Annotated in this window: 42 protein-coding genes; 26 read left to right on the top strand and 16 right to left on the bottom strand. The window is 38.8% G+C overall.

Annotated features, from left to right (window positions below; translation table 11 throughout):
- The first annotated feature begins 99 nt into the window (after positions 1–99).
- Complete coding sequence (locus tag AAW12_RS00845) at positions 100–789, top strand: energy transducer TonB (protein WP_046671733.1); 690 nt, start codon at positions 100–102, stop codon at positions 787–789.
- A gap of 52 nt (positions 790–841) precedes the next feature.
- On the opposite strand, the gene AAW12_RS00840 is transcribed toward AAW12_RS00845, so the two are convergent.
- On the bottom strand, positions 842–1,201 hold the full coding sequence (locus AAW12_RS00840; RefSeq protein WP_046671732.1) for a VOC family protein: 360 nt from the start codon (positions 1,199–1,201) through the stop codon (positions 842–844).
- 462 nt (positions 1,202–1,663) lie between these two features.
- Between AAW12_RS00840 and AAW12_RS00835 the strand changes: the two genes are divergently transcribed.
- From AAW12_RS00835 to AAW12_RS00825, 3 genes are all read left to right on the top strand, one after another.
- On the top strand, positions 1,664–4,837 hold the full coding sequence (locus AAW12_RS00835; RefSeq protein WP_046671731.1) for a SusC/RagA family TonB-linked outer membrane protein: 3,174 nt from the start codon (positions 1,664–1,666) through the stop codon (positions 4,835–4,837).
- A 16-nt stretch (positions 4,838–4,853) separates the two neighbouring features.
- Positions 4,854–6,356, top strand: a complete 1,503-nt coding sequence (locus tag AAW12_RS00830; protein ID WP_046671730.1) for a RagB/SusD family nutrient uptake outer membrane protein — start codon at positions 4,854–4,856, stop codon at positions 6,354–6,356.
- Between the two features lie 302 nt (positions 6,357–6,658).
- Positions 6,659–7,894 carry a porin gene (locus AAW12_RS00825; RefSeq protein ID WP_046671729.1) on the top strand — a complete coding sequence of 412 codons (1,236 nt, stop codon included), beginning with the start codon at positions 6,659–6,661 and terminating at the stop codon, positions 7,892–7,894.
- 113 nt (positions 7,895–8,007) lie between these two features.
- Here AAW12_RS00825 and AAW12_RS00820 read toward each other — a convergent pair whose 3' ends face one another.
- The 6 genes from AAW12_RS00820 to AAW12_RS00795 all read right to left on the bottom strand — a co-directional run bounded on the left by AAW12_RS00820 (position 8,008) and on the right by AAW12_RS00795 (position 12,749).
- Complete coding sequence (locus AAW12_RS00820; protein ID WP_046671728.1) at positions 8,008–8,574, bottom strand: Crp/Fnr family transcriptional regulator; 567 nt, start codon at positions 8,572–8,574, stop codon at positions 8,008–8,010.
- Between the two features lie 12 nt (positions 8,575–8,586).
- Entirely contained in the window at positions 8,587–9,861 is a 1,275-nt protein-coding gene (locus AAW12_RS00815; protein ID WP_046671727.1) for an adenylosuccinate synthase, read from the bottom strand.
- A 122-nt stretch (positions 9,862–9,983) separates the two neighbouring features.
- The gene (locus tag AAW12_RS00810) at positions 9,984–10,565 is read right to left on the bottom strand and encodes an NAD(P)H-dependent oxidoreductase (protein ID WP_046671726.1); all 582 of its coding nucleotides are present in this window, start codon (positions 10,563–10,565) and stop codon (positions 9,984–9,986) included.
- A 58-nt stretch (positions 10,566–10,623) separates the two neighbouring features.
- Positions 10,624–11,190, bottom strand: a complete 567-nt coding sequence (locus AAW12_RS00805) for a Crp/Fnr family transcriptional regulator (RefSeq protein WP_046671725.1) — start codon at positions 11,188–11,190, stop codon at positions 10,624–10,626.
- Between the two features lie 102 nt (positions 11,191–11,292).
- Positions 11,293–11,760, bottom strand: coding sequence for a cupin domain-containing protein (locus tag AAW12_RS00800; RefSeq protein WP_046671724.1), 468 nt, complete (start codon positions 11,758–11,760; stop codon positions 11,293–11,295).
- Complete coding sequence (locus AAW12_RS00795; protein WP_046671723.1) at positions 11,757–12,749, bottom strand: NADP-dependent oxidoreductase; 993 nt, start codon at positions 12,747–12,749, stop codon at positions 11,757–11,759. Before AAW12_RS00795 ends, AAW12_RS00800 begins: the two co-directional genes overlap by 4 nt.
- A 167-nt stretch (positions 12,750–12,916) precedes the next feature.
- Here AAW12_RS00795 and AAW12_RS00790 point away from each other — a divergent pair, with 167 nt between their 5' ends.
- On the top strand, positions 12,917–13,303 hold the full coding sequence (locus AAW12_RS00790; RefSeq protein ID WP_046671739.1) for a winged helix-turn-helix transcriptional regulator: 387 nt from the start codon (positions 12,917–12,919) through the stop codon (positions 13,301–13,303).
- A gap of 4 nt (positions 13,304–13,307) precedes the next feature.
- Here the strand turns inward: AAW12_RS00790 and AAW12_RS00785 are convergent, their stop codons facing one another.
- Positions 13,308–13,781: a DinB family protein gene (locus tag AAW12_RS00785; RefSeq protein ID WP_046671722.1), complete on the bottom strand. Its 474-nt coding sequence runs from the start codon at positions 13,779–13,781 to the stop codon at positions 13,308–13,310.
- A gap of 198 nt (positions 13,782–13,979) precedes the next feature.
- On the opposite strand from AAW12_RS00785, the gene AAW12_RS00780 reads away from it, so the two are divergent.
- The 10 genes from AAW12_RS00780 (at position 13,980) to AAW12_RS00735 (ending at position 31,431) form a co-directional block, all read left to right on the top strand.
- Positions 13,980–14,600, top strand: a complete 621-nt coding sequence (locus tag AAW12_RS00780; RefSeq protein ID WP_046671721.1) for an RNA polymerase sigma factor — start codon at positions 13,980–13,982, stop codon at positions 14,598–14,600.
- Between the two features lie 60 nt (positions 14,601–14,660).
- Positions 14,661–15,854 carry a FecR family protein gene (locus tag AAW12_RS00775; protein WP_053003478.1) on the top strand — a complete coding sequence of 398 codons (1,194 nt, stop codon included), beginning with the start codon at positions 14,661–14,663 and terminating at the stop codon, positions 15,852–15,854.
- Positions 15,855–15,985: 131 nt separating this feature from the next.
- Entirely contained in the window at positions 15,986–19,450 is a 3,465-nt protein-coding gene (locus tag AAW12_RS00770) for a TonB-dependent receptor (protein ID WP_046671720.1), read from the top strand.
- Positions 19,451–19,553: 103 nt separating this feature from the next.
- Entirely contained in the window at positions 19,554–21,188 is a 1,635-nt protein-coding gene (locus AAW12_RS00765) for a DUF4397 domain-containing protein (protein WP_156167492.1), read from the top strand.
- Positions 21,188–22,393, top strand: a complete 1,206-nt coding sequence (locus AAW12_RS00760) for a hypothetical protein (RefSeq protein WP_046671718.1) — start codon at positions 21,188–21,190, stop codon at positions 22,391–22,393. Before AAW12_RS00765 ends, AAW12_RS00760 begins: the two co-directional genes overlap by 1 nt.
- An 11-nt stretch (positions 22,394–22,404) precedes the next feature.
- Positions 22,405–23,526 (top strand): fasciclin domain-containing protein, encoded by a 1,122-nt coding sequence (locus AAW12_RS00755; RefSeq protein ID WP_046671717.1) that lies wholly within the window; start codon positions 22,405–22,407, stop codon positions 23,524–23,526.
- Positions 23,516–24,859 (top strand): fasciclin domain-containing protein, encoded by a 1,344-nt coding sequence (locus AAW12_RS00750; RefSeq protein WP_084823033.1) that lies wholly within the window; start codon positions 23,516–23,518, stop codon positions 24,857–24,859. Before AAW12_RS00755 ends, AAW12_RS00750 begins: the two co-directional genes overlap by 11 nt.
- Positions 24,860–24,862: 3 nt before the next feature.
- Complete coding sequence (locus AAW12_RS00745; RefSeq protein WP_046671715.1) at positions 24,863–25,861, top strand: fasciclin domain-containing protein; 999 nt, start codon at positions 24,863–24,865, stop codon at positions 25,859–25,861.
- 100 nt (positions 25,862–25,961) lie between these two features.
- Positions 25,962–29,213: a carboxypeptidase regulatory-like domain-containing protein gene (locus tag AAW12_RS00740; protein WP_156167494.1), complete on the top strand. Its 3,252-nt coding sequence runs from the start codon at positions 25,962–25,964 to the stop codon at positions 29,211–29,213.
- 61 nt (positions 29,214–29,274) lie between these two features.
- Complete coding sequence (locus AAW12_RS00735; RefSeq protein WP_046671714.1) at positions 29,275–31,431, top strand: IPT/TIG domain-containing protein; 2,157 nt, start codon at positions 29,275–29,277, stop codon at positions 31,429–31,431.
- 110 nt (positions 31,432–31,541) lie between these two features.
- Here AAW12_RS00735 and AAW12_RS00730 read toward each other — a convergent pair whose 3' ends face one another.
- The 3 genes from AAW12_RS00730 to AAW12_RS00720 all read right to left on the bottom strand — a co-directional run bounded on the left by AAW12_RS00730 (position 31,542) and on the right by AAW12_RS00720 (position 34,241).
- Positions 31,542–32,279 (bottom strand): metallophosphoesterase family protein, encoded by a 738-nt coding sequence (locus AAW12_RS00730; protein WP_046671713.1) that lies wholly within the window; start codon positions 32,277–32,279, stop codon positions 31,542–31,544.
- A gap of 192 nt (positions 32,280–32,471) precedes the next feature.
- Positions 32,472–33,233 carry an SDR family NAD(P)-dependent oxidoreductase gene (locus AAW12_RS00725; protein WP_046671712.1) on the bottom strand — a complete coding sequence of 254 codons (762 nt, stop codon included), beginning with the start codon at positions 33,231–33,233 and terminating at the stop codon, positions 32,472–32,474.
- A gap of 93 nt (positions 33,234–33,326) precedes the next feature.
- Positions 33,327–34,241: a helix-turn-helix domain-containing protein gene (locus tag AAW12_RS00720; protein WP_046671711.1), complete on the bottom strand. Its 915-nt coding sequence runs from the start codon at positions 34,239–34,241 to the stop codon at positions 33,327–33,329.
- 165 nt (positions 34,242–34,406) lie between these two features.
- Between AAW12_RS00720 and AAW12_RS00715 the strand changes: the two genes are divergently transcribed.
- The 7 genes from AAW12_RS00715 to AAW12_RS00685 all read left to right on the top strand — a co-directional run bounded on the left by AAW12_RS00715 (position 34,407) and on the right by AAW12_RS00685 (position 38,052).
- Positions 34,407–34,832 carry an organic hydroperoxide resistance protein gene (locus AAW12_RS00715; RefSeq protein ID WP_046671710.1) on the top strand — a complete coding sequence of 142 codons (426 nt, stop codon included), beginning with the start codon at positions 34,407–34,409 and terminating at the stop codon, positions 34,830–34,832.
- A gap of 3 nt (positions 34,833–34,835) precedes the next feature.
- Positions 34,836–35,204, top strand: a complete 369-nt coding sequence (locus AAW12_RS00710) for a DUF1304 domain-containing protein (RefSeq protein WP_046671709.1) — start codon at positions 34,836–34,838, stop codon at positions 35,202–35,204.
- Positions 35,205–35,216: 12 nt separating this feature from the next.
- Positions 35,217–35,852 carry a nitroreductase family protein gene (locus AAW12_RS00705; protein ID WP_046671708.1) on the top strand — a complete coding sequence of 212 codons (636 nt, stop codon included), beginning with the start codon at positions 35,217–35,219 and terminating at the stop codon, positions 35,850–35,852.
- Between the two features lie 48 nt (positions 35,853–35,900).
- Positions 35,901–36,332 carry a MarR family winged helix-turn-helix transcriptional regulator gene (locus AAW12_RS00700; RefSeq protein WP_046671707.1) on the top strand — a complete coding sequence of 144 codons (432 nt, stop codon included), beginning with the start codon at positions 35,901–35,903 and terminating at the stop codon, positions 36,330–36,332.
- 170 nt (positions 36,333–36,502) lie between these two features.
- Positions 36,503–37,216 carry a 2OG-Fe(II) oxygenase gene (locus tag AAW12_RS00695; protein ID WP_197083952.1) on the top strand — a complete coding sequence of 238 codons (714 nt, stop codon included), beginning with the start codon at positions 36,503–36,505 and terminating at the stop codon, positions 37,214–37,216.
- A 10-nt stretch (positions 37,217–37,226) separates the two neighbouring features.
- Positions 37,227–37,487, top strand: coding sequence for an Ada metal-binding domain-containing protein (locus tag AAW12_RS00690; protein ID WP_046671706.1), 261 nt, complete (start codon positions 37,227–37,229; stop codon positions 37,485–37,487).
- A gap of 232 nt (positions 37,488–37,719) precedes the next feature.
- On the top strand, positions 37,720–38,052 hold the full coding sequence (locus AAW12_RS00685; protein WP_156167490.1) for a hypothetical protein: 333 nt from the start codon (positions 37,720–37,722) through the stop codon (positions 38,050–38,052).
- A 24-nt stretch (positions 38,053–38,076) separates the two neighbouring features.
- On the opposite strand, the gene nudK is transcribed toward AAW12_RS00685, so the two are convergent.
- From nudK to AAW12_RS00660, 4 genes are all read right to left on the bottom strand, one after another.
- A complete protein-coding gene (gene nudK, locus AAW12_RS00680) occupies positions 38,077–38,658 on the bottom strand; it encodes a GDP-mannose pyrophosphatase NudK (RefSeq protein ID WP_046671704.1) in 582 nt (193 codons plus the stop codon).
- Between the two features lie 466 nt (positions 38,659–39,124).
- Positions 39,125–39,964 carry a helix-turn-helix domain-containing protein gene (locus AAW12_RS00670; RefSeq protein WP_053003477.1) on the bottom strand — a complete coding sequence of 280 codons (840 nt, stop codon included), beginning with the start codon at positions 39,962–39,964 and terminating at the stop codon, positions 39,125–39,127.
- Positions 39,965–39,995: 31 nt separating this feature from the next.
- Positions 39,996–41,225, bottom strand: a complete 1,230-nt coding sequence (locus AAW12_RS00665) for a hypothetical protein (protein ID WP_046671701.1) — start codon at positions 41,223–41,225, stop codon at positions 39,996–39,998.
- Between the two features lie 352 nt (positions 41,226–41,577).
- On the bottom strand, positions 41,578–42,474 hold the full coding sequence (locus AAW12_RS00660; protein ID WP_046671700.1) for an SIR2 family protein: 897 nt from the start codon (positions 42,472–42,474) through the stop codon (positions 41,578–41,580).
- A gap of 730 nt (positions 42,475–43,204) precedes the next feature.
- Here AAW12_RS00660 and AAW12_RS00655 point away from each other — a divergent pair.
- The 3 genes from AAW12_RS00655 to AAW12_RS00645 are packed head-to-tail and all read left to right on the top strand — an operon-like array spanning position 43,205 to position 44,535.
- On the top strand, positions 43,205–43,699 hold the full coding sequence (locus AAW12_RS00655; protein WP_053003476.1) for an N-acetylmuramoyl-L-alanine amidase: 495 nt from the start codon (positions 43,205–43,207) through the stop codon (positions 43,697–43,699).
- Positions 43,686–44,063 carry a hypothetical protein gene (locus tag AAW12_RS00650; RefSeq protein WP_046671699.1) on the top strand — a complete coding sequence of 126 codons (378 nt, stop codon included), beginning with the start codon at positions 43,686–43,688 and terminating at the stop codon, positions 44,061–44,063. Before AAW12_RS00655 ends, AAW12_RS00650 begins: the two co-directional genes overlap by 14 nt.
- The gene (locus tag AAW12_RS00645; protein ID WP_046671698.1) at positions 44,020–44,535 is read left to right on the top strand and encodes a hypothetical protein; all 516 of its coding nucleotides are present in this window, start codon (positions 44,020–44,022) and stop codon (positions 44,533–44,535) included. Before AAW12_RS00650 ends, AAW12_RS00645 begins: the two co-directional genes overlap by 44 nt.
- Positions 44,536–44,685: 150 nt before the next feature.
- Here the strand turns inward: AAW12_RS00645 and AAW12_RS00640 are convergent, their stop codons facing one another.
- Entirely contained in the window at positions 44,686–45,246 is a 561-nt protein-coding gene (locus AAW12_RS00640; RefSeq protein ID WP_197083951.1) for a hypothetical protein, read from the bottom strand.
- Between the two features lie 350 nt (positions 45,247–45,596).
- On the opposite strand from AAW12_RS00640, the gene AAW12_RS25270 reads away from it, so the two are divergent.
- Positions 45,597–46,403 carry a hypothetical protein gene (locus AAW12_RS25270; protein WP_053003475.1) on the top strand — a complete coding sequence of 269 codons (807 nt, stop codon included), beginning with the start codon at positions 45,597–45,599 and terminating at the stop codon, positions 46,401–46,403.
- The last annotated feature ends 181 nt before the right edge of the window (positions 46,404–46,584 follow it).

Raw genomic sequence — 46,584 nt, 5'->3', positions numbered from 1 at the left:
CCTTTTCTATATGAAGTTTTTTTCTTTGATGGTGCTTTAGTTCACGTTTTTATGTAATAATTACCTATATTGTAGTTAACAATCTCTAGAACTTATATTATGAAATTATTAGGTACTTTATGCTTTCTGGCTTTGTCCATAAGTCTATATGGCCAGAATAGTCCAGCCCGTCCTAAAGAAGGTGATGAGCAGTTCGCAGCGAAATTGAATAAGCAATTAAAATTATCGAATTCCGAGATACAACGTGATATCTCTGGCGAAGTAGTTCTTGATTTTCGTGTCAACGAGCATGGGAAAATTGATTCAATTGATATCGTTAAAGATTTGGGCGATAAAATTTCACTGCGTTTGATCGATATTCTTAAGAGATCGGGGGATTGGGAACCAGCTAAGAAAAGTGGATCTCCAGTTGCTTCGTGGGTTCGATTTCCTTACAAAGTCTTAAGCTTGAAAGAATCTGCTAACTCGACCATGCTAGTGAAGGCTGAACCAATGGAAGGAATGTCTACTTTCATTGAAAAATTCTATAAAAATTTCCAATATCCACCGGAAGCACTTAAAGCTGGTTTGTCTGGTGATTATGAATTAAATTTTATTGTGAAAGAAGATGGGAAAATTACTGGTGTTAAATTAAAAGATGATCCTGGTTATGGCGTGTTAACGAGTGCACAACGTGCCCTTAACAGAGCCGGTAAATGGAAGCCTGCAACCCAAAACGGACAGGCTGTACAGTCTTCTGTTGTTGTTCCATTCAAATTGAATTTGAAAGAATTCAGAACGCATATCTAGTTAGATCAAAAAGGATTTATGTAATATAGAGGTGGCAACTATTTTGCTGCCTCTATATTTTTTCACCAAACTGAAGTACATATCCATTGTTGTCATATATAGCAAACTCTCGCATCCCCCATTCGAAAGTTTCTATTTCGTAACATATTCTAACTTTCTCCTTCAATTCCTCCCATAATTTGTCAACCTCATCTATGTTAAAATAAAGGGAGCCGGTAAATTGTGCTGTTTCGAAAGCAATGCCTTTAACAGGATGAGAAAACATGATTTCGATGATTCCGTTTTGTAGTAATGCCCAGTGCAATGCTTCATTTTTTTCAATACATGTAAACCTCAGTTTTTCAGTATAGAACTGAATAGTTTGATTTAAGTTTTTTGTATATAATATTGGATTTAAGCTTTTGTAGTTCATTTTTTTGTCTTTGATTGCTGTGAATTGTTGTTTTTGTTTTTTTTGCGGTCTTTTTTGTGTTTTCCCTTATTGATATCGATCGTAATGTCGGTTTTAGGATGAAAATTACAGAAAAATATAATTGATGTTGTTATTTTGTTAAAAATGTTTTTTTTAAAACTCTGTGTGTTTGTGTTTGTATAATAGGTTGGTATTTAGTGTTTTGTTGTGTTGTTTTTTGCGTAGAATGCGATACTTTAAGTCGTTTATTTTTCGGTTTTTTAATGCGATTTCCAACTTCTTGTTGCATCTTTAAAAGATTGTTTTATCTTTGCTTTTAACAAAACCTTAACATTTTATGGATGGTTTTGCACACTAACTGTATTAGTCTAATTGAACTAAATATGTATGTAATAGTTCCATTTGGGAATATTGCTATGCATTTCAATCAATGAATTAACTACATAAAACAAACATAAACATATGAAGCACAAACTACTCAGTTTTTTCGTGGGAAGTATGATCCTGTCTTCTGTTGCCTTTGCGCAAGAGAAGAAAGTTAGCGGTCGTGTAACTGGTACTGATGGAAAACCATTGGTTGGAGTTACTATTGCTGTACAAGGAGGAAATACCGCCACTCAAACCGATGCAAATGGAAATTACTCGATAACAGTGCCAGCCGGTAAAGTTATCATTTTCCGTTCTGTTGGACATGATGAAAAGTCTATTATTGTAAAAGAAGGTCAAAGTACGTTCAACGTGTCACTTGAGGATCATAATAACAATCTAGAAGAGGTCGTTGTTGTGGCTTATGGAACCGCTAAGAAGAAAGAAGTAACTGGTTCCATGGCCACCATGAGTTCGCAGGATCTAGAAAAGCGTGTGGTAACTAATGTAACCAATGCGTTGGCAGGTATTGCCCCAGGGGTTGCTGTTAATGCCGGTAATGGCCAGCCGGGGTCTGGTTCTTCAGTTCGTCTACGCGGATTTGGATCGATGTCGGCATCTCAGTCTCCCTTGTATGTCGTGGATGGTTCAGTATTTGATGGCGATATAGGCGATATTAATGGTACAGATATTGAAAGTGTATCCGTACTAAAAGACGCTACTTCTGCTGCGCTATATGGGTCAAGAGCGGGAAATGGTGTTATTATCATTACCACCAAAAAGGGAAAACGTGGAGGTGCTTTAAATGTAAATTTCTCACAGGGACTTTCTTCGCGAGGTATTCCAGAATATGACCTAGTGGATACCTATAACTATTACCCTACTGTATTTCAGGCAATAAAAAATTCTTTGATGTTCCCGACAAGTGGAACGCCACTTTCTGAAGCTGATGCATCACAGAGAGCAAAAAATACTATTAAAAATAATCTTGTTTACAATCCATTTAACGTTGCAGATACTGAAATCGTAGGCTTAGATGGCAAAATGAATCCCGATGCAAAATTGCTATATAATGATTTTGATTGGTACAAATATATGGTACGCACCGGTAAAAGAACAGAAGCGAATATTAGTGCATCGGGTGCTTCTGAAAAATCAGATCACTATGCGTCATTCGGTTATTTGAAGGATCAGGGATATGTTCAGCAATCTGATTTTGAGCGCTTTAATGGTCGATTGAATTTGAATACACAAGTCAAAAGCTGGCTGAAAGCTGGCTTTAATCTTGCTGGAAGTATGTCGCAAGGAAATTTAGCAGCTGATGCATCGACAGGAAATGGCGCTTCCTACTCAAATCCATTTAACTTTATCAGAGGAATGGGGTCAATTTACCCTGTTAAGGCCTGGGATAAAGATGGCAATCCTGTTGTAAATACCGTTACTGGCGAGCAATGGTACGATTATGGAATGCATCCCGGAGCAGTCAATCGTCCTCAGGGTGCGAATCCGGGACGTCATGTTTATTATGAAACACTCGTAAATGATCGCGACAATAAAAGAACTTTATTAAGTTCAAGAACATTCTTGGAAATTAAGTTCTTAAAGGATTTTACATTCACACCGAGTTTCAATGCCGATCTAAGAAATCGTACGTATAAGGTCTTCTACGATAATACCATTGGTGACGGCGCAACTTTGAATGGGTATGGGTATGAACTTAACTCACAAACTAGATCCTTTACCTTTAATCAGATCTTGAATTATTCGAAGAAATTCGACAAGCATAGTGTTGCCGCTGTTTTGGGACATGAAAATTATGATTATTACTATCATAATGCAGCTGCAGAAAAAAAAGGCCTCATTTCAGCGGGAAATATTGAGTTTGATAATTTTGTGTCACTCATGTCAATTAATGGATCTAGCGACAAGAATAAACTTGAATCGTATTTTGCAAAGGCATCGTACAATTTTGACGAAAAATATTTCTTTGACGGAAGTGTACGTCGAGATGGTTCGTCTATTTTTCACCCGGACAAACGTTGGGGAACATTCTTCTCTCTGGGTGGTGCCTGGGCAATGAAAAAGGAACAGTTTTTACAGGATGTTAATTGGTTGAGCGATTTGCGATTGAAGGCTTCTTATGGGCAAGTTGGAAATAACAATCTTTTGGACGCCGATGGAAATACGATTTTTTATGCATACCAATCCTTGTATACACTGGGTTTGAACAATGGCGGATCACCAGGAACAATTCTTTATAGTGCACCAAACCCTAATTTAACATGGGAGACTTCCAATACCTTTAATGCAGGCGTTAATTTTGGCCTTTGGAATAATCGAGTAACAGGAGAAATTGAGGTTTACAAAAGAGGTTCTGATAAGCTTCTTTTATCTGTTCCTCTTCCTGTATCTGATGCAATTAGCTCGCAGATCAGAAATGTCGGAGCTATGTATAATACAGGTTTAGAAATCTCATTGGCTGGAGACGTCATTAGGAAAGAGGATTTTAGATGGAATTTAGCTACCAACTTCACCACATTTAAAAATAAAATCACAAAAATGCCCGTGGAGAATCCTGTCATTACCTCTGGGACTAAACGTAGAGAGGTGGGGAAAGACTATTATTCGTTTTGGTTGCGACAATATGCTGGCGTGGATCATACAGACGGATCAGCATTATATTTGCCAGCGGAAGGCACAGATGCAAAATATATCAGGGTAGTGGATGGAAAGGAATATGTTGTCAATCAGAATTATGCTAAGTTTGATTATTCAGGGTCGGCTATTCCTGATTTCTCCGGAGCATTGACAAACACATTCAATTATAAGGAGTTTTCATTGTCCTTTTTAATTACTTATCAAGTGGGAGGGAAGTTCTATGATTCAAATTACGCTGGATTGATGAGCACATCTTCTTATGGAAAAGCCTACCATACGGACGCAATGAAAGCTTGGACAACTGCGAATACTGCAAGTGATATTCCTCGTCTAGATGTGGCTAACTCCACAAATATTAACGCTGCTTCTACCAGATGGTTAATAGACGCTTCTTACATTAGTTTTAGAAATGTGAATCTTGCATATTCTTTACCAAAATCGTTTTTAAGCAAGCTTGATGTATCCAATGCGCGCATATTTTTTACAGGTGAGAATTTAGGCTTGATCTCAAAAAGGAAAGGTATGAACCCAACGGAAAGTTTTGATGGAACAAACTCATCTACTTATTTGCCTAGTAGAGCGTTTACCATCGGAGTTAATGTATCACTATAATTATTTGAAATAACTGATGAATAAAATATATTTGAGTGCAGGACTGATTGCTTTACTTGCTTTTAGTTCATGTAAAAAAGACTATTTGGATACTGCTCCAACCAATAAGGTTGATATGTCTAAAGTTTTTACAACAACAGAGAACGCCAACACTGCATTAAGTGGAATTTACAGATATATGTTCGAGCGTACTACCGAGGTTGCTAGTAACCAGCAAAACAAACCGGGTGTAGGTGGTATATTATTGGATATGGATTTTATGGGAGAGGATCTAGGTATTGCAGCTGCAACTTGGTTTACCTCTACCGGTGAAGGAAACTGGGTTGGACATAGAACTGATAATAACAGTGTAACTTTTTATGTCTATCGTACATTCTATAAGATCATTGGAAATGCAAACTTTATCATTGACAATATAGATAAAGCCGAAGGCACTGATGCAGAAAAAATACGTATTAAATCTGAAGCATTAACTTTACGTGCCTATGCTTATTCTTATTTAGTTCAGCTTTATGGGAAACGTTATGATGCTACTGTAAAACCCAATAGCCAACCCGGCGTTCCATTATTGTTGAAATCTTCCGATACAGCAATGCCTCGCGAGACAGTAGAGAATGTTTATGCTGCTATTGTTAAAGATTTAGAAGATGTAATCCAGCTAAATGTAAGTACACGTAGCAACAAATCGCAAGCAAATGTTGATGTGGCTATTGGTTTACGTGCTCGTGTGGCTCTGACGATGCAAGATTATCCTAATGCGATTAAATACGCAAACATGTTTATCTCTAGCGGAAAGTACCCCCTAATGGATCAGGCTACTTATCAAAAAGGATTTAATGATGCCACGTTAATGAGTGAAGAAGTTTGGGCTTCGATGCCAACGGCAGATCAGGGCGATACATTTGGCTCTTATTTTGCGCAAATAGCATACGACGCAAATACTTCCTTTATGCGCGCTAATCCTAAAAGAATTAACTCGGCTTTGTATGATAAGATCGCTGTTACAGATGTTCGTAAGAAAATGTGGGAACCAGCTCCAACTGCAAGTAATTTTCCATTACCGGCTTCCACATTTGCAAGACAGCCGTATATGTCACGTAAATTCGCGGTTAAAACACAGGGCGGTACTCTTGGAGATGTTCCTTTATTGCGTACTTCAGAAATATATTTAATTCTAGCGGAAGCTTATGCGAAATCTGGACAAGATGGATTAGCTCAAAATGTACTTTTTGATTTTGTTAAAGTTCGTGATTTGTCGGCTTTAAAATCGACAAAAATCGGCCAACAGCTGATTGAAGAAATATTAGTACATCGTCGCGTGGAGCTTTGGGGTGAAGGATTCAGATTTTTGGATTTGAAGAGATTAAATTTACCGTTAGATCGCACTGCGGCTCCGAATTATGTAGCTGCATCTGTAAATAACTGGATGAAAGTGGACGCGGGAGATGACAGTTGGCAATATTTAATTCCAAGAACTGAAATGGAGTCGAACCCTAATATTGGCGAGCAAAATAAATAATCCACGTTCTATTTTAGAAAATAATAGAAATAAATATGGCCGATACAATTTGTATCGGCCATTTTATTTTAACCATACATGAATCGTGAGCATACAATTGTCCTAAGCTATCCCCTATTTAATATATTACCAAATCATTAATTTTATGTATATAAATTAATAGACTAACAATTTATTAATATTAACTTAATATTGAGAATCTATTTTTACGCCGTTGAAAGATGATGGAATAGAAGAAGGAAAAATGATTCTGCTCGTATCATATCATCACAAGCGAAAAAGATAATTTATTTAAAATTCTCATGAAAAAAGCACTTTTACTCTTAGCTCTGATAGGACCCGTTGTAGCACTTGCGCAAAATAATAATGCGCCCTCCAGCTATGATCCACATGATATCAAGATTACGGGGTACCTTCAAACACAGTTTCAAAAGGCGCAATCTCCTGGAATTACGTCCTTTTCAGGTGGGGATTTTTCAAAGAATTCGGATAACAGATTTATGATCCGCAGGGGACGCCTTAAAATTGACCGGGTGGATACTTACTCGAGTATTGTCTTTCAATTGGATGCTACTCAAGACGGTGTACAACTAATGGATGCCTTTATTCAATTGCGTCACCCAAGTCAAAAAGGCCTTAGTTTAACTGCGGGACTTTTCAATAGACCTTTTGGATATTCCATTGTATACTCATCGGGCTATCGTGACTTTCCGGAGCGGGCACGTGTATTCCAGACGTTGATGCCGCGCGAACGTGATCTTGGAGGGATGGTAAGTTATCATCCTGGGCGTAAAGTTAAATTCTTAAATTTAGATTTAGCCTTGGTGAACGGTAGTGGTCACTCTGCTAAGGACTATGATTCTAAAAAGGATCTGATCGGTAATCTTGCTTTTAAATTTGATAGTTTAGCCGATAAAAAACTTCATTTGGGCTTTGGCGGCTCGTTCTATAAAGGTTCAGTGCGTAATGATACGAAAACGTACTATACGCCCAATAGCAATGGTTATACAGCGCATACCAGTGATGAGAATGAAGGTAAAGCCATCGGCAGGAACTATTATGGAGCAAACTTACAGGTAGAGTTTGATAATAGCTTCGGGAAATCCAGTTTCAAAACCGAATATGTGGCAGGAGACCAGCCTGGAGTTGCCGGTGGTGTCGATATTAAAGGACCTTACGCCAGCAGAAGTTTTACAACCCAGCCGACAACAGACCTTTATCAACGTAAATTTAATGGATATTATCTTTGGTTTACGCAGGAGATTGCGAAGACCGGTATTACTGCATTGATAGCGTATGACGTATATGATCCAAATACGAAAGCAAGTGGCATGACAATCGGCATGCCTGATAATTTTACGGCCGATGGCGATGTTAAGTTTAGTACGCTGGGCTATGGTCTTGCATATCAAATTAACAATAGGATAAAACTGACCGTATATAATGAGCATGTAACGAACGAAACCACAAGTTTACCAAACTTTTCGGCTGATCTGAAAGATAATGTTTTCACTACAAGGCTGCTTTATCGTTGGTAAATTGGCTCAGTGCTGTTTTTTCGCGAGTATCGGTGTTGAGGGGGAGGATCAATACTTAGTTTGACCAATATAGTAGGTTGTTTAGGCCGTTTGATTTAGAGATCTCCCGACACTTAGATGTTTTTCCGAATCCGGCTCAGTGATGATGCGGTAATCCCTAAATAGGACGCTAACATGGCTAATGGAACACGATTGGCTAAACCCGGGTAAAGCTTTAAGAACAGGAGATAGCGTTCTTTGGCATCGAGATTCATCATGGTATTTGCCGTTTTTAGCTTACTTTCCACCACAAAAGCATAAAGTTTGGCCATCAACAACGGCCAAACTTTAATTTCCTTTTCAAGAAGCGTAAAATTCTCAAAATCAAGGCTCCAGATCTCACTATCTGTGAGGGATTCTATATAGTCGTTGGAAGGTGTTAGATCCAAGAAGCTCTGAAGATCCCCAATAAAACGACCTTCATAAATAAAATAACGCGTAAAATCGTCGCCTTTACTGTTGTAATAGAGCGAACGGAATACCCCCGATTCCACAAAAGCAATGCTATTGTTTACTTTACCGCAAGCGACAAAATAGCTTGACTTTGGAATACTCTTTTTTTCGAATGCTTGTCGAATTAAGTTCTCTTCTCGCAAATCGAGCTGTCCAAATTTTCGGATGTATTCCAGTAATTGCTCCATGTTCCCTTTATATTACTTAGCTAATTTAATCAATTCTTCACGTTGAGGTCCTGTTGAAAGATACTTTATGGGAACTTCTAATTCTTCTTCGAGAAAAGATATAAATGTCCTCAAGGTTTGTGGAAGCAAGTTTGCTTGCTTGATATTACAGAAATCGGTATTCCAACCTTTTAAATATTTCCAGATCGGTTTAATTTTTTGTTCAGAAGATTGGGAAAATGCTAAAGAAATTTTTTGTTCATCTATTTCATAATGGGTACAGACGGGGATGTCAGCCATTTCGTTCAAAATGTCGGCCTTCGTAAGAACGAGTTCCGTAACTCCGTTTAACATAATGGCATATTTTAATGCTGGGATATCCAGCCAGCCGACACGACGGGGCCGTTTGGTATTGGAACCGAATTCAGCTCCCTTTTCCCGTAAATCATTGGCAGCTTGTCCTGTGATCTCCGTTGGGAAAATACCATTCCCCACACGGGTGCAATAGGCCTTTGTAACGCCATAAATTTTATCCACCAGTTTAGGCGACACACCTAAGCTTACACAGGCTGCGGAGGCAATCGTATTTGATGAGGTCACATAGGGATAACTTCCATGGTCGATATCAAGCAGAGTTGCCTGCGCGCCTTCCGCCAATACCTTCTTGCCATCTCGGATCGCCTTATTCAGAAAGATTTCAGTATCTATAATTGGCACTTGTTTTAAGGAAGTGCATCCTTGAATAAAATTGTGGTAGAGCTCTTCGAATGCAGGCATTTCTTGTCCCAAAAACTGTAGTTCTTTGTATTGGCGGTTTAAAATTTGATATATGTCAGTGTCAAAACTATCCGAGTGAATATCACCAACGCGAAGATTCTGTCTTAGTATTTTATTGGAATAGCTTGGCGCAATTCCATTTTTGGTTGTTCCTATCGTACGATATAATGGGGACTGTTCCATGTAGATATCCCAATAACGATGGGTCGGTAAAACGAGATGCGCTTTTTGGGATATCAAAATTCTATCAACGAGATCTTGATCTGGCATAATGTGCGCTAGTTCTTCGATTTCTGCTTTAAATGCTAATGGGTCAACCACCACACCGGTGCCGATAATGTTTTTGACATGCGGTGAAAAGATGCCTGATGGGAGTAGTTTAAGCGTAACTTTGTTACCTTGATAGTAAATACTATGTCCGGCATTTGCGCCGCCATTAAAACGGGCGATAATGTCATAGTCGCTTCCGATCAGATCAATGAATTTTCCTTTACCTTCGTCTCCCCATTGGAGCCCAATTAGAATGTCCATGTTGCGTTTGTCTTGAATTTATGGTCAAAGCTAGGGCTTGCAAAGCGGAGGACAATTGCCATTTGGCAAAAAGTGCTCCTCATTATCATTTGGCCAGCAGTCTAAATGCGTATGGATTGCACTTAAGCTTGTTTGTGTCCCAACCGTTGTACTTTTTGTAGCCATTTATTCCGTTTAATAGGATCGGAAGTTTTGATAATTCCGATATAGGTGACTTTAACCGGCGATATTCCACAAAATTGAAGGGTGGATCTTTTTAATTGATTAACACTTGGCCTGCCGTAAACTAAAGCATAATACCAACTTGGTTGATCGAGTGTTGTAATGATCCGGGCAGATTTTCCTTTGAGTAATTTGTCCCAAAAAAGAGAGTTTTCGCGATATTGAAAAGCCCGTCCAGGTAAAAAAAGTCTGTCGATAAAGCCTTTCATCAAGGCTGGAAGACCGCCCCACCAAACGGGATGTATCCAGACCAAATGATTGGCCCATAAGATGTCTTCCCAGGCAAGAAGTAGGTCCTGCTCAAGTTCTGTCCGTTTACGATAACCAAATTCAAGGTTTGGATTGAAGTCTAGGTCAATAATATGGATTGTTCGTACTGTAGCGCCGGACGCTGCCGCAGCTTCTTGATAGGCATTTGCGATGCCAAAATTGAAAGATTCCCGATTCGGGTGGCCATTGATAATCAGTATTTTTTTCTGCATGATGTTATATTACATCACAAAAATAGAGATAGGCTTACCGTCTTTACAGGACAAATGTCTAAAAAGAAATTTCGCTGCGGATACGACTTAAATGACGTTGTGTAATGCCTAAATAGGAAGCGAGGTATTGTAAAGGAAGCTGTTGGATAAAATCAGGATGATCTTTGAGTAAATTGGCATAACGTTGTGATGCGGTTTCTTTTTGTAATTGAAAGACGCGTTTTTCAAGTTCAAGATATTGTTCCTCGGCAATCATTTTAAGGTATTTTGTCCATTTTAGGCTATTCGTAGCAAGCTTATCAATCATATTTTTTTTGATCGTCCACAGTTCGGCAGGGGTAATGGCCTGCATGGTCTCCATACTTGGCCCGCCTGTAATAAAGGAGGAGTAGGCCGCTATCCATGTATTGGGAAAGCGGAAACAATAGGTAATATCCTCCCTATTTGCACTGCTATAATAAGAACGGAAGATCCCTGATTGTATAAATGCAACCTCATGACAAGGTTGATTCTCTTTAACAAAAAAGTCATTTTTGTTCAGCTTTCTGTATTCAAAAAGCTGAACAATCTGATTGATCTCTTCTTCGTCGAACAGACGCAAAGACCGAAAATATGTTGCTATCATGAAGTCCAAACTTAGAAAAATTGCGGTGTTCCTACAAGATAAATTCGATGTGTTTTAATCGGCTCAATGTTTAGTTTGCCGATTGAGCAACAGGGTAGATTTTTAATTCGCATCAATTAGAATGGCCAATTGCAGGCACATTTGATCGGAGCGATTACTCCAAGCATGATTGGTGCCGCGTTGGATGACAATATCGCCGGCTTGTAAAAGCGTTTCTTCTGTGTCTGTAATCAAGTAAATCTCTCCTGAAAGAATAACGATGTAATCCAAACTAGCGGTCTGATGCATGAGGGGATGAGGGGTGCCAATCGTTGTTTCTATACCAAGTTCCCGATCGGGTGGGATCTGTACATAGCGGAAGTACGTGCCATTTTTGATGACTTGGGGTATAGCGCTGTTTTCTATGGGATGCTCTTTCTCAAACTTGGCCGGCATTTGGCTGGTTTGCCAGATATCGGAAATAACAAGATTGGGATAGTGCTCTGATACATTATCGACCAATGCATCCGATTCGATAAAGGATTTTCCGGCACGTATGCCTGTCACGATTCGTCTAGGTATAGTTCTCATTGATTTTGTATAATTAATTTATTGCCTTGAGTCTGGTTTTTTTTCAACATTAGATGCCCTTTTTCTATTGTTTCGGGGCTCAGTTTACCAATAAGATAAATAGGGGCGGGTTGAATAATTTCTTGCTCAATAGTGTGTCTGATTCGATCCAGTCCATTTTTGAAATAGGGATAATTCAGTCTTTGGGCGTGGATGAAGTTGGATATATTGATGATCTGTGCGGCCGAACTAAATAGTTGGTCTCTTGCTGCCGCGGTCGTAAAATGTGTGATGTCGATATAAGTTCCATAGGGTTTTAATACTGCGGCGGCAACTTCCGAGAGATGCTGCCCCACCGCATCAATAGCGACGTCAATACCTTGCTGATTACTTTTAAGCTTGATTATTTCCGTTAAATTCTCATTTCGATAATTGATGATACTGTCTTTTTGCAGTCCTAGTTGGCATAATTTTTCAATACTGCCCATACTTCCTGCTGTTGCAACGATATTTTTAATGCCGTTAGCCAGGAGTAATTTTAATACAAAAAGACCCACGCCTCCAGACGCGCCGGTTAGGAAAATATGATCTTGCGGATTAATTGCTGCTCGGTCGAAAACCTGCAATGCGGTGATGCCAGCGGTAGGAAGTGCTGCTGCTTGCTCAAACGAAATATTTTTTGGCTTAGGGGCAACGAGGCCGGCTGGTAACTGAATGTATGCTGCATAGGTTCCGTTACTGCCCATGCTGCCACAGGCAAAAAATACTTCATCTCCAATTGCGTATTCACTTACATCTGAACCTTTATCTGTGACAATTCCTGCCCCTTCTCTACCAAGTATGGGTGAAAATATATAACGTCGTTCAAATTCGTTTTCACGCATCTGGTAGTCTATGGGGTTGAGTGCTGAAGCTATTATTTTAATTTTCACTTCGTTGGACTTCAGTTGAGGAAGCTCAACCTCCGCATTTATCAATTGATTGTCTTTATCCAGTATAACCGCGTTCATATCGCTATTTATTTAAATGATGGCATCCCTATGAAAAATTCCTGCCGAAATAATGTATGTTATATCAGCATTCTTTCATCTTATATAGTTGATATGACAAATCTACCTTTCGTTTGCTATATATTTGTTGGTAGTTAACTAGTGGTAACTAGTCGTTGGAAATCAATATGGGACAAGTTTTGAACGGAAATCAAATGCGGGAGGCGAGTTGTACAGAAGAATTGCGCGCTATACGTGACGCGCTGGATATTTTGGGCGGAAAATGGAAATTGATGATATTGCGTTATTTGGCTAATCGGGAGTTGCAGGAAATCTATTTCAAAAAAATGGAACGGGAGATTCAAGGAATTTCTGCAAAAGTGTTGACAAAAGAACTTCGAGACCTTGAATTAAACTTGTTAGTCGCCCGCCAGCCCAGTGAAGACCCCGTGAAAGTGTTCTATAAAATTACCGCCTATGGTAAAAGTGTATTCCCCGTTACCGAATCACTGGTCAGTTGGGGGTTGGAATACCGAGAGAAAGTGAAACAAGAACTCGCTGCATTAACGAAATAACAATTTATTCCGATTGAAGAATTAACTTTTTGATCAGTGAAATCTGACCAAGGTGATAATAGCTATGTTCGATTACAGCTTCGATATTTCTGAGGTAAGATCCATACTTTTTATCAATAAATGGCTGATCGAAAAGGTTTTCTTCAAATTGGGCAATGCTGTTGGCAAATGTGGCTGCGTTTTTTAGGAATCGATCTACTAGTGTATCCCAGTCTGCTTTGGATTGGATAGGCGGGATATCAAAGCTGTATTTATCACTAATTTCCAATTTTCCATACGTAAATGCAGCTAGTAAACCTTCTAGGTAATAATTGATATGATAGGTTAGCGCAGCGATGGAATTCAGATCATTTATTTTGAATATGGCCTGTTCCCAGGTCGTATTCAATAGTTGTTCCTGATAGTTGGTGTTGGCAATCCAACGTCCATTCAAAAAAACTTCGCGAAGCCTGTCTGCAATAAATATACGTCTTTCCATTTTGTAATTTATCTTTCTAATAATCAGTTGTTCTACTGCTTTTGTTTTATTATACGTTTACACTATACAGCATCGTTGAGGAATTATAATCGACTATCTGTCCAATTTACATACAATTTTCCGATTCTTCATCTTCAGTTAACCTCTTGTTAATAAGACTTTTCTTTTTTTGTATAAAGTCATTGTTACCACGAAACTATGTTTACACTAACCGGAAGAGATCTAAAAAATGTTTGGGACCAATTTGTGAAAGAGGAGTGTGAAGATTCATTTTATGCTTTATACAAACATTATTACCATTATCTTTCCTATTTGGGAACGAAAAAGAAAATGTCGGTACAGCGTATTCAGGATAGTGTGAATGATGTATTTCTACACCTTTGGGAAAAGAAGACCGACAATCAAAAAATACGCAATCATCATAGTTATATTATTACGGTTTTCTTTCAAAAACTTTTTCGCAAGGAAACACTGCAACTGGCAGATTTGGATTTTGTGGAAGAAATCCATGATCCGTCAATCCATCACTCTGTTGAAGAACAACATATACGTGCGGTAACAACAAATACGGTAACACAGTTGGTTGAGGAGCATATGGAGCAATTAGGAACAAAACAACGGCTGGTGATTTACCAACGATTTTTTTTGGATCTTTCTTATCAGGAAATCGCTGATGCCAATCAGGTTTCGATCCATACGATCTATAATACCATTTATAAATCCCTAGAAAAAATAAAAAATAACCTTTCTAGTGAACAAGAAATCTTTCTTAAAGTTGCCGTAGGCCTACTTTCTTCATTTTTGTTGATTTTTTCTTAAAAACGAGTAGTGAAAAAATGACCCTGCCCACTCTATTGTATAAATTACGATTAGAGTGGTATGAACGAACTTAATTTGCAAGCGTTATTATTGGACGAATCTTTTGTGAACTATTGCAAGGGAACGAATAAAGAGGATATCGAAAAATGGGAAAAATGGTTACAAAAATATCCTGAACATAAAGCGTCCATAGCGGAGTTGCAGGAGACCATTGTGGCAATGGGACATTATGCGGGTGAACTATCCGTTCAAACAAACTATGATCGTTTGCAGTCTCAAATAAAAAAGCGCGCTAACCAACACCGCTTTACAGCAATTGGTATGGCTGTCTGGTTAAAAATTGCGGCGCTCCTAGTCGCTGTTGGCGCTATCTCACTGTTTCTATTTAAACAACAGCTTGCTGAAGAACAGCCAAAAAACGTGCAGCATATTGGTGCTCCGGGAAAGGATGATGCCCTATTGACACTAAAAGATGGCTCCGTTGTTTCATTAGCTGATATAAAAAATGGAAGTGTGGTAGCACTTCAAGGCGGGGTAGAAATACAAAAGAATAAAGACGGTGAATTGGTCTATAAAGCCGTTGAACAAGGGGAAGCAGCCAGCACTGCTGTGAATAAAATAACGACCAATCGCGGAAACCAATATCAAATTATATTGCCCGACGGATCCAAAGCTTTTCTCAATGCAAATTCAACCCTGACATATCCTTTGAAATTTAGTGAAAACGAACGGCATGTTCACATGACCGGAGAGGTTTACTTTGAAATTGCAAAAATTGAGACGGGAATGGGAGGGCGAATTCCTTTTTACGTGGAGACAGTAAATCAAAAAATCGAGGTGCTTGGTACGCATTTTAATGTCAATGCATATGAGGATGAACCTTATACAACAACAACTTTATTGGAGGGAGTTGTACGCGTTAGTTCGAAAAAAAGAAATGAATCGGTGCTCTTAAAACCAGGACAGCGGGCCTTGTTAAGGGAAGCCCTGCGTGTAGAAAATGTTGATATTTCTCAGGAAGTAGCTTGGATAAATGGCGACTTTGTTTTTAAAGGAGAGGAGTTGATAAGTCTGTTGCGTAAAGTTTCAAGGTGGTACAACGTGGATGTAGCATGTCCCGAACGACTTGAAAAGCTGAAATTTGATGGTATGGTATCGCGTTCTCAGCCGCTATCTACCATTATTGATATGTTGCAAACAACAGGAAAAGTAAAATTAACGCTAAATGGAAGGAGGCTTATTGTGATAGATTGACCTATCTAATTTTTACGATAAGCCGGATAAAAACAACCAAAGGTGCTGGTAACACCTTTGGTCAATGTGTTAAGCTTATCGATCATGTTGCGATTCAATGATCATCAAATAATATTAACAACAACAAATATATGAGTTTTTATCAATGCATGCGTGTTATGAAAATCACCATGGTATTTTTAACTTGTTTGTTGGTGAAAGTCAGTGCGTTTACTTACGGTCAACGTATTACACTTAACAAACAAAATAGTCATATCCCAGCTATTTTAAAAGAAATAAGGCAGCAGAGCGGTTATGACTTTTTTTACGATAATGGGCTCTTTAACCGAGCAAAACCCGTTAATGTCAATCTAAACAATGCAACTGTTGAAGAAGCATTGAATATATGTTTTGCAGGACAACCGTTCGGTTATGTTGTGAAAAATAAACTGGTTGTTGTTACGGCGCTTCGGACTGCGCTGGAAAAGCCCGCCGATGTATTGCAGCAGCGCTTGGTTGGTCGAGTTATTGATCAACAGACAAAAAGGACACTGGCCAGTGTTTCTATTCGTGTTAAAGGGACATCTGGAGGAACGAATTCTGATGCAAATGGAAACTTTTCGATATCGATTTCTAAAATTCCTACTGTTCTCGTTCTTTCCTATCTAGGCTATCAGACCAAGGAGATTGAAATTAATGATGTGAAGGAAAACCTTGTTATTGGGTTGAGCCCTCTTGCTACAGCATTGGAAGAGGTCACCGTTCAGGCAAGGCGTAAAATGAACACTGAAACGGCCGTGCTGGAAGAACGTAAACGCGCTTCGATTGTACAGGATGCTATTTCGGCCGAATTGATTGAGCGTACGGCCAGTATCACAACTACACAGGCGTTACAGCGCGTTACTGGTGTTACGGTGACTGACGATAAATATGTTGCGGTAAGAGGGCTAGGTGATCGATCTGTGATCGGTCAGCTGAACGGCGTAAGATTGGCTTCTTCTGATCCTGACCGTAGTGCCATCCCATTGGATCTTGTTCCGGCTTCCTTATTGGATAATATTACCGTTTATAAAACAGTAACACCAGATAAACCTGCCGATGCTGCTTCGGGTATCGTTGAGCTGAAAACGAAATCTGTACCTGAGAAAATGACATTTGAGCTTATCGCTCAAACCGGGCTCAATTCCAACATTGGTTTGGGTGGGAATTATAACAGCTTTTGGAACAGTGAGATGGGATTATTGGGAACACGAATCAATAAAAAAGACCTTTCCTCGGATTTTCTAAATCTTGCAACGCAATATCCCAATGGATTAAGTTCTATCCAGGATATGATCGCCAATAGCAACTATAGTCCCTCAGGATACCAGGAGGTAAACCGGGTTAATGCGATTATGAAAGGGTTTGATCCCGTTATGACAACTCGATACCGCCGCGCGCCCATGAATCAACTTTACTCGGCAACATTCGGTAATAGTTATGATGTTTTTGGAAAACACAAACTGGGGCTTGTTGTCGGAGGAAATTATTATAGAAGAACCGCTGATATTTATCAGGGCGAACTGACCCAGTATAGCATCTATCAAGGGGTAGTGACTGGTAATCCTGATATTTTTAGTTTTAGAAATATCCCTAATTATATTACACCGAATAGTCTTTTTATGGGGAAGTATCAAACTTATCGTGAAAATACAGGAACCGAAACACTAAACTATGGTACACTTGTAGGGGTCACCTACCGTTTTAATCCACAGCATGAGGTCAGTATGCAACATTTGGGAAGCTGGGGAGGAGAGTCTATCGCAACAAATTTAAATGGACGCTATGAGTATTCGGGCTTGCCTGGCGAAGTCAGAAGTACTATTCATTCGCTTAAACAGACCTTCCGTAATCTGAATACCTTTAACCTACAGGGCGAACATAAGTTTTTGAAAAATGAGCTCTCGCCTCGTTTGAGTTATAATGTTGCAACTTCAAAGTCCACACAGAATGATCCGGATTTTAGATTTGCTAGTCTTGTAGACTACAAACCTCGGGGTGGAGGATGGTATCGGCGTCCCCTTATAGGTGAGCAGGCTCATTTTGATGACTATGTATATTCTGAACATCTCTATGCACTTACATCGGGCTATGTAAACGGATTCGGAAATTATGGTATTATTCAAGCTGAACCTAATGGTCGGAGATGGCGAAATTTGAACGAAGATAATTTTAATGCTAAAGCTGATCTGAGTTTTCCTTTCAGGCTATTGGGTGAAAAGCAGTTGTTTAAAACGGGATTCAATTATTTATTTAGAGATCGTAAATTTACAGAAAACCAGCTGTTTCTGCCAGGGTCTAATTTCACTGGAAATAAATCAATTCCATTATATGATGTTCAGGGCAATTTAGACCGTTTGGTAAGCAATGAAATTGTAGGTGTTGTATTACCAAAAGCGGGGCAGGGTGAAGGTATGATGCCAGTAGGTGGTTTTCTATACAATAGCCAAAAATCGCCAAATAACTACAAAGGTTATTTTGAAACCAATGCATTATATGGTATGCTGGATCTCAAGATTGCTGAACGATTCCGCATGGCCGGAGGAGTTCGGTTTGAGATGACAAATATTGGTTCGACAGTGGATACTGCGAATGTATTTTTAGACCCTGCACTGACCGCAACATCTCCAGATGGTACACGTATTCCACTGGATCCGATTAATCCCAATTCTGTCTATAAAACAAAATATAAACCATTCTATTCTGTCAATGCAACCTATACGTTGAATGACAATATGAATTTTCGTGGGGCCTTCAACACGACTCTGGCGAGACCCGAATTGCGTGAGATTACCAATGTATTTGAATTTGATGCCTTTCAAATGGGCTTAGTTGTTGGTAATCCCAATTTGAAAAATCAATATACCCAAAATGCGGATTTTCGATGGGAATGGTTTCCCGCTAAAGGAGAGGTTATTGCCGTGTCGGCTTTTGGAAAGCGTATAGAAAATCAATTGGTTAAGGTCTTTAATCTAAAAACCCAAGGGTTAGCTGCTACTTATCCTGAATTTCCAACCATCCAATTTCAGAATGACGGTAATATTGGTAAGGTATGGGGATTGGAATTTGAAGTTGTCAAGAATTTGGGAACCTTATATGATCCTTTAAAACACTTGTTTTTGGGTACCAATCTTTTATTGGCACAAAGTGAAATTAAAAAATCTGCGGAGCGTTATGAAGCAAATCGTTCACTGGATAGATATACCCCAAAAAATAGTCCGTTGTTTGAACAGGCTCCTTATTCGATTAATGCTTGGTTAAACTATGATAACGACAAATCAGGAACCGATCTCACTGTGACCTTTAATATGGTTGGGGAACGCTTAGTCCAAATTAATCTGACAGGGGAACCGGATCTGTATACACAGCCCGTGCCTTACCTTGATTTTGTTTTTTCCCAAAAGCTAAATAAACGGATCTTGTTTAAAGGCTATGCCAAAAATATAATGAATCCTGCTATTAAAACTGTTTATGCGAATCCGCAAACCGGAGGAAAGTGGTATGGAAATGAGTATATCAACAGAAGTTATAAGCGCGGTGCGGAAATTATGATCGGTTTTACCTATAACTTATTTTAATCTAATGAAAATCAGTATGTGTAAACGCGTGAGTTGTCGGTTTTTTGCTGTTACAGCTTTATGTTTTTTATCCTTTGTTTCTTGTAAAAAGGAAAAACTGGATGTGATTAATGACAATCGTCCTGTAACTGAAAACCGGCCAAATTCAAATACTAGAATTGTTAATCTATCTGACTTTAATCAGGTTATTGCTAATGGCGACAGCTTGACAAGTTTTGTTGTGTTGCATCCGTTAAATCCGGGGAATCATAAATATCCTGGAACCTCATATTTCCCAACAGACGGACGTTTGACAAAGATATGGACAGTTCCACGAGATCTTTTTGATCAGAAAGAAGAGGCAGACCTTACGTTTGCAGCTCGCTTTTATCAGGGTTTTGGTTTGAACCATGATTTTAAAGTCAAGGTTGACAATAGTTATGAGCAACCTAAGGATTATTTTTTGCTTCCTTCCTTATTCATGAATGGTCAACCGGAAGTTGTTGCACTAACGCGTGCTATGACTAGTCCCACTAAGCCAGACCATTTTAAAATCCGCATTGTTAATCTCGGTGGGACAATTAAAAATCCAGCTATTGGAATGAATGGTCCGCAAGAAAATCTCGTTGGTCCAATTTCTTTAGCCTATGCCGATGGTACATTGGTGAATCAAAAAACCAGTGCAATAGCAGCTTCTCAGATTAGTTCTGATTACATCGAGTTGCCTTATGGGACTTATCAATTCAAGATATTGCTGGCAGATGGAAGACCCCTTCCTTCTTTGGGCTCAGGTCGGTTTGAGTACGGGCTCATTGATTTACCGACTTCCACCATCCCAAAAGATTATGCGAAGTCTACTAATTTTACTTATGCTCCGATTCAGGATTTTCAACCTGGTGGTGTTTATACGATCGTAGTCACCCCACAGCGATTTAATTATTTCTCCAATGAGCTGAATGAGACAGTTTCAGCCTATCAAAATTCGTTTCAGATCATTACAGATATTGCTGCGCCAACGAATCAAAGTTATTTGAGGATACAAGGTGTAAATGCATATAAGGATCAATCGATAGGGTTTAGGGTCGATGGAAAGGTTATTGCCAGTGGTATCGGATTTGGAAAAGGAAGTAATTATAGTGTGTTTACCCAGAAGCAATATGATATTGAGGCTATAGATGCAACTGGAAACGTACTTGCGACGATTAAACAGGAATTGCGGAGCAATCAAAATTATACGTTATGGCTCTATCCTGATCGAAATGGAAAGGCTCAGTTGCTTCTCATTTCCAATGATCTGAGTGGTACGCTCCCTTTACCGGCTGAAGACGATGGGACATACAGCCGGCTAGCTTTTAAATTCTTCTTCTTTAATCGCTTTTTAAATCTATCGGCAAGCAATCCTTATATCACCTTTACGCTACCTAACGGACAGCCTTTCGGAAACAGTGGCAATGTAAATCTGCAACCTGGGATCCCTTCGATTAATATGCCTTATACCAATGTAAATATTATGGCGAATCCCTACGCAATAATGGCTTATCGTTCTAAACCAGACGTAATACCAGGTGTCTGGGCCGACGATATTGACGTATTGCAATCGACGGAGTTTATAGCAAATAAATCGCTGTATACAACCATTGGAAGGCCTCTGCCAGCATTTGAGCCAGGGATTTATACTGTAGCATTGATTGGAAAAAGTGGTTCGGGATCGTCCGATAAAGAAAAAGCGCGAATGATCATTATCAAACATAATAAATAATGAAAAAGAAAAATATATCAAGTCGTATTTGGCTACTGGCCATTTTTATACTATTGCTTGCTTCCTGTACGAAAATTGAATATACACAAATTGCCGAGCCGGCTTATCTACGTGTTTTTAATAATGTCAATTACGTACAGACTATGGGTAGCAAAGATGATAAAGTACCCTATTTCTGTATGCTTATCAATCCAAAAATAGGTTCTGATGGAAAATTTACAGGAGCGGAAATTATAGGTGATTTCTTGGATAAACGAGATCCTTATGCTCCACCGTATCCTTCTCACATCGGGAACAGTACAGACCCAAGCAATCCCGAATATCCAGGAAAGGAAAATGTCCTAGTCGGTCCCATTTTAAATGGATTTGACTTAAGTAGCTGGGCTCAGGTGCCTTCAGGCGAAGTAAGGGTCGTATTTGCGTATCGTCCAAAAAATACGGTACCCTTCTTCGAATTGGAAGATCGTTTGAAAAATGACATTCTGATTGACACGGTGATCAATCTTCAAAGCAAAGAAGTTTATACACTCCATCTTTTGCAAAGGGATTTTTTAAAGAAGGATCATGGAGTCTTATTGAGACATGAAAATTTCTATAAACTCCCTTTATCAGATTCATTGGTGTACGTAAACTTTTACAATATGAGTGCAAAAGGGTTCTGGGAAGCTGATGCAAGCTTAAAAGATGATGATTATCGGTTGAAAAGCTTCAAAAATGGTGTTAAGGATGATATGAATGTATTTTTGTCACTTTATGAAAGTCAGGAAGAGCTCAGCCATTATGCTGCGAAAGTAAATGGTTACCAAGGGCGTTTTTTGACGACCGTTAAACGTAATACAAGTTCAAATGAAGTGAACGCCTATGCAAGTTTTCCGTTATGGGCGAGTAGTAAATCCAACGGTATCCGCACAGCTATTTGGCAACGATTTGACTTTTTTACACCTGGAATGGATCCCGTCGCGAATCCATTTTATGACAGTGAGACAAATACAGGTGGCAACTGGGCTGTACTTAATTGTCTCCTAAACGGAAAAGTAGGATTGACCAGTAATGAAAACGGAACACTTCTTCCAAATTTGTTGGTCAATGTACATTCGGGAAAGGATAATCCACGCACTTTCGCAACGGTCAATACGATCGAAATTGTCAATGGTCGCGTCTACCTAACGACCATACAACGAAAATATGCTCCACCTATTTACTAAAATTAGCAGAAATGATTCAATATAATAGCAAAATAGAACAGAAGGTTTCACTGCTTCATACTATGGGCTGGTTTTCTGCGTGCTTATTTATTTTGTTGCTACAAGGCTGCAAACATGATAATCTCACGGTGCCCCAACCTAATGAAAATGTACGACCGGCGGCCGATTTTATTCGTAATAATTATGAAATGCGCCTCTTTGATGCAGCGTTGGAGAAAACTGGTCTGAATGTCGAACTAAATGGCAAGGGGCCATTTACAGTTCTCGTTCCAAACGATCTCGCTTTTAATGAGATCGGTGTGTTTCGTCCAACCGATTTTGATCGAATGAATAAGGATAGCTTGCGGAGACTGATTTCTTATCATATTCTCCCAAGGCGTCTTTATGTGAGCGATATTCCGAGCAATTCGGTGGACTTTAGGTATGCAACACTGGAAGGTTCCGAATTGTATGCCTCAATCGGTTCTGTCTCACCTGGGGCTACTAATCCCGTGAACATGCTGTTTTTTAGCGGAGCGAAAGCGATCCGCAAAGACGTGGTTTTATCCAACGGGGTGTTGCATGTGCTGGATAAGGTTATGAAACCACAATTTGAAAAAAATATTCAGGATTGGCTCAGTGACAAGAAAGACTATACCGTTTTTGTGGCTGGACTGAAGAAATTTGGTCTGTGGGATCAGTTTGCTGGAAAAGGCCCTTTTACAGTATTTGCACCAACAAATGAGGCCCTAGAAAAGAGAGGGATTACGATGGAATTTTTGGATAGTGCTGTTCCACAGAATTACGTCCCTGAGGTATTGTTTGGTGCCTACATCATGTACGATAAACATTTTTTTATATCGGATTCACAGGTTTTTACGATCATTAATTCGAACGGTAATTACAAATACCACTTGAAAGATAAAGTACATTATATGGAATATTTTGCCAATGAAGTCTATCCGACTTGGAAATTGAGTTATAATATGAGACTCCGGGACAATGATACTTTCTATTCGATTATACTCGCTGATGTAACGTATGCTGTCGGCGCTAAAATGGACTATTTGTGTAGTAATGGTCTGGTACATGATTTAGATCAAGGGCTGGTAAGCCCAGATCAAGCGATAAAAAAAGGAAAAGATGAAAAATAAATCAATAAATGCCGTTTGGTATATGCTATTGTTATGTACTACTGCTGTGTTTGTACTGCTATCTTGCCAAAAAACTGAGTTTATGCCGGAGCTTGTGGGGGAGGAAGTTCCCTATAAAAACGAAGCTTCACAGGATGTTACGCAACTATTGACAAAGCATAACGAAGCAAAAGTTTTTTTAGCAGCATGGCAGAAAAGTAACATTGTAGCACTGATTAAGGCTGCTGGAGTCAATACAAAAGTGACCGTATTGGTGCCAACCGATAATGCGTTAAAGCAAGTTGGAATAACACTAGAGACTATTCAAAAAATGACTACTGAGGAAGCTGCCGATTTCGTTCAATTTTACAGTTTTTTAGGAGAACTTAACCAAATTAAACTTGGTAAATATAGTCTCATGGTTCGATCGATGTTAAAAAATCAAAATTATCGAGTACCTTTTTATGATAATACCGAGCCAGTCGGCAGACGTTACGACATCTATGCTTATCGTCATTATCTCGCTTTGAAAGATGGCGATTTGCTAGTCAATGGTAAGTCTAAAGGAAAATTAGCTTATGAGCCCGCGACAAATGGCGGTATCTATATGTTGGAAAAAGTGATCGAAAAGCCTACTATGACCATATTGGAGGCGCTAATAGCTGACGGAAGGTTTACTTTTTTTGTGGAATCCCAACGTTTATCCGAGGAAATGTTTTATGAAAAAATGTTGGATGATATTGAGCCTCTATGGGGATATCGTATGAGTAAAGAGGAGTTTTTGAGCTATTATCCAGAGGCCAGAGTTTCCTATCAACGAGGATGGGATATCGATAGGGATCCATTTTACAATGAGTTACCTAATCTCAACCTGACAGCCACATTTGCACCAACAGATGATGCCTTTCGAAAAGCAGGGTTTAATAGCGTGGCCGATATTCTAGCTTTTAATGCTAAACGGGGAGATGTAAGATACGACGACTTGTATTTTGAACCACGTGGATCATATCCGACAGATACTTTATTCAGTTTTCATCGCAATTGGGGCAGAGTGTTTGCAACTGAGGATCCTGCTTATGGCATAGCGATGTCCAATAATACAGTCTTTTATAGTAATGATCTGGATCCTGCCTTGTTAAACGATTATTATGTGAATATAGGGGGGAGTAGTCAGGTTCGATACGCTTATAAGATGCCTTTAGCTTTTTCTAAAAATGGAAACCAGATCCAAATGAAAATCAAAGAAGCCGAGCAAGCACCGATAAATATTATTGAGACAGATATCAATACGGTTAATGGACCGATCCACGTTGTTGATAACCTACTGCTTCCAAAAGGATTTAAACTTAAATAAAAGATGAGACGACATAATTTTAGTTATAGCAAGTGTAGCCTATTTTTGCTGACGATCAATCTATTATTTGCTTGTAAAAAGGAAGAAAACACGACGAATTTTGACAATAATAAGGTCAACTTGGTCGTTGCCGATAATTTTAATTTATCGGTATTTAATGCTGCATTGCGCGTCAGTAATATGGATAAAGAGCTGCAAAAGGGCGAAGGTCCCTATACTTTGCTTGCTCCATCCGACAATGCCTTTGGAAAGGCGGGTTATCCAACTGTGGTGAGCATGCTGTCTGAACGCGCAGCAATAGTTTCTAATATCGCTAATTATCACATACTGGATGGAAAATATGAGCTCAATAAGCTTCCTTTTCTGTTTAATCAAGAATTGAAAACACGTCGCGGTAAGGTCTATGCCACACACTGGGTCAAAGGAGCCGATACAGTACTGACGCTGAATGGAGCACGTATATTGACACAAAATTTGCCTGCATCTAATGGACTGATTCAAGTGCTCGACCGCGTTATGACCCCCTATGTACATGATAAGATTGTCGATGCTATCAACGCAGATGCGAGTATCAGCATATTTGCTCGTGCTATAAAAAGGACCGGCATTTTATCTGAAAAAACAAATCAGGGAGCCTATACGGTTTTTGCACCGAATAATGCTGCTATGAATCTGCTGGGATTTCAATCCGTGCAGGATGTGGAGCTGGCCAATTTAGACGATCTGAAAAAAATAGTCCGCTATCATATTCTCCATGACCGTCGTTTTGTGTACGACTATATCTTGAGTACGGGTAATACAAATATGTCTAAGCAAACCATGCTAGATGGTAACAGTGTTGACATTAAGTTGGTTCCAAATACCAGTTCTCCGGGCTCTTTTAGCGGCATAACACTTCGGGGTTTGGGGAATACAAATGATGTCTTATTACAGAAACAGGATATCCTTACCGGAGATGGGGTACTACATATTGTTGATCAGGGGCTCCGGCTAACACAGTAATAAGAAGATTTATCTAACGAATTAATGAAACATAGCAATGAATAGATATCAAAATGACAGTATATGCATAGGAAGATCAACCATGACTTTCTATCCTATAATGTCAATACTAAAGCTAATTTTACTCTTTTTGTTTCTTTTGCAAGCGCTCAATTCTTTTGCGCAGGAAACTTCGGGTACAATTAACGGAAAGGTGCAAAGTAGCAGTGGAACTCTTGTGGAGAAGGCGACCGTTACTGTGATACACACACCAACAGGGACCCGTTATGTGCAATCGACTGATAAAGATGGACGTTTTACTTTAAATAATATTCGTATTGGCGGTCCATATACAGTTGATGTAAGTAGCATTGGATTACAAACAGAACGTAAAGAAAATATATTTGTGCGTTTGGGAGAAACCTTGCAGACGGATTTTATTATGCAACAGCGTAATGAAACACTTAGTGAGGTTGTTGTGACTGGCCGGAAAGGTGATACAAGGGCTGGGACAGTAGGGACGGGAAATCATTTCAGTGGCGCGCAAGTAAGGAATATGCCTACAGTCAACCGTTCGATTACCGATGTAACTCGGCTTACACCGCAAGGAAGTCGCGATAATAGTTTCGGTGGTACAAACTTTAGGTATAATAATGTCACGATAGACGGTGCCATCAATAATGATGCAATAGGTTTTAGCCCCTCTCTTGGCGGACAAACCGGGACCTCAGGAATGGCAGGGAGCAGTACAAGAACAAACCCCATATCAATAGACGCCATTCAGGATATGCAAGTATATTTGGCTCCCTACGATGTCAAGATCGGAAATTTTACAGGCGGTTCGGTCAATGCTGTCACGCGAAGTGGTACAAACCAAGTTGAAGGATCGGTTTACGCCTATGGACGGAATGCCGCGTTAACGGGTAAGGACCGGGTGGGAACTTTGGGGAAAATGAATAAAGATTTTTATGATTATCAAACAGGTTTCCGAATAGGGTTTCCTTTAATAAAAGATAAATTATTCTTTTTCAGTAATGAGGAGTTTACCAGGCGTCAAGATCCTACGCAGTTGCGTGTTGGGACTATAGAAACAGCTCATATTTTGGAGCAGCGCGATGTAGAAGCAATAGCCGAAGCCGCTCGTTCTCGCTATGGTGATATTTTTAATATTGGAACCGCAGGTAATTATACAAATTGGTCCCGGTCAACCAAGTTTTTCAATCGTTTAGACTGGAATATAAATGCCAAACATCAGTTGGCAATCCGTAACAATACAATCTTTAGTAAGGCAACTCATATGGATCGGGATCAACAGGATTTTCGGTTCAGTAGTATGGCCTTTGAACAAGAGAACAACCAAACAAGTACCGTTGCAGAATTGAAAAGTAGATTTAGTAATAATCTTTCTTCCAATATTGTGTTGGGATATACACAGGTAAATGATCGACGCGACCCTTTAAGTGATCCTTCCTTACCTCAGGTACAGATACAAGGGCGTACACCGGGCACAACAATTTATCTTGGAACTGATCGTGAAGCTAGTATATTTAACATGCGACAAGGTACCTGGGAGATTACGGCCAATCTAAATTGGACAAAAGGCAGGCATAAATTGTTATTTGGAACACATAATGAGCTTTATCGCATTCGGTATGGGTTTGTTAACAGCTGGAATGGCCGGGTTGATTACAATAGTATTGCCGATTTCGTCGCGAATGTTCCGTATCGCGTAAGAGGAAGTTACAACTATAAGGATAATTCACACTCTTACATTTTGGATCATCCCGCGGCTAACTTCTCTGTTAATATGTATAGTCTCTACATTCAGGATGAAATCCGTATAAATGATCGTTTCCAAATCATACCTGGACTCCGTGCGGATTTGGCAGCTTTGCCAACAATGCCGACACGAAGTGATAAAGTCAATGACATGTGGTCTGACCCCACTTTTGGTACAACCTACACCTATACACCACCGAATCGGTTAAGAAATGAGTTTCTAAATAGGATACAGTTGTCTCCGAGAATTGGCTTTCGATGGGAGGCAATGGACGATAAACAACTGACTGTCCGGGGTGGTGCCGGTTTGTTTACAGGGCGTATACCATTTGCTTGGCTGGCTTATGCATACTATAATACGGGGAACAGTTACGGCGCTTTCGATCAAAAAACAGATCAGAAACCATTTGCACCTGGGTCTGACCCTATAAAGCCAAGTCCGAATGGAATAGGTGAGTTTATAGCGCAGAATGGCGCTGTCATTAATGATCCAAGTACCGGAAAAACGCAGGTTGATCTGGTCGATAACAATTTTGTACTGCCGCAGGTGCTGCGGTCCAGCTTGGGTATAGATTACAAGGTTGAAAGCTGGAAATTTACGGTTGAAGGTATTTATACAAAGAATATTAAAGATGTTCTATTTCAGCAGCTGAACAACAAGGATAACCCATTATGGTATGGATATGACGTCAATAAACAACAACCTGTTTATAGCGGTACTGTGGATAATCGTTTCTCGAATGTATATCTTCTGAGTAATACCAATCAAGGCTACCGCTACAGTATAACAGGGACCATTGGAAAAACGATCAAAGAAAAAATGAATGCTACACTGAGTTATACCTATGGAGAATCGAAGGATTTAAGTAATGGCGTACGTAATTCTATGGAAAGTAACTGGCAACTGAATCAGTCACTTATTCCTAATAATCCAAAGTTAGCTTACAGTAATTTCGATATCCGTCACCGTATCGTTTCGAGTATAAATTACGAACAAATTTGGCGTAATGCAGGACGTACGAATTTTACCTTGTATATCAGTGCGCAATCTGGAAGTCCATTTACCTATGGTATCGTCAATAATAGCATACAAGGCTTGCCACAACAAGTAAGTTTGGTTTATATTCCAAGACAGACGGAAACAATTCATTACTTTAAAGATCTTGCAAATGGTGTTTCTGCTCAGCAGCAAGCAGATGCTTTTAATCGGTTCATTGATGGTAATGATTATCTGAGCTCTCGTAGAGGAGATTTTACAGAGCGTAATATGGGACGTACGCCATGGAATGTACAGGCAGATCTACGAATTGCGCATGATCTCTTTCTTCAGAAGTCAAAGAAACAATTTATAACATTTTCGGTGGATGTTATGAACTTGACTAATCTAATCTCCAAGAAATGGGGTATTCAATATTTTTCGCCCAATACATTTAATTCGACGAGTAGTGTGGGGCTTACCCCATCATTATTTCCGCCGAGGCAAAATGCTGATAGCTGGCCCGTATTTACTTTTAGTGATCCTGGGCAGCCTTATAGCATCGATTATTTTAACTCAAGAGCACAAATACAATGTGGGGTTCGATATACATTCTAGTTTGGTCATTTGGGAAAAACCTAAAAAGATAGCGGATATATAGTTATAAGAATTTATTCCAATGAAAAATACAATTAATCTAGTCATCATATCTATTTGGATGGCTATTGCGACGATCAGTTGCAGTAAAAAGGAAGAATTGGTCGATAAAATTCCGGCTAAAGTGGATAGTTATTACCCTAATTCTGGTAAAGCTGGCACACTAGTTACGATTGAAGGACAGGGCTTCAGCGGGGCAATTACAGAATTTTCCGCAACAGTTGCAGGGGGGGCAGCAGAGGTCATTAGCGCTACTCCAACATCGGTTGTTTTACGTGTGCCAAAAGGGGACAAAAGTGGCGGAATTGTCTTGAAGTATGGAAGTAATAGTTTTGATGTCGGTACGTATACCTATCAAGATCTTTCAGTCTCAAAAATTTTTCCGACAAATGGTACAGGCGGCACCCAGCTACGGATTGATGGGGAGGGGTTTGGTAGTACAGATAAACCTGCAGAAGTCTATGTTAATGGCAAAAAAGCTTTAGTTGTGAGTGTTACAGATAAATTAATCGTTGCAGAAATTCCAGAAGATGCGGGGTATGGTGCTGTAGAAGTTCGTGTGGATGGTAAAAAGTCTCAAGGACAGAATTTTACTTATCAGGTCGTCCGCAGTATTAAACCATTAACAGGTGGGGCGGGAACCAAAGTTACCCTAATGGGTGAAGGCTTCGAAAAAGTCAGTTCGGGGAATATCGTTGATTTCAATGGAAAGATCGCGGTCGTATTGGAGTCTAGTCCTGAAAAAATTGTGGTAGTGGCTCCAGCTGGTGTCAGTACCGGACCTCTATCCGTGAATATCAATGAACAGAAGATTTCGGGTCCGAAATTTACGGTTGTAGGCAAGCCTGAAATCGGTGCTGTCTCTCCTTTGAGTGGCCCTAAAGGGGCTGAAATGACAATAAGCGGGCTATTATTTAGTAAAGAACTTGACGAAAATCAGGTTTTTATAAATGGGAAGCAAGTTGCTATTTCTTCAAGTAGTGAAAATCAACTGAAGTTGATCATTCCTGGCGGAACTGGATCTGGAAAGGTAAGGGTTGTAGTCAACGATCAATCCGTGGAAGGACCACAGTTTAAAGATCAGACGCTTGGTATTCGTTCTATAAGTCCGGACAATGGTTTGGCGGGAACAAGTGTAACGTTATTGGGCACTGGATTTAGTACAAATGCTGCCGAAAATAGGGTTTATTTCAACGGTGTTTTGGCCCCTGTGACAAGCGCTAGTGAGAATAAGTTGGTTATGGAGGCACCACAGGGTGTTGCAACAGGCGAGGTAAAGGTAATCGTTGGCGGTCAGGATGCTTTAGCACCGCAACCGTTCCGTCGCGCAGGTGTAATGACATTCGTAGGGGGGTCAGGAAGTACGGTATTCGGCAATAACCTAGCTGGAATGGCGATAGATGCGCAGGGAAATTTATATGTCGCAGATCCAGAGAATAAACAAGTTAAAAAGGTATCTCCGACTGGAAGTGTATCTATTTTGCAGGTAGATGGTGCCAATGCTGTATTCGACTATCCTACAGGAATAGTTGTTGACACGCAAAATAATATTTATGTCAGCGATCAGCGATCAAATCAGATTTTTAAAATTACAGCTGCGGGCAAACGCACTATACACGCAAAAGGATTTTCTCCGGGTGCAATGTGTTTAGATCTGTCAGGGAATTTATATGTGGCAGTAGCTGGTTTTGCGCAGGGAATAAACAAAGTCAACCTGGCTGGAGGTTATACTAAGGTACCTGGACCTAGTTGGGTAATGGCAAAGCCCTTTGTGGATAGTCAAGGAGTTTTGTATTATTCGGATCAGAATACGAGCAGCAATAACGGGATTGAAATTGTAAGACCGGGTGTTACACGTGGGGAACGTTGGGTAGGAGGTTCGGATGCAGGTTATCAAGATGGGATTGGAACGAACACATATTTCAACGGAATAGGCGGTATCACAGCAGGATTAAATAACAGATTGATTGTTGCTGATAACTACAACTATGCTATTCGGGAGGTCAATATGTCAACACGGGAAGTGACTACTTTGATAAAGGGAACGAATGGATATGTGGATGGAACTTTGTCTACAGCGCGGTTTGGTCTGATAAAAGATATAGTCGTAGATAAGGATGGTAATATCTATCTTCTGGATGTTGGTAATAAAGCTATTCGGAAACTGTTTCTGAAATAATAACTATACAAATCCCCGATGCAACCGTATTGTTTTTTAGGAGACCCTCTCTTTGAAAATAATGCAGAGTATGTGTCGGGGATTTAGCTATTGTAGCAAATTGACAATGATTAAAGTGTATTATTCGCAAGTAAAAAGTCTCCGTAGAAATCGGGGATATTGCTGTCGTAAATTGCATTTGCGACAGCTGTTATTGGGTAGTTTACTTTAACGATCTCGGCATTAATTTCTTTTTCAGATAAGGTTATTATTGTGTAAGTTGCTTTTCTGTCCTTTTCTTTACTACGTCCGACGGAACCACAATTGATAAACAAGACATCTCCATCCTGTTGAATATAAGAATGGTGTGTATGTCCCATCACCAGAATATCGATTGCTTTTTGCTTTAATTGAGTTGATAGAGCACATTTTTGGGTTGATTCATGGATGTATTCGTCATTGCTTTGGAGGCTGGCATGGACAAGAAGTATTTTCCTAAAACTCGTTCCAAGTTTGAAGGTTAGTTCAATGGTGTAGGGTAATGTTGCTAGCCATTTTTTATGAGGGGCCGATATCTCCTTCTTACTTAGCTTGATGGCGATTTCTCGATTTGAAGTCTCTATTACATCATGGTGTGGTAAAGGGATAATGGCTTCGTCAAAAGCAATTCTTTGGTCATGGTTTCCCAGTAGACATGGAATGTTTTTTTCTTGTATCCTGTCAATGACTTCATTGCCCCAGGGAGCGAAATCAACAAGATCACCTAAGCAGTAAATTTGTGTTAATCCTTTATTTTTGATATCTGTTAATACCGCATCCAATGCAATTAAATTGGCATGAATGTCACTTATTATGGCAAGTTGTATCATATTCTTATGCTACAAACATAATCATTCGGATAGTCAGTCAACGTACAATTTAAGAGGTAAAGAAGAAAATGATAATAGCGTTATAATTTTTATTCTAAAAGAGGAGGAACTGGGCGGGATTGGTGAAGAAATACTGTTAAATAAGCACATATCGAATAGCCTCAGATATGTGCTTATTTAAGTGATACGTTACTAAAGATTCATCCCGCCCGATACTTCAATGCGTTGTCCGTTGATCCATCTTGCATCTTCTGTACAAAGGAAGGCCACCACTCCACCGATATCATCGGGTACACCAGCACGTCCTAAAGCTGTAACAGCTGCAATATGCGCATTTGTTTCTTTGTTATCCCGCACATGCCCGCCACCAAAATCAGTCTCGATTGCGCCAGGAGCAACGACGTTTGCTGCAATACCTCGAGGACCGAGTTCTTTGGCAAGATACCTCGTTAGTACCTCGATTGCCCCTTTCATCGAGCCATAGGCAGATGATCCCGGAAATGCAAAACGGGCGAGGCCAGAGGAAATATTGATAATACGTCCGCCATCATTCAAATAGGGTAGAGCTTTCTGCGTGAGAAAAAAGACCCCTTTATAATGGATATTATAAACTGTATCAAATTGTTCTTCTGTGGTTTCTATAAAGGGTGCATATAAGGCAGTGCCCGCATTATTGATCAAAAAATCAAAATTAGACTTCCCCGTTTGTTGTAGCAAATGTTGCGTAACCCGTTCAATAAAGCCATTAAAGGACTGCACATTTCCTGCATCCAATTGGAATGCAGCTGCATGTTGCCCTAAAGATTGTATCGTAGCAACCACATGATCCGCTTCCTCCTGATTGCTATTGTAGGTTAAAATGATATCGATTCCTTTTTTTGCAAGGCTAACAGCCATGTTTCTACCTAAACCACGGCTTCCGCCTGTTACCAATGCTATTTTGTTTGTAGCCATTTTAATTTGTTTTAAAGATTCAATAGGACAAAGATCCGCTGAAAAGTTGAGTCTTTCCTTGCGAAATGCAAATGGATGTTTGCGAAATTCAAATTATAACGTTTGGGAACGAAAAATGTTTGGGGCAAAGCTGGTTTGCTTTTTGAAAAAATTGGAAAAATGGGCGATCTCCTCAAAGCCAAGTGAATAAGCAATCTCAGATATATTCCAATCGGTTTGTCGCAGTAAAATTTTTGCCTCCTGTGTGACTCTGGCTGCGATGACATGGCTAGTTGTTTTTCCAGTATTTTCCTTTAAAATTTTATTCAGGTGGTTGACATGTATGGCCAGTCGTTCCGCAAAATCATTAGCTGTTCTTAGTTGTAGGCGTTGCATCGGAGATTCAAGTGGAAATTGTCTTTCTAGCAATTCTACAAATAATGAAGTAATCCTATTGGAGGCGTTGTGTGTAGGATTTGTTATACTTTTGGGTTGCAGCTTTTGGCCATAATGGACGATTTCAAGCACATAATTTCGCAACAGATCGTATTTAAAAACGTAATCTGAAGATAGCTCTTTATTCATTTTTAGGAAGATTCCCTCTATTTCAATGCGTTGTTCTTCTGATAGTTGGAAAATCGGAAGGCCGCCTGGTTGAAAGATCGGCAAATCATCTATGATCACACCACTTTTATTCCTTGCCAGAAATTCATCGGTGAAAACGCAAAAATAACCTTTTTGATGCTCATCTTTCGGTATCCAATGGTAAGGAACCTTAGGAGTAGCAAATACAAGTGCCGATTCATCGATTTCGATTACTTTGTCGGCATATTCGGCCGTGTTTTTTCCTGTGATTAAACTGATTTTATAATACGTTCGCTTATTGTAGGGCATGATCGGTTTATCTTTCAACTTAGCGGCAAGTTCCTCATAACTGAACACATTAAAATGACCAATCTCTCTTGCGATCTCTTCTGGGATACTCGCATTGATCTCCCGATAAAATTGTTCGATGGAAGTTGTTTTCATTTAAGCCCTATTTGCAATAATCAAATGTAGTGCTTTTAGATTACATTCGGTAACACTGTACTTTTTTGAGATTTTGCTATTCTCATTTTAATGTAAATTGCAAAATTATATTTTGCACAATATAAATCCTTGGCATACATTTGTACAAACAAAACAAATTAAAATATGAAAACGTTATATAACATCGGCGCGACAGCCAAGGGAGGACGAAATGGTCAGGTAAAAAGCGAAAATGGTGTATTGGATTTAGCTGTTCGTATGCCAAAAGGTCTAGGAGGTGCCAATGATGATTATGCCAATCCAGAGATGCTTTTTGCGGCTGGTTATGCGGCATGTTTTGATAGTGCCTTGAATTTAGTGATTAGATCAGAAAAAGTAAAAGCTGGCGAAACTTCGGTAACAGCCCATGTGAGTATCGGACAATTGGATAATGGTGGTTTTGGTTTGGCTGCAGAATTACATGCAAATATACCTGGCGTAAGCTTGGAATTAGCGCAACAATTGATTGAAAAAGCACATCAAGTTTGTCCCTACTCAAATGCAACAAGGGGTAATATGGATGTCAAATTGACGGTATCAACTAACGAATAATATATGAATTATATTGCCAATGTGCTTACAGCACTCGTACTTTTAGAACATGTATACATTGTATGGATGGAAATGTTTGCTTGGGAAACTGCAGGAAAACGTAGTTTTGGAAAGGCTCTTCCGGCAGAATTATTTAAGCCAACGAAGGGGCTTGCTGCAAATCAAGGGCTCTACAATAGCTTTCTGGTTGCAGGTTTAGCCTGGTCTTTTTTAATCAATGACCCCATCTGGAGTTACAATGTACGCCTGTTCTTTTTAGGATGTGTTCTTGTTGCCGGTGTTTTTGGCGGAATTACAGCGAGCAAAAAGATATTTTTTGTACAAGGAGTTCCTGCATTGTTGGCGTTGTTATCCGTTATTCTCTTAAAATAAAACTATAATTATATGTCATTAATAGAAGATTTACAATGGCGTCATGCTGTGAAAGCATACGACCCGACAAAAAAAGTTAGTCAGGAAAATGTAGATAAAATCGTTGAGGCTGCACGCTTTGCACCTACTTCTTCGGGTTTACAGCCATTTAAGATATTGATTGTTGAAAATCAGGCATTGAAAGAAGAATTGGCAAAAGGAGCACTAAATCCAGACTGTATGCGTGAATGTTCACATGTGCTTGTTTTCGCTGCATGGGATCGTTATACGGAAGAACGTATTGATAAAGTTTATGATTTTACAACGGATGAACGGGATTTGCCAAGGGGACGCTTTGGCTCTTATACGGACAAGTTGAAATCTATTTATTTGAGCGAAGCTGCCGAAAGAAATTTTGCACATACTGCAAGACAAACTTACATTGCTTTAGGTTTGGCGTTGGCTCAGGCAGCTGAACTTCGTGTCGATTCCACACCCGCCGAGGGTTTTGATAACCAAGTCGTGGATGAGGTTCTGCAATTAGAAAAGCATGGACTAAAAAGCGTTTCATTGATGTATGTTGGTGTGGCGGACTCTTCGAGAGATTGGATTTCGACGATGAAGAAGGTTCGGGTTCCTAAGGAAGAGTTTGTTGTTGAATTCAAATAAACCGCAAACAACTTTTTCAATCCCTCAGAAACTCAATATATTTGCAAGATGGATGATTTATTAAAATTAGACAAACAACTCTGTTTTTCCGTGTATGTGCTACATAGAGAAATTATGCAGCAATATCGAACTATTCTTGAAGAGATTGACTTGACCTATCCACAGTATATCACGATGATGGCTTTATGGGAGAATGATGAGCAGACAGTAAATCAATTGGGGGCTAAGTTATTTCTAGATAATGGAACGCTTACACCACTATTGAAGCGCTTGGAGGCTAAAGTTTTGCTTACACGAACACGAAGCAAAGAAGATGAACGCGTCGTGAAGATACAGCTTACAGCACAAGGATTGCAATTGAAAGAAAAGGCGAGCTGTATTCCCATGCAGATTTTTGAAGCCCTTAAGCTCGACTATACTGATATGGTTCAGCTTAAAGCTTTGGCAGAAAAAATCGTGAATAATGTTGGGAATAGCTAGTTTTTATACGATATGAAATCAAAAAAGGATTAAATACACCTGCCTGTATTTAATCCTTTTTTTTGTGCTATGGATTGTCTTGAGCGATACATGTTCTCGTTCCTTTTATTATACATCATATTAGCATATTTCGGATTTTTTCATAGGACTGTAATGTGGAGATTCGTGGTATGAAAAATATCATTCAAAAGATAGAAGATCTAAATTGGCCTTTGATTACAGAAGAGATGCATAAGCATGGTTATGTGGTTATACCAAACCTGTTGACAGCTTTACAATGCGATCTATTAAAAAAAGGGTATAGCGATTCGACGCTCTACCGTAAAACTGTCGTTATGGAAAGGCATCGATTCGGATTAGGGGAGTATAAATATTTTGACTACCCACTACCTGAGTTGATTCAAACGATTCGATCTCAACTTTATCCCTATCTTGCCGTCATTGCTAATGCCTGGTTTCGTGCGCTGAAAATCGATATATCATTTTCCGTGAAACATGAAGACCTTTTGACGGATTGCCGTTTGAAAGGACAAGAAAAAGCAACAGTATTGATTTTGAAATATGGTCAAGGAGGTTTCAATACGCTACATCAAGACTTGTATGGAGCGGTTTACTTTCCGATGCAGGTGGTTTTGATGTTAAATGAGCCAGGAGTCGATTTTATGGGCGGAGAATTTGTATTAACACAACAAGTTCCGAGGGCTCAATCAAAGGCAATTGTTTTGAAACCTAAAAAAGGTGATCTCATTTTATTCGCAACAAATTTTAGGCCTGAGAAAGGACGAATGGGATATTTTAGGGTTAATATGAAACATGGAGTGGGTGAAGTCACAGCCGGTGAACGCCATGCGTTGGGTATTATTTTTCATGATGCCGAGAAATAAATCCCACACAATGGAATGGCATAAAAATATAACAGATGCTTCATTGCGCGCCAAGATTCGAGCGGGAGAAATTGAATTTGGTGGCAATGAAAAGCTAAAAATTTATGGATTGCTTTGCTGTATTTCGGGAAAACGGATGAAGCGGGAGAACAGGGTCTTTTTTTCCACTGAGCAAGAAGCGCTAAAACATCAATATCGCCCTTGTGGGCACTGCTTAAAAGCGAACTACGTTGAATGGAAGGAAGAAAATAAAAGATTTGATAAAGTGTAGTTCGCATTAAGTTTGATTATATAGAGAATCTAAGTAAATCAAATTTGGAAAAAGCATCTTATGTCAAATTCCTTGTATATTGTTGAATTTTGTGTTTATCTTGAGACGGGATTAATTATCGTAGATCAAAAGAAAAATGCGTTTATATTCGATTGCTGTTTATTTTATTTTTTCGACTCTGCTGTTGATAAGCTGTGAAGAGGGGAGGCGAGATCCTAAAGTATTGAGTTATATGGCTCATAGTGAACGTGACAGTGCCCGTTTGGATCTTAATCTTTTTGAGAGCCGTTTTCATGGTAAATTGTTCTTTTATAGACCTGGAGGTGAGGTTGATTCGGGAGACATTCGCGGCAATATCCAAAAAGACACTTTACTTGGGGACTATTATTATACGCCATTTGGCTGGGGACAGAAAAAAAGAAGACCCTTTGCTTTATTAAAAAAAGGGTCTTTGTATATTTTAGGTACAGGAACGGAGCAAGTGTATATGGGAATTCCACATTATATACCTTCAACCATCAATTTCCAAGACCCAAAGTTTATCTTTGAGAAAGTTAATCACTAGCCTCTTATCATCTAAATTAGGCGTCTACAGTATATTTTTTAATCGAATATATTGTAGTAGCATAATGGTTTTTCCATCTTTGATTTCACCTGTATCAATCATATGTAGTGCTTCTTCGATATTGATTTCTAGAATTTCAATATGCTCTTCCTCTTCTTCTAAACCACCGCCATCGCCAACTTTCATGTTATTGGTGTATTCTGCTATAAAAAAATGTAGAATTTCAGTTACAGAACCTGGAGACATATAAGCTTCAAAGATCTTTTTTGCTTCCTTGATCTGATAGCCTGTTTCTTCTTCTGTTTCCCTCCGTATACAGTCGTGGGGAGAATCTTGATCAAGTAGACCTGCACAAGCTTCGATAAGCATGCCCGACTCATTCCCGTTGATGTAAGTTGGTATTCGAAATTGCCTTGTTAATATGACTGTTTGAGCACTGGTATTATAGAGTAAAATGACGGCTCCATTGCCACGATCATAAGCTTCTCGACTTTGTTGCTGTACCGTCCCATCGGGTTTGCTGTATTGATAAGTCACTTTTTTTAACGTGTACCAGTTGTCTGATAGAATTTCAGTTTTTACAATTTTAATATCTTTTATTGCCATTTTTAGCGCGTTAAAGTCAAAAGATAAAAATAAGAATTGCAATCCAAACTAAGCAGGAAAAACTAAGAGAAGCTTTGATGTATGTCGCGATTCTCCATGGTGCTACCCAGCGTAGTCGAAGCGGGATAAAAAGTAGGATAAAACCCATTGATAAACTAACAGGTATAATCCAAAAGAAATCAATTGGTACAATCCGACTGTGGCGAAGTAGCGTAACAACCAACGCAGTAACTAGCGTCAAAGACAGGCCCAAATTTGAAATCATTTTTTCTTTCTCAGGACGGTCGTTACTGGAACCTTGGCCAAAGATGAAAAGAGTTGTGTCCACTACAAGGTTTATAAGCTCAGAAATCATTGATAATGGTATTTTTATGTAAAAATAACAAGTTTTTGTCGCGCAAATGGACTTGCTGTTGATTTTTAACGAAGAAGTATTGACGCAAAATATACGAAGTATTGATGAACCTCAGTCCGTTCTAAATTGCTTTGGATTCAGACCTGTATGTTGTTTGAAAAAATTGGAGAAGTAAGGAGAGTCAACGAAACCAAGTTTGAACGAAATTTCTTTGATAGATAAGTCGGTTGCTTTTAACAATCGTTTTGCTTCCAAGATAGTTCGTTGTTGAATGAGCTGGCTCGGAGATACTTCGAGCTTCTGGCGACATATTTTAGTAAGGTGCGGGGTGGAAATATTAAGTTGTTTCGCATAGAAAGATACCGACTTCTCATGCTGAAAATGGATGTCAATTAACTCTTGCAACTTTAAAAGACGTGGATTGGAGTCATTATTTTGTTCATTTTGTACTATTTTCTGTACCTCTTTGCTTAATATAGATGCGACGACAGCTGTGCGAGAGTAGATAATTGCAGGAACGCAATTGTGATCCTCAAGTTCTTTTCTTATTGCATTAAATTCATAATAAAGCAGAGCAAATGTTTCGCTAGAGAGTGAGATAACAGGAGTACGTTGATAGTAAGCAAATGAAAAATGGAAATTGGGCGAAAATTTCTCGAAGTGTTCCCTATCGACCATCAATTGGAAACCAGTTGTATTGGCCCCTAATTTCCAACTATGAACTTGCTTTGGAAACAGGATATGGATTTGATGACGATCAATATGGTAATCTTTAAAATCAATCGTATGAATACCTTCTGCCTGGTCAAAAAGTACCAATAAAAAAAAATGATGCTGGTGTGGACGCGATATATGATGTTCACCATGTAATTCCGAGTATAAATATCCTTGATTACCCGCAAGCTGGTCTTTTCTAAATTCTTGAAGATCTATTGTCGGAAATAACTCCATCGAAATGATTTTGAACCTAAATATAGGTGTTTTATTTTAAACCATCTTCCAGTACCTGTTTGTTGATGGTGAATTCACGATAGCCAAAGGCTCCAGACTTATAACCAATTACAGCACCAAATTCAATGCTTTTTGAGGAAGAGGTCTTTGGGAATACAGAAGAGCGGTACACATTGGCCGCAGCTAAAGGTTTTTCGAAGACGCGAAAGTGTAGACCATCTTTTGAATAGGCTAGATAATTCATATCGGAGGTAAATCGGTCTACGTTTCCAATTGCCAGACATAAAAAATAATATCCATCAATATAGGAACCTTGCAGATGCCAAGTCGAATACCCCTTGCTGAATTCTAGCCAAGGTTTGTTCATAAATTCAACTTTCTTACTGTCGCGATAAACGGTAAAATCTAAGCCATTTGTAGAAATACGCGATAGGATATTGGTCATAATTGGTGCTTTGTAGCTTGGCATGAAATCCACTTCGTAACTCGTCGTCAGGTTTTTCGAATTTCTCACAAATGTTGGTGAAAGGATATGGTTATCTTGGAAAGATGTTGGTTCATTACTATTGTACACGAGTTCCAGCGGTGTCCAGTCAATCCCATTTTTTGATGTTTGCCTTACAATAACACGTTCAGCTTCTTCATTTAATTTTTTATTGTTGTTTGCGCTTTTGGCACCCCATTTTTTTAAAATTTTGCTTGAGAAAAAGCAGCCTCTATAATATAGTTCGAATTCTTCGCCGTTGAAATTCCAGTCTACATCGGACCAATAACCTTGATTAGGGCTACCGTCCTTTTGGATGAAAGAATCCTCTAGTGCAGGACGTCGTTGAATAGGATTTATTAATCCTGCTGGAGTAATCCATTCTTTTCCATCATTAGAAACTACCACAGTCGGATTTTCATAGAGTGAGGCAGTACGGTCTGACCCGATTATGCCAAAATATGGCGTAAATACCATCCAATATTTGTATCCTTTGAAACCGGCAGGGAAATATTCAACATCTGGGTGGCAATAACTCGCACTATTGCCAGAGATATCGCGTATCCAGCCTGGCAACTCTTCGCCAGGTTGGTTTGCATTGGCAGTTGTATTAATTTTTATTGAACCGAGGTCACTTGTGAAACCTGTAGGTATGGGTAATTTATCTTTTTCAATGACTTCTGGATCCGGTGGTACAATCCCTGGATGAATATCTCTTTTACAACCAATAAATAACAAAAAACCTAAAAAGAAATAGGTAATTCTCTTAAATGACATATAGATCAATAAAAAATAAAATATAAATGATAATCCCTTACGGCCTGACTTTTCCTGTTAATCTTAGCTAAATGATAGCAAAAATGATTTATTTTTTTTATTTCTCAAAATCGATTTAATAAAATACTTTTATATGTTATAAATATTTGGTTTTCTGATTTATAAGTGTCTTTTTGACTTGTGTTGATGAAATAAACTAATGGATGATGTGCCTAAGGAACTTGCTGTTCAGATTTTGGACGATTCAGCAAACTTTCAATGCTTAATATAAATTTGTTTTGTTTGGGAACGCGAAATTTTTTTCTATTAGTGACATGATAACAAGCTAGAAATCTATAAATTGCTTTGAGGTTCAACTTAATATTTTTCTGGATAACCTATATTTTTTTTTGATGCTGGCGAGGACTTTCTTGTAGTATTTCGTTTTATCGGTTTCGTCAATAACAACAATTTCAACATCGTTTGCTTGAAGTAATTGCATTTTATCTTTGGAGAGCGCGTACCATTTTTTTGTTGTATAATAGAAGAGTTTATTTTCAATAAAGGTACTTCGTCTATAAAACTTATTTCTGGCGCGGTAGGTTAGCAACCACCAAAGGTCTATTTCTACAAAATCAAGCGATAGACCTAGGATATGGATATCCTGTGTGAAAAATAAGTCAATCCAGGATTGGAGTTTAGTATCTTTTTTTCGACTTAATCTTTTAATTAATGCAGCCTTGTAGACTGTTTGCGAATTATAATTTGTCCCATTAACGACATAATCCCTCATTTTTTGCAATTGACCACAGTAATGTTCATAACCGAGGTTAATGGAAGAGGGATTTAGGCAATCGCCGTGGATGTGCCAATAGTTCGTGTTGCCGATTTGGTGTTTACGAAATACACTGTAGGTCGTTTCACGGATAAGGCCAGCATTTGCTGTTGCGATTTCTCCTTCTAAACTGAATTCATAGTTAGTTGTGATGATATTTTCGATCGAGAGATCCCGAATTAATTGGTGGATTTCATTTTGATTGATTTGAGAGACACAATCCGATATGTAGCTTTTAAGTTCTCTTTCATTAATATGCTTTTCTCGAATTGCATTAAGGAATATTTCCTCATACAACATAGGGAACGGTTTTTGTCCATTTTCCAATGAGCTAACCTTATACTTTTCTTTGATGTTGTGTAGCAAATCACTCCAGCTTATCCCTGGTGAAATATTATTAATGTCGTTTCCGACTAATAAAGCAAACTTGTTCATTGTATTATAAATCAAGATTTACGTCTGTAAAGTTAAATGAAGATGTTGATCAATCGCATCTTTGGATATAACAATTAATCGATTGAATTTAGATTTCTTCCTTACGAATTTAATAAAAAATCGAAGGATTTTGTACATGACCACAGCGACGAAAGGGTCTTAATCTCATTATATACCGCATGGAAACAATGTGATGTAAATTGAAACTTCTGTAAAAAATGGCTACGTCATTGCGATGGACGGATCAGTCAAATATGTTGGTTTTATTCGTCAAAAAAGGCTAGGCGAACCAACTTCCTAGCCTTCACGGTATAACTCATCCTATGCTATAACAAACAAATAACAAAGGAATACAGGAAATGTTTGATGTCTCTTCAAGGATGGTAGGTCTGTTGTGATATGGCTTGACAATGGTATTACGGTCTTGGCAACATATTACCATAAATTATAGTAGTATTTTGTTGTGTTATTCTCTGCTTTTGAGAGTGCTATAAGAGCAAGTCCTGTTAAGCTCGCTTTTGGTGTATATGTACATCGATGAAAATTTTGCACAATATTCGGTATCTGTAACCTACCGCTTACATCCAGCTAATAGTGCGCTTCACTGCGCAGGATCACGCTTAACTTTGTATAAAATAGAAGCTAAATAACTCGTAATAAAGTGTGTTTCCCTTCTCTCAATACAAGTTTTTTAGTGTAAGAACAGATTAATTCATAAAAAAATCGTGATATGGAAATTAAAGAAAACAAACTTATCGGTATTTCTTATAGAGAAACACCAAACAAAGGTGGGATTATTAAACCCGTTTATATTATTATGCATTACGACGGTGCGTCCAATGCTACAAGTGCAATTGATTGGATGACCGATTCCCGGAGCAAGGTTTCCGCTCATCTTCATATTAGTCGTGATGGTATCATAACGCAATTGGCGCTTTTTAATGCAAAATGTTGGCATGCAGGCCTTAGTACTTGGGCCGGTCAAAAAGATTTGAATAACTGTAGCATTGGAATCGAATTGCAAAATAAAGGGATGGAGAGTTACACTGAAAAGCAGATCAATGCGGCAATAGCAGTATGTAAAGCAATTATCCGTACTTATCCGATTCGAGAGATTTTAGGGCATTCGGATATTGCACCTGGAAGAAAGGAGGATCCAGGGGTACAATTTCCCTGGGAAAAATTTAAACCGTTAACAAAAAGAAATTATAATGGAATTACTTGAGATTTTAGAGAAATTGATTATCCCTGTAGCGACAGCTGTAGGGGGGTATCTTGTTGGAAGGCCTAAGCAGCAAGCCGAGGTGGAGGCGACAAATGTTGAGAATGCCGGAAAGGTAATTGAAAAATGGGAAGGCTATGCCAATAGGTTAGAAAAAGATATTGAGCATTTACGGACGATCATTGAAGATCTTAATGAAGGGTTGCATTTGGCAAATGACGAACGTATGTCTTGTGCTAAGACTTTAGCGGATTTGCAGGTAAAATATGATGATCTTATGAAACTTTATAATAGGCTACAGATTGAATTAAAGCGCGTTAAAAATGAAAAATACACTACAGATAATCGCAATGCTGCTACTGGTTAGCAGCTGCGGTTTGTTTAAAAAGGTTGAGAAAACCAATGCATCACAAGAGTTTGGCATCAAAGAAAAAAATACCGAGTCTGCTACTATAGCACAGAAGACAGGACATATACAAGTTGTTGGATTAGCTAAAGAGGCTTTGGTAACAGATGAATATGTGATGCAAATTGAAGGTGAAGGGATTCAGATTATGCAGGATGGCGTTGTTCAGCTACATAAGGGGAAAGTCTATGCGAAAAAGGAACATTATTCTGAAAAGCTGCAGCTTGAAAGAAGGTTAAATACCAATTGGAAAGATCACAAAGCAAAAAGTAGTCAGCAAATTGAAACGAAAACGGAGCTAACTAAAGAACAATCAAAAGAGGTTGCAAAACCAGCAGTGTCAAGTCTTCTTTATTTTTTAATGGGGTGCAGTATATTGGTCGGCTTGATTATTTGGTGGATAAATAAACGTAAGTTGATCAGAATTTGGTAGTTACCCATTAAAAAGATCGTTACCATTATATTTTAATAAAATTCAGTAAATAACACGAAATAGTCCTTGAGTATAAAATTCAAGGACTATTTTGTAGAGCTGGATACAGTTGCTGAATGAGCAGAGCTGCTGTGATTGTATAAAATAATATTAATCCCCATCGAAATGCCGGTCAATAAGGTAATAATTGGCAATCTGTTTAATCTCTTTTTTGAAATCACGATAGAGGTCAAATTGATTGCAAGCGCAGATGATAGATTTCTGTAATGTGTCATTGTTTATTTTTAAGTAAGGACCAAGTTCCTTGTATATGCTACTTTTTACTTTTGTTTTCAGATTATTTAATTTTTCCGGCTGAAAGATACGTAGAACAACGGCGATAGCTTTGTAACGATGCTGTATGTCCTTGTAATTGATATATTCTCCCATAATCTGCTGAGAAGGAATGCCCACAAATTGACAATAACAGTCAATTACTTGGCTGATTTTGGAAAGATCAGATTCATAGATCTTATCGATGGATTTTAGTATCTCGGGATGATTTTCTTTTAAGAAACTCATGATGAATGAATAATATAATGTGTTCATGCGTTGTGAACGATTTTTGTCGGTTACTATACTGCTTTCCTCTTTTCGTAAAATATTGCTGGTTTTTTGTAGTTGATAATAATCCACTGTGTATACAATGGGCTGTCTGAGATGTTGTGACATGAGCTGTTCCATTTTCTTTTATCTTTAAGTATGAACTGATTTTCGTCTCGCAAATTGCAAATCCTACGAATAGCTGATCTGCTTACTACCCGGCTTATTTATTCTAGGGGTCTATATTTTTTTTATTGTTTAACAAAGTTAAACAAATTTGTTAATCTTGCAAGTTTATTAAAACCTAATTTTTACTTTTTATATGAAATAGTAAACTTATTTGTTTAACTGTAATGTGTTGGTAGTTAGAATTTTATTGTTTTATTTTGATTGTCTATTTGTTTAGGTTTAATAAGTTGTGTAACTTAGTGTCAGATTGTTATATATTTGTGTAACATTTGTTAAATACCCGATCGACTATGGAAACTTATCCAAATAATAACTTTGAAGTTTTACGCTTGGAGATGCGCGTTACTAACCGTGAATTCGCGTCTTTATTAGGGGTACGCGAGCAGGTGTACTCGCGTATTAAAAAAGGAGAGTATCCTATTGGACTTACGATGAAAACACGTATTCAAGCGGCTTTTCCTCATGTTCAGTATGACTGGTTGCTGTATGGAAAAGGTGAAAGAATGGAGGTAGCTCCTTTAGTGCAACCCGACACGATAGCCATGCTTAGTATTGGTAATGGTAAGTCAATAGGATATTTTTCGGAGGACGTCAAGTTTATTGACGAAAATAAGAATAATATATTTTTTGAAGTTTCCCCAGGACGATATTTGATGCAGACAAAACTTGTCACAGAGAAAGCTAAAGCCGGGTATCTTTCTGGCTTTTCTGATGCTGAATATATGGACGATTTACCGGCACATTTTATTACAGTCACTGAGTTTCATAAAGGTGCCTATCGTTCTTTTGAAGTTAGTGGTGATAGTATGACCGATGGAACAGACGCAAGTGTATTGGACGGTGATATTGTGACTGGACGTTTGATTAAAAGAGAGTTATGGCAATCAAAATTTCATACCCACAAATATCGGTATTGGGTTGTTGTACATAAATATGAAGGAGTTATTATTAAAGAAATTGCTCATCATGATGTCAATAACGGAATTCTTACCCTTCGTTCGCTAAACGCTGATAAAACAAGGTACCCAGATTTTGCAGTAAGTTTGGATGATGTTGACCAAATTTTTAATGTTGTAGATATCAGCCGTTCGCTTTAGGAATAGCCTAGCTCCGATTATTTTCGGTTTGACGGTTCATCTTTTCATACCAAAGTTAATAGATGGACCTTTTTGCTTCAGCTATATATGCGATAAATTAACCCAATCGCGCACTGTTAATTGAAAGTTATCCGTACCAAGTTTGTATGGTGTTGCTAAAAAATATAGAAATAAAAACTAA

This window comes from Sphingobacterium sp. Ag1 (assembly GCF_000988325.1).
Classification (GTDB): domain Bacteria; phylum Bacteroidota; class Bacteroidia; order Sphingobacteriales; family Sphingobacteriaceae; genus Sphingobacterium.
This window is presented reverse-complemented; position numbering and strand designations above follow the sequence as displayed.

Excerpts from the sequence above, each read along its gene's own strand:
- AAW12_RS00845 (WP_046671733.1), top strand. The coding sequence starts at position 100 with ATGAAATTATTAGGTACTTTATGCTTTCTGGCTTTGTCCATAAGTCTA.
- AAW12_RS00840 (WP_046671732.1), bottom strand. The coding sequence starts at position 1,201 with ATGAACTACAAAAGCTTAAATCCAATATTATATACAAAAAACTTAAAT.
- AAW12_RS00835 (WP_046671731.1), top strand. The coding sequence starts at position 1,664 with ATGAAGCACAAACTACTCAGTTTTTTCGTGGGAAGTATGATCCTGTCT.
- AAW12_RS00830 (WP_046671730.1), top strand. The coding sequence starts at position 4,854 with ATGAATAAAATATATTTGAGTGCAGGACTGATTGCTTTACTTGCTTTT.
- AAW12_RS00825 (WP_046671729.1), top strand. The coding sequence starts at position 6,659 with ATGAAAAAAGCACTTTTACTCTTAGCTCTGATAGGACCCGTTGTAGCA.
- AAW12_RS00820 (WP_046671728.1), bottom strand. The coding sequence starts at position 8,574 with ATGGAGCAATTACTGGAATACATCCGAAAATTTGGACAGCTCGATTTG.
- AAW12_RS00815 (WP_046671727.1), bottom strand. The coding sequence starts at position 9,861 with ATGGACATTCTAATTGGGCTCCAATGGGGAGACGAAGGTAAAGGAAAA.
- AAW12_RS00810 (WP_046671726.1), bottom strand. The coding sequence starts at position 10,565 with ATGCAGAAAAAAATACTGATTATCAATGGCCACCCGAATCGGGAATCT.
- AAW12_RS00805 (WP_046671725.1), bottom strand. The coding sequence starts at position 11,190 with ATGATAGCAACATATTTTCGGTCTTTGCGTCTGTTCGACGAAGAAGAG.
- AAW12_RS00800 (WP_046671724.1), bottom strand. The coding sequence starts at position 11,760 with ATGAGAACTATACCTAGACGAATCGTGACAGGCATACGTGCCGGAAAA.
- AAW12_RS00795 (WP_046671723.1), bottom strand. The coding sequence starts at position 12,749 with ATGAACGCGGTTATACTGGATAAAGACAATCAATTGATAAATGCGGAG.
- AAW12_RS00790 (WP_046671739.1), top strand. The coding sequence starts at position 12,917 with ATGGGACAAGTTTTGAACGGAAATCAAATGCGGGAGGCGAGTTGTACA.
- AAW12_RS00785 (WP_046671722.1), bottom strand. The coding sequence starts at position 13,781 with ATGGAAAGACGTATATTTATTGCAGACAGGCTTCGCGAAGTTTTTTTG.
- AAW12_RS00780 (WP_046671721.1), top strand. The coding sequence starts at position 13,980 with ATGTTTACACTAACCGGAAGAGATCTAAAAAATGTTTGGGACCAATTT.
- AAW12_RS00775 (WP_053003478.1), top strand. The coding sequence starts at position 14,661 with ATGAACGAACTTAATTTGCAAGCGTTATTATTGGACGAATCTTTTGTG.
- AAW12_RS00770 (WP_046671720.1), top strand. The coding sequence starts at position 15,986 with ATGAGTTTTTATCAATGCATGCGTGTTATGAAAATCACCATGGTATTT.
- AAW12_RS00760 (WP_046671718.1), top strand. The coding sequence starts at position 21,188 with ATGAAAAAGAAAAATATATCAAGTCGTATTTGGCTACTGGCCATTTTT.
- AAW12_RS00755 (WP_046671717.1), top strand. The coding sequence starts at position 22,405 with ATGATTCAATATAATAGCAAAATAGAACAGAAGGTTTCACTGCTTCAT.
- AAW12_RS00750 (WP_084823033.1), top strand. The coding sequence starts at position 23,516 with ATGAAAAATAAATCAATAAATGCCGTTTGGTATATGCTATTGTTATGT.
- AAW12_RS00745 (WP_046671715.1), top strand. The coding sequence starts at position 24,863 with ATGAGACGACATAATTTTAGTTATAGCAAGTGTAGCCTATTTTTGCTG.
- AAW12_RS00740 (WP_156167494.1), top strand. The coding sequence starts at position 25,962 with ATGTCAATACTAAAGCTAATTTTACTCTTTTTGTTTCTTTTGCAAGCG.
- AAW12_RS00735 (WP_046671714.1), top strand. The coding sequence starts at position 29,275 with ATGAAAAATACAATTAATCTAGTCATCATATCTATTTGGATGGCTATT.
- AAW12_RS00730 (WP_046671713.1), bottom strand. The coding sequence starts at position 32,279 with ATGATACAACTTGCCATAATAAGTGACATTCATGCCAATTTAATTGCA.
- AAW12_RS00725 (WP_046671712.1), bottom strand. The coding sequence starts at position 33,233 with ATGGCTACAAACAAAATAGCATTGGTAACAGGCGGAAGCCGTGGTTTA.
- AAW12_RS00720 (WP_046671711.1), bottom strand. The coding sequence starts at position 34,241 with ATGAAAACAACTTCCATCGAACAATTTTATCGGGAGATCAATGCGAGT.
- AAW12_RS00715 (WP_046671710.1), top strand. The coding sequence starts at position 34,407 with ATGAAAACGTTATATAACATCGGCGCGACAGCCAAGGGAGGACGAAAT.
- AAW12_RS00710 (WP_046671709.1), top strand. The coding sequence starts at position 34,836 with ATGAATTATATTGCCAATGTGCTTACAGCACTCGTACTTTTAGAACAT.
- AAW12_RS00705 (WP_046671708.1), top strand. The coding sequence starts at position 35,217 with ATGTCATTAATAGAAGATTTACAATGGCGTCATGCTGTGAAAGCATAC.
- AAW12_RS00700 (WP_046671707.1), top strand. The coding sequence starts at position 35,901 with ATGGATGATTTATTAAAATTAGACAAACAACTCTGTTTTTCCGTGTAT.
- AAW12_RS00695 (WP_197083952.1), top strand. The coding sequence starts at position 36,503 with ATGAAAAATATCATTCAAAAGATAGAAGATCTAAATTGGCCTTTGATT.
- AAW12_RS00690 (WP_046671706.1), top strand. The coding sequence starts at position 37,227 with ATGGAATGGCATAAAAATATAACAGATGCTTCATTGCGCGCCAAGATT.
- AAW12_RS00685 (WP_156167490.1), top strand. The coding sequence starts at position 37,720 with ATGGCTCATAGTGAACGTGACAGTGCCCGTTTGGATCTTAATCTTTTT.
- nudK (WP_046671704.1), bottom strand. The coding sequence starts at position 38,658 with ATGGCAATAAAAGATATTAAAATTGTAAAAACTGAAATTCTATCAGAC.
- AAW12_RS00670 (WP_053003477.1), bottom strand. The coding sequence starts at position 39,964 with ATGGAGTTATTTCCGACAATAGATCTTCAAGAATTTAGAAAAGACCAG.
- AAW12_RS00665 (WP_046671701.1), bottom strand. The coding sequence starts at position 41,225 with ATGTCATTTAAGAGAATTACCTATTTCTTTTTAGGTTTTTTGTTATTT.
- AAW12_RS00660 (WP_046671700.1), bottom strand. The coding sequence starts at position 42,474 with ATGAACAAGTTTGCTTTATTAGTCGGAAACGACATTAATAATATTTCA.
- AAW12_RS00655 (WP_053003476.1), top strand. The coding sequence starts at position 43,205 with ATGGAAATTAAAGAAAACAAACTTATCGGTATTTCTTATAGAGAAACA.
- AAW12_RS00650 (WP_046671699.1), top strand. The coding sequence starts at position 43,686 with ATGGAATTACTTGAGATTTTAGAGAAATTGATTATCCCTGTAGCGACA.
- AAW12_RS00645 (WP_046671698.1), top strand. The coding sequence starts at position 44,020 with ATGAAAAATACACTACAGATAATCGCAATGCTGCTACTGGTTAGCAGC.
- AAW12_RS00640 (WP_197083951.1), bottom strand. The coding sequence starts at position 45,246 with ATGTCACAACATCTCAGACAGCCCATTGTATACACAGTGGATTATTAT.
- AAW12_RS25270 (WP_053003475.1), top strand. The coding sequence starts at position 45,597 with ATGGAAACTTATCCAAATAATAACTTTGAAGTTTTACGCTTGGAGATG.